Here is a 56029-nt window from a genome sequence, read left to right on the forward strand (position 1 = left end):
CGCCCGAGCCCTTGACCAGGGTGTTGACGTCGCCGCTGAGCTGGGCCCCCTCGGCGGCGACCTCCTTGGTCTTCTTCAACCGCTCGCAGAGGGCGGGGGAGGTCTTGGTCCCGGGGCCGCACCACTCGTTGTAGTCGGCGGCGGTCCGGGTCGCGAGGAACTGGGAGATGCGGGCGGCGGCCGGTGCCTTCTCGACGAACTTGTCGAGGTGGTTCCGGGTGACCTTGGCGGTGTCGGCGACCAGCACGGCGGTGTCCGCGAGCTGCTTGGGGTCCTGGAGGAAGGGCCGGGCCTTGCCGGCGACGCCGTCCATCTTGTCGGCGAGCTTCTGGGTGCCGTCGGCGATGCCCCGCGTTCCGGTCTTCAGCTGTGCGGCGCCCGAGCCCAGCTGCTTGAGCCCGCTGGTGAGCTCGCCGGACTTCTCCTCGGCCGTGTCGAGGCCCTCGGCGAGGTCCTTGGCGCCCTGCTGGGCCTTGCCGGCCCCGTCCTTGATCTGGTCGGCGCCGTCGGCGGCCTCGGCCGTCTTGTCGTGCAGGTCGGAGAAGGACACGAAGATCTTGTCGAGGAAGCCGCGGGAGGCGTTGGTGGACGCCGCCGAACGGACCTCGGAGAAGACGGTGCGGGAGATCGAGCCGACGACGTAGTTGTTCGCGTCGTTCGTGCGGACCTGGAGCGCGCCGGTGGTGGGGTCGTCCCCGGAACTGGAGGCGATCTTCTCGCTGAAGTCGGCGGGCATGGTCAGGGACAGGTAGAACTTCCCGTCCTCCAGACCCTTCGCCGCCTCGTCGGCGCTGACCTCGCGCCAGTCGAAGGTCCGGCTGTCGCGCAGCTTCTTGGTGATCTCGCCGCCGGCGTCGAGGTGCTTGCCGTCGACGGTGGCGCCCTGGTCGGAGTTGACGAGGGCGACGGGCACCTTGTCGAGGCGGCCGTACGGGTCCCAGAAGGACCAGAGGTACAGCGCGCCGTAGAGCAGCGGCAGCAGGAGCAGCGCGACGAGGGCGGCCCGGGGGAGCTTTCCCCGCCCGAACCGCTTCAGCTCAAGCGCGGCGAGCTTCGGCGAGCGCATCGTCCGTCCCCTTCGTGTTCGGCTTCGTGTTCGTTTCCGGCTTCGTGTCCGGCGCCGCGTCCGGCGCCGCATCCGGCTCCGCATCCGGCTTCGTGCCCGGTGTCATGTCCCGGTTCGTGGCCGGCTGCGCATCCGGCTTCGTGGCCGGCTGCGGATCCGGCTTCGTGGCCGGCTGCGGATCGGATGGCGCCGGTTCGGCGGTCTTGGCCGGGGTTCCGGTGCGGACCACCGGTATGTCCTGCGGCGCCTCGCTGCACACCGCGAAGACGGTGGTCCCGCGCGCGGCGATGGCGCGGAGCAGGGCCCAGGCCTCCGCGCGTTCGGCGTCCGAGAGCTTGAGGTCCAGGTCGTCGAGGGCCAGCAGCCGCGGGGCGCCGAGCAGCGCGATGGCCACGGACAGGCGTACGGACTCCAGGCGTTCCAGGTCGCGCACGGAGGTACGGGGCCCCTTGGGCAGGGTCGCGAGGTCCAGGCCGGCGACGGCCAGGGCCTCCTCGATCCGGGCGGCCGTGGAGGCGCGGCGCTCGCCGCGCGGCCGGAGCAGGGCGCGGAGCAGGGCGCGGAGCGGGCCCTCGTAGCGGCGCTGGAGCAGGGCGCCTTCGCGCAGCTGCTCGGCGACGGTGAGGGCCTGGTCGAGGTCGTTGACGCCGGAGACCGGGCCGAGGGCGGCGATCCGGCGGACCGCGGCCATCTTCTTCGGCAGCCGGTGGCCTCCCACCTCGGCATGGCCCGCGGTGGGTTTCATCCGGCCGGTGAGGGCAAGGAGCAGACAGGTCCGGCCGCTGCCCGAGGGGCCTTCGACCGCGGTGATCGAGCCGGGTGCCGCATCGATCCCGATGTTCCGGAACACCCAGCCGCGCGGGCCCTTGAGTCCGAAGTCCTCGGCTTTGACGGCCGCACCGTGCGGGCTGTCCACGCCGTCCCCTCCCTTTTGAACTGACTGGTCAGTTCAAAAACTAGCACCTTCCGGCGCATCCGGCGCGCGGTGGGGGGTAGTTACTCGGACAGACACGACAAACCCACAGGTCAGAGCGATTGTCAGTGGGGCACGTCACGATGGATCCACGCAACACGGCACAAGGCACCACACGACGAGCAAGAGGCACTACACGGCACAAGCGACAGCACCACGCATCGACAGGAGGTTCGTCATGGCCACACCGTCCCCGTCCCCTGTCCACCCCGTCCCGCGGAAGTCGGCGGCCCCACCGGCTGCCCTCGATCTGCTCGCCAAGGCCCGCTGCGGTCTGGCCGAGGCGGCGGAACTGCCCAGCCCCAACGAGCGGTACGCCACGGCGCACCTCGCGGCGCTGCGCGCGGCCGCGGCCGTACTGGCCGCGCGCGGCCGGCCCGAGCCGGTGAACCCGCGTCGGCGGCCCCGGATCCGGCCCGCCTGGGAGGTACTGCCGGAAACGGCACCGGAGCTGACGGAGTGGAGCGCGCTGTTCGCGTCCGGCGCCGCCCGCCGGGCCCGGGCCGAGGCGGGCATACCGGGTGCGGCGACCGCGCGGGAGGCGGACGACCTGGTGCGCGAAGTCGCGATGTTCCTGCGCCTGGTGGAACGCATGCTCGCGCTCCGGCCGGTGGCCGCCCCGGCCCTGCCGACGCCCCGTCCGGAGCGTCCGGACGCGGGATGAGATCCCCGGCAGCCCGAGGCAATAGGGTGGGGCCCGTACCGCTCACCCTTACCGCGCCGAGGAGCCATCAGCCGTGTCGGACACTTCCCGCCCCCGTGCCTCCCTTCGCACCGCTGTGGTGTGGGAGGTCCTCAAGGAGGCCCTCGACCGCCGGGTGAAGGCGACCGGGCGGGATGTGCTCGACGTGCTGGACACCGGCGGCGGCACCGGCAAGTTCGCCGTCCCGGTGGCCCGGCTGGGTCACCGCGTCACCGTGGTCGACCCCAGCCCGAACGCGCTGTTCGGGCTGGAGCGCCGGGTCTCCGAGGCCGGCGTCGCCGACCTGGTGCGCGGCGTCCAGGGCGACGCCCAGGGCCTGCTGGATGTCGTCGAGCGCGACGCGTACGACGTGGTGCTCTGCCACGGCGTGCTGGAGTACGTCGACGACCCGGCCGAGGGCGTCGCCAACGCCTTCGCGGCGCTGCGGCCCGGCGGCGTCCTCAGCCTGCTCGCCGCCGGTCTCGGCGGGGCCGTGCTGGCCCGCGCGCTGGCCGGCCACTTCACCGAGGCGCGCACCGCGCTGACCGACCCGGCGGGCCGCTGGGGCACCGGCGACCCGGTGCCGCGCCGCTTCACCGCCGAGCAGCTCACCGAGCTGGTCGGGGGCGCCGGCCTGGAGGTCGGCACGGTGCACGGCGTGCGGATCTTCGCCGACCTGGTGCCCGGGGTCCTGGTCGACACCGAGCCCGGCGCGGTCGAGGCCCTGCTGCGCCTGGAGGAGGCCGCGGCCGAGCTCCCCGCCTTCCACGCGGTCGCCACGCAACTGCACGTCCTTGGCGAGAAGCCCGCCTGATCTGCGGCGCTGTAGCGCACCGAGTCGGCCGTACACCCTCCGCCGAGCCGGTCGGACCCGTATGATCGAGGACACCGACCGGCATGGCGGCCGGGCCATTGGGGAATAAACGCCTCAGTGACCGCGCCTTTTCGGCGGTACGGATCGCCGCGGTGCTTTTTCAGAGCGTGGCGTCGAGGGCGGGTATCACGGGGGCGATTCCCCGCCTATCCTGAAGGGGACCCCTGGTCGCTCCCCCCCGCGACCGACGGATGAGGAGGACTCCCGTGCCGCTCTCGGAGCACGAGCAGCGAATGCTCGAGCAGATGGAGCGAGCGCTGTACGCCGAAGATCCCAAGTTCGCGACAGCGCTTGAGGGAAGCGGACTGCGCACGTACACCCGGCGACGGGTTTACATGGCAGTCGCAGGCATTGTGGTGGGTATCGCGCTCCTCATGACCGGCGTGATCTGGCAGAGCGTGCTCTGGATCAGCGTGGTGGGATTCCTCGTCATGCTGGGATGCACGGTTCTCGTGGTCACCGGTTGGCGCAAGGCACCCAAGCCCGGCGAGCAGCCCGTCTCCGGTAGTGCAAGCGGTTCGGGCCACGGCCAGAACCGGCAGCGTCGGTCGATGATGACCCGGATCGAGGAGCGGTGGCAGCGCCGCCGCGATGAACACGGCCAGTAGGGCCTACGGATTTCGATGAGGGGACGGCTGCCCTGCGGCGGCCGTCCCCTCACGCGTGTCCTCAGGCCCCCTTCTGCGGCATGATGATCAGGTGAGTGTGCTCCCCCTGGTCTTCACCAGTGGCTGGGCCAGCGGGATCAACGCCTACGCCGTGGTCCTCCTGCTCGGCATCTTCGGCCGGACCGGACTGACCGACGACGTCCCCGCGTCGCTGCAACGCACCGACGTGCTGATCGTCGCGGCCGTCCTGTTCCTCTGCGAGGCGGTGGCCGACAAGGTCCCGTACGTGGACTCGATATGGGACGCCCTCCACACGGTGATCCGGCCGCTGGCCGGTGCCGTGATCGGCGCGCTGCTGGCCGGGCAGAGCGGCTCGCTCTCCGACATCGCGGCCGGGGCGGTCGGCGGCTCCACGGCCCTGGCCAGCCATTTCGTCAAGGCCGGCACCCGGATGGCGATCAACACCTCCCCGGAGCCGTTCACCAACGTGGGGATGAGCCTCGCCGAGGACCTCGGCGTGGCCGGAATCGTCACCTTCGCGATGTTCAACCCGCAGGTCGCCGCGATCATCGCGGCCGTGCTGCTGGCCCTGGGCCTGGCCACGCTGGTGTTCCTGTGGGCCCGGATCCGACGCTTCCTGCGCCGCCGCGCCCAGCGCCGCGAGGAGCGGCACCTCGCCGCCGAAGCCCGCGAGTCCGCCGGGACGGCCGGGACCAGCGGGAGCGGCCCGGCGCCACCCCGCTGACCTGGGTCGATCCCGGCCCGTCCCGGTCGATAGGCTCAGCCGCATGGCACGAATTGCGGTGATCGGCGCCGGCATGGGCGCGATGGCGACGGCGGCCCGGCTGGCCGTGGCGGGCCACCAGGTGACGGTGTACGAGCGCGGGAGCACCTACGGCGGCTCGGTCGGCCGGTACGAGCGCGAGGGCTTCGCCTTCGACACGGGCCCCGGGCTGCTGCACCTGCCCGCCGTCTACCGCGACCTCTTCGTGAAGACCGGCAAGCGGCCGCTGGAGGAGTGCGTCGAGCTGGTCCAGGTGGACCCGGCCGTACGGCACCTGCTGCCCGACGGCAGCGAGGTCACCCTCCCCAACGTCTCGCGCGGCGGCGCCGAGGCCGTCCTCGACCAGGCCTTCGGCGCGGGCGCGGGCGGGCGCTGGAGCGCCGTCCTGGGCCGTGCCCGCGACGCCTGGGACGCCACCCGCCGCCCGTTGCTGGAGGAGCCGCTGCGCACCGACTGGCGGGTGCTGGGCCGCGAGCCGTACCCGGCGCTGCGCGGGAGCGGGCTGCTGCGCCGTCGGCCGCCGACCCTCGCCGAGGTGGCCGAGCGGGAGCTGGGCGGAAGGCTCACGGGCCTGCTGGAGAGCCCGGTGCTCGCGCACGGCCTGGCCCCCGCCGCCACCCCGGCGGCCGCGACGGTCCTCCCGTACATGGAGCAGACCTTCGGCAGCTGGTACGTACGCGGCGGCATCCGCGCCCTGGCCACCGCCGTGTACGAGCGCTGCCTGGAGCGGAAGGTCACCTTCGAGTTCGGCGCCGCGGTCCGGGAGGTGCTGGTCCGCGACGGCAGGGCGGCCGGGCTGCTGCTGGCCGACGGCGCCGAGGCCCCCGCCGATTTCGTCGTCTGCGGGATCGACCCGCGGCAGCTGCCGCCCGCCTCCGTGCCCCGGCCGGCCGGCGCCGTCCCCGCCCGGGGGCCCGGGGTGCCCAGCCGGATCACCCTCTTCCTCGCCCTGCGCGGCGCCCGGCCCGCCGACGCCGCGCACCGCACGGTCGTCCACTCCCCCGGCCTCGCCGCCGAGGCCCGGACCGCCTTCGCCGGGGAGCACACCGCACCGCCCACGGTGACGGTGCTGCGGCCCGACGACCCGGCGACCCGGCCCGACGCGGACCACGAGGCCGTCACGGTGAGCGCCGTGTGCGCCCCCGAGGGGGTGCTGGACTGGTCGGACCCGGCGCTGACGGCCCGCTACGCGCAGGCGCTCCTCGCCGCCGCCGGGCGGGCCGTGCCGGGGCTGCGCGAGCGGCTGCTGTGGCAGGAGCCGCGCACCCCCGCCGATGTCGCGCGGGCCACGGGCGCGGTGGGCGGCGCGGTGCCCCCGCCGTCGGTCGCGGGAGCCGGGGGCCGGCTGCTCCACCCGGCGAACGCCACCGCCCTGCCGGGGCTGTTCCTGGCGGGCGGCTGGGCGCACCCCGGTGGCGGGCTCGCGCACGCCGGGATGACCGGGGCCCTGGTGGCCGGGCTGATCGTGGAGGGCGCCGGCTTCCGCGGCTCCCAGTGAGCACCGCTCAGTAGCGGTACTGCCCGTACTCCCCGGTGCCGCCCTGGTACGGGTAGCCCTGCTGCTGGTGCTGCTGGTCCTGCTGGTCCTGCGGGTACGCGACCGGGGTCTGCTCCTCGCCCGGGTAGGGCTGCGCGGCGTCCCGCTGCTGCGGCACCCACACGCCGCCGGGCGGGGTGTCCGTGGAGTACTGCTGCTGCGCGTACGGGTCCGGGGCCTGGCCCGCGTACGGGGCGGCGTACCCGCCGTCGTAATAGGGCTGCTGGGGGGCGACGCCGCCGCCGGTGCCGATGTACGGGTCCGAGTAGGCGGCGTAGACCTGCTGCTCGCCGGCCGGGTAGCCGTAGCCGTAGTCGTAGCCGCCCTGACCCTGGCCCTGGGTCTGCGGGTCGTAGTGGGCGTACTGGTGGGCGTCCTGCTCGGCCGTGGTGAACGGCGAGGCGAACGGCGCCGTCTGGCTCGCGTCGGCGGTCGGGGCGAAGCTCTGTATCCCGTACGAGCCGGTCTCCTCGGGCAGCGGCTGCGGGCTGTAGACCGCTTCGGCGTCCGGGGACTTCACGCCGAACACGCTCTCCGCATCGGGGTCGGCCTGGTCGGCCGGGTCGGCCGCGGCGCCGGAGTCCGCGGGGTCGTCGCCGGGGCCGTACTCCAGTGCGGTGACCTTCAGCGCGGGTCCGGGGCGCGGTCCGCCGGCGCGGCGGCGCCGGGTCTGCCGTACGGGCTCACCGCCGCGGCGCAGCGCCCAGCCGGCCACGAAGCCCTTGCGGAAGGACAGCGTCACCAGGGTCTGGCCGACGGCGAACGCGGCCGCGCCGGCCGCGATGACCAGCACGGACGGCAGCACCACCCCGGCGACCACACCGACGAAGCCGGCGAAGGCGAGCAGGCGCCAGCGCAGCCGGGCCTTGTACTGCATCAGGACCTCGGCAAGCAGCCACAGCGCGACGAAGCCGAACGCGATGTAGAGGACCGTCATTCCCATGCGTGGCCCCGCCCCTCTCGATACGGCCGCCCACGGGTACGTACGGCCGATCAGGCCCGCTGGTGCAGGCCCAGGTTCTCGTAGATCTCCAGAGTCGCCGTGGAATTGTTCAGCGTGATGAAGTGCAGTCCCGGGACACCCTCGGACAGCAGCCGCGCGCAGAACTCCGTGGCGAACTCGATGCCAATGGAGCGTACAGCGGCCGGATCGTCCTTGACCGCGAGCATCCGCTCTTTCACGGCGTCGGGGAAGACGGCGGTGCTCAGTTGGGGCAGCCGGTCGAGCTGCTTGATCCCCACAACAGGCATGACCTCGGGGATGATCGGGGTCTCGCAGCCCGCCTTCTCGACGCTGTCGCGCAGCCTCAGATAATTCTCCGGGTGGAAGAACATCTGGGTGATCGCGTAGTCGGCGCCCGCGCGGCACTTGTCCACGAAGTGCCGGATGTCCGTGTCCCAGTCCTCCGAGCGCGGGTGCATCTCGGGGAACGCGGCGACCCCGACGCAGAAGTCGCCGGACTCCTTCAGGAGACGGACCAGGTCGGCGGCGTAGTCCACGCCCTCGGGGTGCTTCACCCAGGGCGCCATGGGATCGCCCGGCGGGTCCCCGCGCAGCGCGAGCATGTTGCGGATGCCGGCGTCGGCGAACTGGCCGATGACGTGGCGCAGCTCGGCGACGGAGTGGTCGACGGCGGTGAGGTGGGCGACGGGGGTCAGCGTGGTGTCCGCGGCGATCTGCTCGGTGGCGCGGACGGTGCCGCCGCGGGTGGAGCCGCCGGCTCCGTAGGTGACGGAGACGAAGCTCGGGGCCACCGCCTCGACCCGGCGGAGGGCTTCCCAGAGGTTGCGCTCGCCCTTCTCGGTCTTGGGGGCCCAGAACTCGAACGAGTACGAGCTCCCGGACGCGAGGAGATCGCGGACCGTGTGCGCACGATCCGACCAGGTGGAAGCGGTACCAAGGGCCATACCGGCAGGTTAGACGCGGCCCGGCGCACGCCGAAGCGACGTCCACCCATTGGACACGTTTTTGGACACCTACGGGGAGCGGGCGGGCGGGCCTACGGGAGGCGGGCGCGGACGCGCTTGGCCAGGTCGGCGGCGGCGGCGCCGGGGTCGGAGGCCTCGGTGAGGGCCCGGACGACGACGACGCGGGTGGCGCCCGCGTCGAGCACCTCGTCCAGATTCGTTCCGTCGATGCCGCCGATCGCGAACCAGGGCCGGTCCTGGGCGAGCGAGGCGGCGTACCGGACGAGGCCGAGGCCGGGCGCGTGGCGGCCGGGCTTGGTGGGGGTGGGCCAGCAGGGGCCGGTGCAGAAGTAGTCCACGCCGGGCTCGGCGACGGCGGCGTCGACCTCGGACTCGGCGTGGCAGGAGCGCCCGATGAGGAGGTCCTCGCCGAGGATGGCGCGGGCGGCGGGCACCGGGATGTCGCCCTGGCCGAGGTGCAGGACGTCGGAGCCGATGGCGTGCGCGACGTCGGCGCGGTCGTTGACGGCGAGCAGCTTGCCGTGCCGGCGGGCCGCGTCGGCGAAGACCCGCAGGTGTTCGAGTTCCTCGCCGGCCTCCATGCCCTTGTCGCGGAGCTGGACGACGTCCACTCCGCCGGCGAGGACGGCGTCGAGGAACTCGGGGAGGTCGCCCTGCCGCTTGCGGGCGTCCGTGCACAGGTAGAGCCGGGCGTCGGACAGCTGCTGCATGGGTACCCCCCGGGGTGGTGGCGGCGTACGGGCCCGCGCGCTCGGCCCGTACACCGCGGTGGAGCGGATGCGGATCAGGTCAGAGGGCAAGCGCCTGAGCGCGGCGCTTCACCTCCGTGCCGCGATTCTCGCTCAGCGCCTGCGCGGGGGTGCCGGGCAGGGTCGGGTCCGGGGTGAACATCCACTCCAGGATCTCCGCGTCGGAGAAGCCGTCGTCGCGGAGCACGGTCAGCAGGCCGACCAGGCCCTTGACGATCTTGTCTCCGTCGATGAAGGGGGCGGGCACCTGGAGCGAACGGTTCTCGCCCCGGCGTACGGCGAGCAGCTGACCTTCCTTGACCAGCTGGCGGACCCGGGTCACTTCGATGTCGAGCATCTCCGCGATGTCGGGGAGGTACAGCCAGTCGGGGACAAGGGCATCGATCTTTGCGTCAATCTCGGTCACGGGCACAAGCCTGCCATCTCGGACTCCCCGCCGGTACCTGGACCACCCCGTCCGGGTCCCGGGCCCCTGTTCAGGGCCTTCCCGGGGGAGCTCAGCGGAGGGTGGCGGACTTCAGGGGGACGGCCGGATCGGCGAGCCGCGCCGGGTCGACGGGGGTGGCCGCCTCGATGAGCCGGCGGCCCTGGGCCAGGTCGCGGGGGCGGCCCACGGCGAGGAGCGCGGCCAGTGCCCCGTCCCGCAGCCAGCACACCGACCAGGCCTCGCCGGCCGGGTCGCCGCGCCACACCAGCCCGTCGGCGTCGCCGTGGTGGCCCGCGTACTGCACGAACCGTCCGAACTGCTCCGACCAGAAGTACGGCACCGGGTCGTAAACGCGCTCGGCCCCGCCGCCCAGGACGTTCGCCGCGACCACCCGCGGCCCCTGCAGCGCGTTGTCCCAGTGGTGCACCAGCAGCCGCGCCCCGTACCGCCCCGACGGGAAGGAGGCGCAGTCGCCGACCGCGTACACCCCCGCCGCGGTGGTCCGCAGGTACGCGTCCGCCGTGACCGAGCCGTCGGGGCCGAGCTCGACCTCCGAGCCCGCTAGCCAGCGCGTCGCGGGCCGGGCCCCGATGCCGACGACCACCGCGCCCGCCGGCAGCGCGCGGCCGTCGGTGAGGAGGACCCGGCCCGCCTCCACCGCGGCCACCCGCGCCCCGGTCAGCAGCGTGGCGCCCGCCTCCTCGTACCACCGCGCCATGGGGGCGGCGACCTCCGCCGGCAGCGCGCCCGCCAGCACCCGGTCCGCCGCCTCGACGACCGTCACCTCGCAGCCCGCCTCGCGCGCGGCCGTGGCGAACTCGGCGCCGATCCAGCCCGCCCCGACGACCACCATCGCCGGCGCCGCCGCCAGCACCGGGCGCAGCCGCGCCGCGTCGTCCAGGGTGCGCAGCAGGTGCACGCCGGGGACGCCCTCCGCGCCCGGCAGGGTCAGCGGTTCGGCGCCCGTCGCCAGCACGAGCACCTCGTACGGGACGGGTCCCGCCTCCGTGTCCAGCTCGCGCTCGGCGCCGCGCAGGCCGGTGACCTCGACGCCGAGCCGCAGCTCGATGCCGAGGCCCTCGAAGTCCACGTCGAACGCGGAGTCCTCGGCCTTCCCGAGCAGCACCGCCTTCGACAGCGGCGGCCGGTCGTACGGCTGGTGCGGCTCGGCGCCCAGCAGCGTCACGCGGCCGGTCCACCCCTGCTCCCGCAACGCGACCGCGGTCTGCACCCCGGCCATTCCGGCGCCGACGATGACGACGCCGCCCTGAGTCTGTTCCGTCTGCTCGCTCACCCGGCCCAGCCTAATCAACTGACGCTTCGTCAGGAACAGTGGCCGGGGAGGCAGCCTTACCCGGCACCGGCGCCGGGGTTAGTCTGGCCACCGAACCTATCGCGGGAGTCCGGGCGCACCGGGCTGAGAGGGAGGCTGGGCGGCCTCCGACCGTACGAACCTGATCCGGGTCATGCCGGCGAAGGGAGGGGCTGGACGCCCATGCACTCATCTCGGAAGGGATCCGACGGGGGATCCGACGTCCTCGTCATCGGGGGCGGGATCATCGGGCTGGTCACCGCCTGGCGGGCCGCCCGGCGCGGGCTGCGCACCGTGCTCGCCGATCCGGCGCCCGGGGGCGGCGCCGCGCAGGTCGCGGCCGGCATGCTCGCCGCCGTCACCGAACTGCACTACGGCGAGGAGACCCTGCTCGGGCTGAACCTCGCCTCCGCCGCCCGCTACCCCGAGTTCGCCGCCGAACTCGCCGACGCCAGCGGCGGGATGGACATCGGCTACCGCGCCTGCGGCACCCTCGCCGTGGCCCTCGACGCCGACGACCGGCTCCACCTGCGCGAGCTGCACGCGCTCCAGCGGCGCTGCGGCCTGGAGTCCGAGTGGCTCACCGGGCGCGAGTGCCGCCGCCTGGAGCCGATGCTGGCCCCGGGCGTGCGCGGCGGGCTGCGCGTGGACGGCGACCACCAGGTCGACCCGCGCCGGCTGGCGGCCGCGCTGCTGGCGGCCTGCGAGCGCGCCGGGGTCGAGATCCGCCGGGCGAGCGCGGAGCGGCTGCTCACCGCCGCCGACCGGGCGGTCGGCGTACGGCTCGACGACGCCGAGGTGCTCCGCGCCGACCAGGTGGTGCTGGCCGCGGGGTCGCTCAGCGGCCGGCTGGCCGGCGTACCGCCGGAGGTGGCGGCGCCGGTGCGGCCGGTGAAGGGGCAGGTGCTGCGGCTGACCGTGCCGGCCGGGTACGGGCCGTTCCTGTCCCGCACCGTACGGGCCGTCGTGCGCGGCAGCCACGTGTACCTGGTCCCGCGCGAGAACGGCGAACTCGTCGTCGGCGCCACCAGCGAGGAACTCGGCTGGGACACCACCGTCACCGCCGGCGGGGTGTACGAGCTGCTGCGCGACGCCCACGAACTGGTGCCCGGCATCACCGAACTCCCGCTGTCCGAGACCCGGGCGGGGCTGCGGCCCGGCTCCCCCGACAACGCCCCGCTGCTCGGGCCGACCGCCCTGCCGGGGCTGCACCTGGCCACCGGGCACTACCGCAACGGGGTGCTGCTGACCCCGCTCACCGGCGATGTGATGGCGGAGCTGCTGACCACCGGCGCGGTACCGGAGATCGCCCGCCCCTTCACCCCGGGTCGTTTCACCCCGGCACGTCAGGAGTCGTACGCATGACCATCTCCGTCAACGGCGAGCCGCGCGAGATCGCGGCCGGCACCACCCTCGACGCGGTGGTCGCCACCCTGACCGCGGCGCCGGCCGGCGTCGCCGCGGCACTGAACGAGACCGTGGTCCCGCGCGGCCAGTGGCCGGCCACACCGGTCGGCGAGGGCGACCGGGTCGAGATCCTCACCGCCGTGCAGGGGGGCTGAGCGCGATGGCGGACGACGCCTTCGAACTGGGCGGCCGGAGCTTCTCCTCCCGCCTGATCATGGGGACCGGCGGGGCGCCGAGCCTCGACGTCCTGGAGCGCGCGCTGGTGGCGTCCGGGACCGAGCTGACGACGGTGGCGATGCGCCGGCTGGACCCGACGGTGCAGGGCTCGGTCCTGTCGGTGCTGAACCGGCTGGGGATCGCGGTCCTGCCGAACACGGCCGGCTGCTTCACGGCCGGCGAGGCGGTGCTGACTGCGCGGCTGGCGCGGGAGGCGCTGGGGACGGACTGGATCAAGCTGGAGGTCGTCGCCGACGAGCGGACGCTGCTGCCGGACGGAGTGGAGCTGCTGGACGCGGCGGAGACGCTGGTGGACGAAGGCTTCACGGTGCTGCCCTACACGAACGACGATCCGGTGCTCGCGCGGAAGCTGGAGGACGTGGGCTGCGCGGCGATCATGCCGCTGGGGTCTCCGATCGGGTCCGGGATGGGGATCCGCAACCCCCACAACTTCGAGCTGATCCGCGAGCGGGCCGGGGTCCCGGTGATCCTGGACGCGGGGGCCGGCACGGCGTCGGACGCGGCCCTCGCCATGGAGCTGGGGTGCGCGGGCGTGATGCTGGCCTCGGCGGTGACACGGGCCCAGTCCCCCGTGCTCATGGCCGCGGCGATGCGGGACGCCGTGTCGGCGGGACGCCTGGCGTACCGCGCGGGCCGCATCCCGCAGCGCCGCTTCGCGGAGGCCTCCTCCCCGGCCGAGGGACGCGCCGTTCTGGACCCGGAACGCCCGGCTTTCTGACCCCGCCGGGGACGAGGGGTGCGTCACAGCTGCGCCGCAAGGGACGGGATGCTGGTCGGGAGGGTTGCGTGCGCTCGTAGAATCGCCGGGTGGATACGACCCTGGATGACCCCCTCGCCGGGCGCGTGCTCGACGGCCGCTACCGCGTCGACGCCCGCATCGCGGCCGGTGGCATGGCCACGGTCTACCGCGCCCTCGACACCCGCCTCGACCGCGTCCTGGCCCTGAAGGTGATGCACCCGGCGCTCGCCGCCGACGCCGGCTTCGTCGACCGCTTCATCCGTGAGGCCAAGTCCGTGGCCCGCCTCGCGCACCCGAACGTCGTCGGCGTCTTCGACCAGGGCACCGACGGCCCGTACACGTACCTGGCCATGGAGTACGTCTCCGGCTGCACCCTGCGCGACGTGCTCCGCGAGCGCGGCGCGCTCCAGCCCCGGGCCGCGCTCGACATCCTGGAGCCGGTCCTCGCGGCCCTCGGCGCCGCGCACCGCGCCGGGTTCGTGCACCGCGACATGAAGCCCGAGAACGTCCTGATCGGCGACGACGGCCGGGTCAAGGTCGCGGACTTCGGGCTGGTCCGCTCGGTCGACTCCGTCACCAGCACCAGCGGGTCGGTCCTCGGCACCGTCTCCTACCTCGCCCCCGAGCAGATCGAGAGCGGCGTCAGCGACACCCGCGCGGACGTCTACGCCTGTGGTGTCGTGCTCTACGAGATGCTCACCGGCTCCAAGCCCCACACCGGCGGCAACCCCGCCCAGGTGATCTACCAGCACCTCCACGAGGACGTCCCGCCCCCGTCGGCGACCGTCCCCGGGCTCCCCGTCGTCCTCGACGGGCTCGTCGCGCTGGCCACCGCCCGCAACCCGGAGCTGCGCCCGTACGACGCCGCGTCCCTGCTGGGCCTGACCCTCGACGCCCGCGCCCGGCTCGGCAACGCCGAGCTGGACGCCGTACCTCCGCAGGCGCGCGCCGAGACGCACAACGCGACCGAGGACCGTACGAGTGTGATCCCCCGGGCGGCGGAGCCGCCGGAGCCGATGAACCAGACCTCGCGGATGCTGCTCCCGCCGACGTCGCCGACGCAGTCCCAGGAGCAGGAACAGGAAGAGGCGCGACGGCGGGGCACGGCCCCGGCTCCCCGGCCCCGGCGCCGCGGCGTGTTCCTCCTGGTCGCCGCGGTCCTGCTCGCGCTCGGTATCGGCGGCGGCGTCTGGTACATCAACTCCGGCCAGTTCACCAAGGTCCCGAACCTGCTCGGCAAGACCGAGGCGCAGGCGAAGTCGGACCTGTCGTCGGCCGGTCTCGGCGTGAAGCGGGTCGACCGGAAGTTCAGCGAGACCTTCGACCGCGGGACCGTGATGGACACCGACCCGGGCGGCGGGAAGCGGATCCGCGGCAACGGCGCGGTGACGCTGACCGTCTCGCGCGGCCCGGAGATCGTCGCCGTACCCAACCTCAAGGACCGCACCCTGGACGAGGCCAAGGCCGAGCTCGCGAAGACGGGACTGGAGGCCGGGGTCGTCTCGCAGGCGTTCAGCCAGGACGTCCCGCAGGGCTCGGTGATCAGCACCGACCCGGCGGGCGGCGAGAAGCGGGCCCCCGACACGGCGGTCTCGATCCTCGTCAGCAAGGGCCGCCCGGTGCAGGTGCCCTCGGTGACCGGGGCTTCGCTCGACCAGGCCCGCGCCGCGCTCCAGGGCCTCGGCCTGAAGGTGGAGACGGCCGATGAGCAGGTCAACTCGCCCTTCGCGGCCGGTTCGGTCGCCGCCCAGTCGCTCGCCGCGGGCGCGCAGGCAGCGGCGGGGGACACCGTGACGCTGACGGTCTCCAAGGGCCCCCGGCTGGTCCCGGTGCCGAACGTGACCGGGCAGAACGCGGACGCCGCGCGCAAGGCGCTGGAGGACCTGGGCTTCACGGTGAAGGTGCAGAAGCCGTTCTTCTCCTTCGGCAACACCATCGACGCGCAGTCGGTGCCCGGCGGCCAGAACGCCCCCGAGGGCAGCACGATCGTCATCCGGATCAAGGGGCTGTAGTCGTACGTGGAACTCCGTGAGCAAGCCGGTCCCGCCGGGCGCAATCCGGTCGGCGGGCACGTCCCCGTCGCGGGCGGGCTGGCCTCGGTCGGGCTGACGTACGCGCGGGAGATGGGCGCCGAGGCCGTTCAGGTCTTCGTCGCGAATCCGCGCGGCTGGGCCACCCCGGCCGGCAACCCGGCGCAGGACGAGCTGTTCCGCGAGCAGTGCGCGCGGGAGGCGGTCCCGGCGTACGTGCACGCCCCGTACCTGATCAACTTCGGCTCGCACACCGTCGCGACGGTCGAGAAGTCGGTGGAGTCGCTGCGGCACTCGCTGCGCCGGGCCCGGGCGATCGGCGCGCTGGGCGTGGTAGTCCACACCGGCTCGGCGACCGGCGGCCGCCCGCGCGAGGCGGCGTACGCGCAGGTCAGGGAGCACATGCTGCCGCTGCTGGACGAGCTGACGCATGACGACGACCCGTTCCTGCTGCTGGAGTCCACGGCCGGGCAGGGCTCCTCGCTGTGCTCGCGCACCTGGGACTTCGGTCCGTACTTCGAGGCGCTCGACCACCACCCCAAGCTCGGCATCTGCCTGGACACCTGCCACATCTTCGCGGCGGGGCACGACCTCGCCGAGCCGGGCGGCACCAAGCAGACGCTGGACCTGCTGGTGGACACGGTGGGCGAGGGCCGGCTGAAGCTGATCCACGCGAACGACTCCAAGGAGGGCGTCGGCGCCCACAAGGACCGGCATGCCAACATCGGGCAGGGCCACATCGGCCGGGAGGCCTTCGCGGAGCTGTTCTCGCACCCGGCGACGGAGGGCGTCCCGCTGATCATCGAGACCCCGGGCGGCACGGAGGGGCACGCGGCGGACGTGGCGCTGCTGAAGGAGCTCCGGGAGCTCCACTGACCGTAGCCAGGCGTCCCCAGGGGGTTCCCATGAACCACGATCACGGCAAGGCCAGCTGGGCCATGGCCGCCGGGGCCACGCTCCACTGCCTCACCGGATGCGCCATCGGCGAGGTGCTCGGCATGGTCATCGGTACCGCCCTCGGCTGGGGCAACCTCCCGACGACGGTCCTGGCGATCGCCCTCGCGTTCCTCTTCGGCTACGCGCTCACCCTGCGCGGGATCCTCTCGGCGGGCGTGGATCCGCGCACCGCCGTCCGGGTGGCGCTGGCGGCGGACACCCTTTCGATCGCCGTCATGGAGCTGATCGACAACGGCGTGATCCTGCTCTGGCCGGGCGCCATGGACGCCCACCTCTCGGAGCCGCTGTTCTGGATCGCGCTGGCGGCCTCGCTCGCGATCGCCTTCGTCGTGACGACCCCGGTCAACAAGTGGATGATCGGCCGCGGCAAGGGCCACGCGGTCGTCCACCGGTACCACTGACCGCGGGGCCTAGAGCTCGGGACCCTCGCCCGGCTGCTCCTGGTACGAGTAGCGCTGCTCGCGCCAGGGGTCGCCGACGTTGTGGTAGCCGCGCTCCTCCCAGAAGCCGCGCCGGTCGGCGGTCATGTACTCGACGCCGCGCACCCACTTGGGGCCCTTCCAGGCGTACAGGTGCGGGACGACCAGCCGCAGCGGAAACCCGTGTTCGGCGGTGAGGAGTTCGCCGCCCTCGTGGGTGGCGAACACGGTCCGCTCGGAGGCGAAATCGGCCAGCCTCATGTTGGAGCTGAAGCCGTACTCGGCCCACACCATCACATGCGTGACCTGCGGCGCCGGCGGGGCCAGTTCGAGGACGGTGCGCGCGAGCACCCCGCCCCATTCGGCCCCGAGCATGCTGAACTTGGTCACGCAGTGCAGATCGCCCACGACCGAGTCGAACGGCAGGGCCGCGAAGTCCTCGTGGTTCCAGCAGTGCTTCTGGCCGTCGGCCGTCGCGCCGAAGACGCGGAACTCCCAGCGGTCCGGCTTGAACTTGGGTACGGGCCCGTAGTGGGTGACCGGCCAGCCCCGCTGCAACCGCTGGCCCGGGGGGAGCTCAAGCTGCTCTGCTCCCGGAGATTCCCGGCTTTCCGGCTGACCCATGAGTCCATGGTGACAGATTGGGCAGGGTGGTCATGACCAGCCACGGAACCGATTCCGGCAAGTCACCGCAACTCCCACTAAGGAGGCACTTACTGGACGGCCTAGGACCACGGTGCAAGGATGCGCGCAACTGCCCCGTCACATAGCTGACATTGCCTGGAAGGAGCCTCTGCGATGCAGGGCGACCCCGAGGTCCTTGAGTTTCTGAACGAGCAGCTGACCGGCGAGCTGACGGCCATCAACCAGTACTGGCTGCACTACCGCATCCAGGACAACAAGGGCTGGACCAAGCTCGCCAAGTACACGCGTGAAGAGTCCATCGACGAGATGAAGCACGCGGACAAGATCACCGAGCGCATCCTGATGCTCGACGGCCTGCCGAACTACCAGCGCCTCTTCCACGTGCGCGTCGGGCAGACGGTCACGGAGATGTTCCAGGCGGACCGCCAGGTGGAGGTCGAGGCGATCGACCGCCTGAGGCGCGGGATCGAGGTCATGCGCGGCAAGGGGGACGTCACCTCCGCGCGGCTCTTCGAGGAGATCCTCGAAGACGAGGAGCACCACATCGACTACCTGGACACCCAGCTGGAACTCATCGAGACCCTGGGCGAGGCGAACTACCTCGCCCAGCAGATCGAACAGCCGAGCTGACCCACCGCCCGCCAAGGGGAGCAGGTCCCGCGCCGGACGGGCTAGGCCGCTTCGGCGAGCCGCGGGGCGGCCGCGAGCACGGCGCCCGTCTCGCCCTGGTCCAGCAGTTCCCGGCGGGGGCAGGCCCCGCGGCCGAGGATGCCCTGGATGGTGCGGACGCAGGAGCCGCAGTCGGTTCCGGCCTTGGTGGCCGAGGCGATCTGGCGGGGGGTGCAGGCCCCGGCGGCCGCGTGTTCCTTGACCTGCTTGTCGGTGATCCCGAAGCAAGAGCAGACGTACACGCGGTTCACCTCCTGACCCGGAACGGTTCGGCGAGCCATCCCCGATTCGGTGAGGCTTACCTAACCGTACCCAAACTTAGGGTGACCTAAAAGCCCCGGGTACGACAGTGGGGCGCGGATCACATGGATCCGCGCCCCACTGTCAGAGGAAGCTACATCGTGGAGATCGCCTACTGGTCGCGGTACATCTCGGCGACCAGGAACGCCAGGTCCAGCGACTGGCTGCGGTTGAGCCGCGGGTCGCAGGCCGTCTCGTAGCGCTGGTGCAGATCGTCGACGAAGATCTCGTCGCCGCCGCCCACGCACTCGGTGACGTCGTCACCGGTGAGCTCGACGTGGATGCCGCCCGGGTGGGTGCCCAGGGCCTTGTGGACCTCGAAGAAGCCCTTGACCTCGTCGAGCACGTCGTCGAAACGGCGCGTCTTGTGGCCGGAGGCCGCCTCGAAGGTGTTGCCGTGCATCGGGTCGGTGACCCAGGCGACGGTCGCACCGGACGCGGTGACCTTCTCGACCAGCTCGGGGAGCTTGTCGCGGACCTTGTCGGCGCCCATGCGGACGACGAAGGTCAGCCGGCCCGGCTCGCGCTCGGGGTCCAGGCGGTCGATGTACGTCAGCGCCTCGTCCACGGTGGTCGTGGGGCCGAGCTTGATGCCGAGCGGGTTGGCGATCTGCGCGCAGAACTCGATGTGCGCGTGGTCCAGCTGGCGGGTGCGCTCACCGACCCAGACCATGTGGCCCGAGGTGTCGTACAGCTTCCCGGTGCGGGAGTCCGTACGGGTCAGGGCGCCCTCGTAGTCGAGCAGCAGCGCCTCGTGCGAGGAGTAGAACTCCACGGCCTTGAACTCGGCCGGGTCGGTGCCGCACGCCTTCATGAAGTTCAGCGCGTTGTCGATCTCCCGCGCGAGCTGCTCGTAGCGCTGCCCGGACGGGGAGTTCTTCACGAAGTCCTGGTTCCAGGCGTGCACCTGGCGCAGGTCGGCGTAGCCACCGGTGGTGAAGGCGCGCACCAGGTTCAGCGTCGAGGCCGACGCGTGGTACATGCGCTTCAGCCGCTCGGGGTCCGGGATCCGGGCCTCTTCGGTGAAGGCGAAGCCGTTGACGGAGTCGCCGCGGTAGGTCGGCAGGGTGACGCCGTCGCGGGTCTCGGTGTCCTTGGAGCGCGGCTTGGAGTACTGGCCCGCGATGCGGCCGACCTTCACGACGGGCACGGAGGCCGCGTACGTCAGGACGGCGCTCATCTGGAGCAGCGTCTTCAGCTTGGCGCGGATGTGGTCGGCGGACACGGCGTCGAAGGCCTCGGCGCAGTCGCCGCCCTGGAGGAGGAACGCCTCGCCCTTGGCGACGGCTCCCAGACGGGCGCGCAGCTGATCGCACTCACCCGCGAAAACGAGGGGAGGATAGGACTCAAGGTCCGCGACGACAGCGCGCAGAGCCTCGGCATCGGGGTACGAAGGCTGCTGCGCCGCGGGAAGGTCTCGCCAGGTCGCCTTGGTGGCGGGGGCTTGGATTTCAGCGTTCACGGTCACCTCATACACATTACGTCGTCACACGCCGCGTCCAGCCCGCCGCCCACTACGTGAGACGGATGTCCCTGATATCGTCACCGGCATGTACGCGCACTTCGACATGAACTGGTGGTGGCCCGCTCCCGGCGGCCCACTGCTTTCGCGTACCTGACGACACCAGCCAGACGCGAGACGACGCACAGGCCGCCCCGAGGGGCGGCCTTCGCTGTTTTCCGGGCCCTGCCGTCCCTCCTTCCTCCGCTCTCACGCTCCCCGGAAGGACGCCCCGCCCCATGGAACTCAGCCGACTGCTCGAAGACTCCTGCCCGCCGTTCGCCCTGCTGCGCCGGCGCACCCCCGGCCGCGACCACGACACCGTCGAGGTGCTGATCGGCGCGGTCCACGAGGCCGAGCGCCTCGCAGACCTGCCGGTCGGGCCGCTCCCCACCCTCGCCCTCGTGCCGTTCCGGCAGATCCGGGAGCGCGGGTTCGACGTGCGCGACGACGGGACGCCGCTGAGCGTGCTGGTCGCCGAGGAGGCGTACGAGCTCCCGCTCGCCGAGGCCCTGGCGGGGCTCCCGGCGCACGGGGTGCGCGTCGAGGGCGGCGGCTTCGACGTACCCGACGAGGAGTACGCGGCCACCGTGGAGCGGGTCGTCCGGGACGAGATCGGGCGCGGGGAGGGCGCGAACTTCGTCATCCGGCGCACCTACGAGGGCCGGATCGAGGGCTTCGGCCGGGCCGACGCGCTCGCGCTGTTCCGGCGGCTGCTGCTGGGCGAGCGGGGCGCGTACTGGACGTACGTGGTCCACACCGGGGACCGGGTGCTGGTCGGGGCGAGCCCCGAAGTACACGTCCGGATGTCCGGCGGGACGGTCGTGATGAACCCGATCAGCGGGACGTACCGCTATCCCGCGTCCGGTCCGACGGCCGAGTCGCTGCTCGCGTTCCTCGGCGACCGCAAGGAGACCGAGGAGCTGTCCATGGTGGTGGACGAGGAGCTCAAGATGATGTGCACCGTCGGCGACATGGGCGGGGTCGTCGTCGGGCCGCGGCTGAAGGAGATGGCGCACCTCGCGCACACCGAGTACGAGCTGCGCGGCCGGTCCTCGCTGGACGCGCGGGAGGTGCTGCGGGAGACGATGTTCGCGGCGACCGTGACGGGCTCGCCGGTGCAGAACGCCTGCCGGGTCATCGAGCGGTACGAGGCCGGCGGCCGGGGCTACTACGCGGGCGCGCTGGCGCTGCTGGGGCTGGACGCGGCCGGGGCGCAGACCCTGGACTCCCCCATCCTGATCCGGACCGCCGACATCGCGGCGGACGGCACCCTGCGGGTTCCGGTCGGCGCCACGCTGGTGCGCCACTCCGACCCGGCGGGCGAGGTGGCGGAGACGCACGCGAAGGCCGCGGGGGTGCTGGCGGCGCTGGGGGTCCGGCCCGCCGCGCCCCGGCCGGCGGTGACGGGCGGCGGCGGCCTGGCCGCCGACCCCCGGGTCCAGGCGGCCCTCGCCGCGCGGCGGGCGGACCTGGCGCCGTTCTGGCTCCGGATGCAGGAGCGGCCGGCGGCGCTCGCGGGGCACGCGCTGGTCATCGACGGGGAGGACACCTTCACCGCGATGCTGGCGCACGTGGTGCGGATGAGCGGGCTGGAGGTGTCCGTACGCCGCTACGACGATCCGGGGCTGCGGGCGGCGGCCCTGGCCTGGGACGGCCCGGTCGTGCTGGGCCCCGGTCCGGGGAACCCGGCGGACGCGGCGGATCCGAAGATCCGGCTGCTGCGCGGGCTGGCCGCCGAACTGCTCGGCTCGCACCGGGGCGGGCTGCTGGCGGTGTGCCTGGGGCACCAGTTGCTGGCCGCCGAGCTGGGGCTGCCGCTGGTGCGCAAGGCGGAGCCGGCCCAGGGGGCGCAGACGCGGATCCCGCTGTTCGGGGGCGAGGAGGTGGTCGGGTTCTACAACGCGTACGCCGCGCGCTGCGACGAGGAGGCGGCGGGGCGGCTGGCGGGGCGGGGGGTGGAGGTGTCCCGTGACCCCGGGACGGGGGAGGTGCACGCGCTGCGGTCCGCCGCCGGGCGGTTCGCGGGGGTCCAGTTCCACCCGGAGTCGGTCCTCACCCTGCGCGGCGCGGACCTCCTGCACGACCTCCTGACGACGATCCACGCCCCGACCCGCGCCTAGGCCGGGGCGGGGCCTGGGGCCGGACCAGCCGGGCCGGGCCAAGGCCGCCGTGCCGAGTCGGAGCCGGGCCGGGGGGCCGTCAGGCCGGGGTCGGACCGGGGCGGCGGGCCAGGAGGCTCCGGGCCAGCTGCCAGGCCATGACCGGCCCGAGCACCGCCATGCCGCACAGGACGAGGCCGATCTCCCCGGCGGCCAGCGCCAGCGACACCGGGACGCCGGCCAGGGGATCGGCGAACGCCAGCCAGGCGTCCACCCGCTCCCCCGGCCGCGCCCGGAGCGCGGGCCGCAGCGCCCGGACGGCCTGCACGAGCTGTACCGCGGCAAGGGCCAGCATGATCCAGCGGCCCACGGAAGGTATGTCCACGCGGCTGAATCTAACCCCTGCCGGGCCCCGCCGGCGCGGGTCAGCCGAAGAACACCCCGACCTCCTCGTACAGCGCCGGGTCCACCGTCTTCAGCTTCGACGTGGCCTCCAGGATCGGCACCCGGACGATGTCCGTCCCCTTCAGCGCGACCATCTTCCCGAAGTCGCCCTCCCGCACCGCGTCGATCGCGTGCAGCCCGAACCGGGTGGCGAGCCACCGGTCGAACGCGCTCGGCGTCCCGCCCCGCTGGATGTGCCCGAGCACCGTGGTGCGGGCCTCCTTGCCGGTGCGCGACTCGATCTCCTTGGCCAGCCACTCGCCGACGCCCGAGAGCCGGACGTGCCCGAAGGAGTCCGTGGTGGCGTCCTTCAGCACCAGTTCCCCGTCCGTCGGCATCGCGCCCTCCGCGACCACCACGATCGGCGCGTAGCTCGCCTTGAACCGGGAGGTCACCCAGGCGCACACCTTGTCCAGGTCGAAGCGCTGCTCCGGGATGAGGATGACGTTGGCGCCGCCCGCGAGCCCCGAGTGCAGGGCGATCCAGCCGGCGTGCCGGCCCATGACCTCGACGACCAGCACCCGCATGTGCGACTCGGCCGTGGTGTGCAGCCGGTCGATGGCCTCGGTGGCGATGCCGACGGCGGTGTCGAAGCCGAAGGTGTAGTCCGTGCCCGACAGGTCGTTGTCGATGGTCTTCGGGACGCCGACGCAGGGGATGCCGTACTCCTCGTACAGCCTGGCCGCGACGCCCAGGGTGTCCTCGCCGCCGATCGCGACGAGCGCCTCGACCTCGTACTTGGCGAGGTTCTCCTTGATCCGCCGGACCCCGTTCTCCTGGTTGAAGGGGTTCGTGCGCGAGGAGCCGAGGATGGTGCCGCCGCGCGGCAGGATCCCGCGGACGGCGGGGATGCCGAGCGGGACCGTGTCGCCCTCGATCGCGCCGCGCCAGCCGTCCTTGAAGCCGACGAACTCGTAACCGTACTCCTGTACGCCCTTGCGTACGACGGCCCTGATCACCGCGTTGAGCCCGGGGCAGTCGCCGCCGCCCGTGAGCACTCCGACCTTCATGGAATCTCCCTTCGCCACAGGGCCCGCTGAGCCCGCGTGACGGCCACGCTAGTGGTGACCCAGGTCACACCAGCGCGTTGGGTTTGGCCAATTCCGGTGGAATCTCAAGGAGTTGCGTACTCCCGTTCACTCGTACGAGGACGTAAGTACGACGTACGACACCGTTTGCGTGCCCTACGCGTCGTCGAGGCCGCGCTCTATGGCGTACCGGACGAGCTCCACCCGGTTGTGCAGCTGGAGCTTGCCCAGGGTGTTCTGGACGTGGTTCTGCACGGTGCGGTGGGAGATGACGAGCCGCTCCGCGATCTGCTTGTACGAGAGCCCCTTGGCCACCAGGCGCAGCACCTCGGTCTCGCGGTCGGTCAGCTGCGGCGCCTTCGGCTCGTCGGGCGCGGCGGGCGCCGGGTCGGTGGCCAGGCGCCGGTACTCGCCGAGGACCAGGCCGGCCAGGCCCGGGGTGAACACCGGGTCGCCGGCGGCGGTGCGGCGGACCGCGTCGATCAGCTCCTGCGCCCCGGCGGACTTCAGCAGGTACCCGGTCGCGCCGGACTTGACCGCCTCCAGGACGTCGGCGTGCTCGCCGCTCGCGGACAGGACGAGGACGCGCAGCGCCGGGTTGGCGGCGACCAGTTCCTTGCAGACCTGGACTCCGGGCATGCCGGGCAGGTTGAGGTCGAGGACCAGCACGTGCGGGGCGGCGGCGCCGGCCCGGCGGACCGCCTCGGGGCCGTCCCCGGCGGTGGCGACGACGTCGAATCCGGCCGCGGCCAGGTCGCGGGCGACCGCGTCCCGCCACATCGGGTGGTCGTCGACGACCATCACCTTGATGTCGCTCAGCTCGTTCGGCACGCTCACTGGGTCCTCCCCCTCGGTACTTTCAGTTCCACTTCGGTGCCCTGTCCGGGGACGGACACCAGCTCGGCGGTGCCGCCGAGGTCGCGCAGCCGGCCCCGGATGGACAGGGCCACGCCCATCCGTCCCTCGCCCTCCGCCTGGTCGAGCCGTCCGGCGGGGATGCCCGGGCCGTCGTCCCGGACGGTCACGATCACCTCGTCGCCCCAGTCCTCGACCAGGATCCAGGCCCTGGCGCCCTCCCCGGCGTGCCTGCGCACGTTGTCGAGGGCGGCGCCGACCGCCGCGGCCAGCTCCTTCGCGGCGGGCACCGGCAGCGGCACCGGGGTGCCCGGCTCGGCGAAGCTCACCCGGGACCCGGCGTGCGGGGCGAGCAGCGTCCGCAGGTCCAGCTCGCCCTCGTCGGCGCCGGGCTCGTCCACCTCGTACGCGGTGACCAGCGCGCCGAGCGACTCGTCCCGGGAGATCCGGCAGGTGTGCACGAGCCCGCTGGAGACCAGGGTGCGCAGCGCGACCTCCTGCTCTCCCGCCATCCGGCCGAGTTCGGCGGCCTCGCCGCCCAGCTCGGTGCCGCGCCGCTGGACCATGGCGAGGACCTGGAGGACACCGTCGTGGATGTCGCGGGCGAGGCGCTCGCGCTCGCGGGTGGCGGCCTCGATCTCCAGGGCGCGGGCGAGGGTGGCCTCGCTGGCCCGGGCGACCTCGACGACGTACCCGATGGCGATGGAGGCGACCCAGACCAGCAGGACGTTGTGCAGGGTGTCCCGGGTGGGATTGCCGCCGTGGATGAGGACGTTGGCCGCGGCCACGAAGGTGGAGGCGAAGCCGGCCCAGCGCCAGCCGCCCTTGATGGCGAAGGCGAGGACCGAGCCGGCCGTCCAGATGCTGGGCAGGGTGGGTCCGCCGGCCGCGATCCGCTCGTGGGTGTCCGCGATCGGCGTGAGCAGGACGCCGACGATCGCGACGGTGAGGTCGGCGCCGAGGAACCCCTTGGTGCAGCTGGCGGCGTTCGCGACCCTGCGGTGGGTGACGAGGGTCCAGACGGCGAGGAACGCCAGGTAGCCGGCCGCGACCTTGGGACGGTCGAACCGCTGGTACGCGAAGCCGAACAGCGCCACCGCGTAGACCATGGTGAGCAGCCGGTAGGCCGTCAGGGCCCGCCACAGCGGCTGCTCCACCGACATGCGTACGACGCGCTCGCGTTTCGCCATCTCCCCCACCCCTCCGGGCGGTACCGCCGCCGCCCGTCCTACTCCGTGCTCTGGTCGGCCTTCTCAGCCTTCTCGGCGGCCTTGGAGGCCTTCTCGGCGTCGGCGATCTGGCGCTTGGCGGCCGTGGCGTAGATGTCCACGTACTCCTGGCCGGAAAGCTTCATGATCTCGTACATGACCTCGTCGGTCACCGAGCGCAGGATGAAGCGGTCGCCGTCCATGCCCTGGTAGCGGCTGAAGTCGAGCGGCTTGCCGATCCGGATGCCGGGTCGCATCAGCTTCGGGACGACCTTGCCGGGCGGCTGGATCTTCTCCGTGTCGATCATCGCGACGGGGATCACCGGGGCGCCGGTGGCGAGGGCCACGCGGGCCAGACCGCCGGGCTTGCCGCGGTAGAGGCGGCCGTCGGGTGAACGCGTCCCCTCGGGGTAGATACCGAACAGTTCCCCGCGCTCGATGACGTCGATGCCGCTCTTGATGGCGGCCTCGCCGGCACCCCGGGCGCCGGAGCGGTCCACGGGGAGCTGGCCGACGCCCTTGAAGAAGGCCGCCGTCAGCTTGCCCTTGACGCCCGGGGAGGTGAAGTACTCCGCCTTGGCGATGAAGGTGACCTTCCGGTCGAGCACGGCCGGGAGGAAGAAGGAGTCGGAGAACGACAAGTGGTTGCTCGCGAGGATCGCCGGCCCCTCCGCGGGAATGTTTTCGAGGCCCTCCACCCACGGCCTGAAGGCGAGCTTCAGGGAACCGCCGATGGAGAACTTCATTGCGCCGTAGATCAACTCGAATGCCTTCCTGTGTCTGTCGAACAGACCTTATCCCCTGGGCCGGCCACAGCGGCCCGACGACCCTGGTCGGTGTCACCCCCGTCGCGTACGGTGAAGTCACACAGCGCTACGTACCCCCCACCCCTTCCTAAGGAGACCCTGGTGCCCGTCCTCCCTGGAGCAGAGCCGTTCCGCCACGAGGGCGGAGAGGTCGGCGTACTGCTCTGCCACGGCTTCACCGGTTCCCCGCAGTCGCTGCGCCCCTGGGCCGAGTACCTGGCCGAGCGGGGGCTGTCGGTGTCGCTGCCGCTGCTGCCCGGGCACGGGACGCGCTGGCAGGACATGCAGCTCACCGGCTGGCAGGACTGGTACGCGGAGGTGGACCGCGCGCTGCGGGAGCTGCTGGACCGGTGCGAGCGCGTGTTCGTCTTCGGCCTGTCGATGGGCGGGGCGCTGACGCTGCGGCTGGCGGCGAAGCACGGGGACGCGATCAGCGGGATCGTGCTCGTCAACCCCGCCAACAAGGTGCACGACCCGCTGGCCTTCGCGCTGCCGGTGGCCCGGCACTTCATCCGGTCGACGCCGGGCATCGCCAGCGACATCGCGAAGCCGGGGTCCGAGGAGGTCGGCTACGACCGGGTGCCGACGCGGGCCGCGCACTCCCTGCGGAACTTCCTGCGGCTGGTGGACTCGGAGCTGCCGCAGGTGACGCAGCCCGTGCTGCTGCTGCACAGCCCGCAGGACCACGTCGTACCGCCGGTGGACTCGGCGCGGGTGCTGGCGCGGGTGTCGTCCACGGATGTCACCGAGACCCTGCTGGAACAGAGCTACCACGTCGCGACGTTGGACCATGACGCGGAGCGGATCTTCGCGGACAGCTTCGCGTTCGTGGGGCGGCTCACGGGGAGCGTCAGCAGGGAGGGGGCGGCCAGCGGTGGCTGAGCACGAGGAATCACCAGGGGGGGTGCCCCCGCTGGACGAGGAGGCGGCGTGGGCGGCGATCGTCGCCGGGTACGGGCAGGAACCGCCGGACCCGCCGGGGGCGCGGCCGTTCAGACCGATCGAGAACCTGATGCTGCCGGAGAAGGACGTCCTGCCGGAGCCTTCGGCCGATCCGGCCGCCGAGCCGGATTCCGACGCGGACCCCGACGCGGACCCCGGCCGCGGGCCGGCCGCGCCGCCGGCGCTGGGCAGCTCGGTGGTCTTCGCCCCGGGCGTGGGTGCCGGCGTGGGCGCGGGCGCCCCGGCTCCGGGGCCTCGGGACCACTCCTTGGAGGAGCCGAAGGACGGGGCGGACGAGGGCCATTTCGTCCCGCCGGAACCGGAGCTGCCGCAGGCCGACGCGACGACGAAGTTCGCGTGGCTGGCGGTGGTGGGCGGACCGGTCCTGCTCCTGCTGGCGGTGCTGCTCCAGTGGGACATGACCTGGTGGCTCACGACGCTGGGCATCGGCGGCTTCCTGGGCGGCTTCGCCACCCTGGTGGGCCGGATGTCGCAGGACGACGACGAGGATGACGACCCGGGCCGCGGCGCGGTGGTCTGACCCCCTTGCCTGACGCGCCGCTCGCGCGCCTCGGCCGGGGCCGATGCGGCCGGGTCGTGGGGCGGGCCCGTGCGGCGCCGCCGCGCGAACGGCCCGGGGCTCCGCCCCAGACCCTCCCCCGGACTCCGTCCGGGGGTACCCCCGTCCCACACGCCGGCGAGGCTGGAACGGCCCTCCGGGCAATCCGGCCCCCGCCGGTACGGGCTACGGGGCCGGGAGGCGGAGGGTGGCCAGGACGGGGAGGTGGTCCGTGGCCGCGCGGAGGTCCGTCGGGGTCACTCCCGGGAGCCCTTCGGGGACGCCGCAGGCGAGGACCTCCACCCCCGGCGAAGCGAACACGGCGTCGATGCGGCGGGCCGCGGGCCCGCCGGTGAAGGTGTGCTCCCCACCCCAGGGGGCGACCGTCCGGCAGTCCTGGAGGCGGGCGGCGACCCGGGCGAAGGCCGGGCCCTCCGGGGGCTCGTTGAAGTCGCCCGCCGCGATCTTGTACGGGGTGTCCATCGCCTCCATCCGCTCCAGCAGCAGCCCCGCCTGGGCCAGCCGCTCACCGGGGTCCAGCGAGAGGTGCGCGCTCAGCACCCCCACCCGCACCGCTCCGAACCGTACGACGGCCGTCGCGAAGCCCCGCCGGTGCAGGCCGGGCGTCATCGGCAGCAGCACGTCCTCGGTGCGTTCCACGAAGGCCCGCAGGGAACACAGCAGCAGCGGCCCGGCGGCCGTCGCGCCCCCGCTCAGCACCACCAGCTCGCTCTTCGACGCCAGCCGCGCCGCGTGCTTGCGCCAGCGGAAGAACCGCGGGGCCTCCTGGACGAAGACCAGGTCGGGGGCGCACGCGCGGATCACCCTCGCCAGCGCGTCCTCGTCGTCGCGCAACGAGCGGATGTTGTAGCTGAGCACCCGGATCACGGCAGAACCGTCGGGCTCCGTTTGGGACTTCGGCAGCGAAGGCAGCACAGGCAGGTCCATGTCCGCAAGATACGCAGCTGCCCGCCGCTCCCCCAGGGGGCGCGGCGGGCAGCACGCGGCACGCGGAAACGCCGAACGGCCGGTGTCAGCCCTGGCGGGCCAGGTCCGCCGCGCCGACCAGCCCGGCCTTGCCGCCGAGCTGTGCGGCCAGCACCTGCGCGTGGGGGCGCCACGCGCCGCCGACCAGCCAGCGCTTGAAGGACTTGCGGATCGGGTCGAGGACGAGGTCGCCCTCGTCGGAGACCCCGCCGCCGACGATGAACGCCGACGGGTCGAAGAGGGAGGCCAGGTCCGCGAGACCCGCGCCCGCCCAGCGGGCCAGCTCGCGGAAGGCGTCGATGGCCACCAGGTCACCGGCCCGCGCGGCCTCGCTGATGTGCTTGCCCTCGATGCCGTCGGGGGTGCCGTCGCCGAGGGCGAGCAGGGCCACCGCGTTCTCGGGGGTGGCGTTGGCGCGCTGCTTCGCGTACCGGACGAGCGCGCGCCCGGAGGCGTACTGCTCCCAGCAGCCCTGGCTGCCGCAGCCGCACAGCAGGCCGTCGGGGACGACCCGGATGTGCCCGAACTCGGCGGCGACGCCGAAGCGCCCGCGCCGCAGCTTGTTGCCGATGATGATGCCGCCGCCGAGGCCGGTGCCGAGGGTGATGCAGATGACGTCCTCGTGGCCCTGGCCGGCGCCGAAGCGGTACTCGCCCCAGGCCGCGCAGTTCGCGTCGTTCTCGACGACGACCGGCAGGCCGATGCGCTGCTCGACCTTGTCCTTGAGCGGCTCGTGCCGCCAGTTGATGTTGGGCGCGAAGAGTACGGTCGCCCGCTTGTCGTCCACGTAGCCGGCGGCGCCGATGCCGACGGCCTCGATGGCGTGGTTGCTGCTGACCTCGGACACGGCGGAGCAGATCGCCTCCGTCACTCCGTCCGCGGTCGGCGGGGTGGGCACCTTGTACGTCTCAAGGATGGTGCCCTCTTCGTCGACCACGCCGGCCGCGATCTTCGTGCCGCCGATGTCGACGCCGATGGTGAGTCCCATTAGTCCCTCGGTTTCCGGTCAAACCCCGCCACGGGCAACGGTACCCGAGGGCGGCGGCGCCTCAGTCGAGATCGATCCGCCCGGTGGGGCCTTCGTCCTCGGGGCCGTCGCCCTCGTCCCGGGGGTCGCGGGGGTCGTTCTCCTCGGCCGGGGCGCGGCGCGGGGCGGGCGGCTCGTCCCGGGTCCAGCGGCGCTCGTGGCCCTCCACGGCGGAGCGGTAGGCGGCGAGGAGCTCCGAGCCGGCGGCCGCGAGGTGGTCGAAGACCTCGGGATTGCGCTCGATGACGGGCTTGGCGGCGGTCTTGGCCTGGTCGACGAACTGCCGCACCGCGCCTTGGGCGGCAACGCCCAGCAGCGGGTTGTTCAGCGCGGAGACCTTGTCGGCGACGGCCTCGAAGAGCTTGAACAGCTCCTCGGCGGCGGTCCCGGTGGCCCCGCCGCCGCCCGCGCCCTGTTCCGCCCGGCGGCGGGCCTTCTCGGCGGCGAGGTCCTCGGCACAGGCCTTGGCCCAGGCGTCTTCGTCGGTGGGGCGGTCGGTGGCCTCGCTCATGGCGGACTCTCCTGCGGCAGCTGCGGGGCGTGCGGTACGGACTACCTTCGACGGTACCCGAATGGGGGTACGGGCTTCAGTGCGCGCGGGGCCAGAGCCCCGGGTCGGGGGTGAAGCGGATGCGGAGCTCGCCTTCGGCGAGGGCGGCGCCGGAGACGGTGCAGCGGCGCAGCGCGGAGGGCAGGGGAACGATCCTGCGGTACGGGCCGACCGTGAGCAGGAGCTCGTCGCCGCGCCGGATCAGGTCGAGCTCGCGCTTCTCGGCGCGGGGCAGCGGAACCACCCAGACGAGCACCCCGTCCTCGGCGATCCGGTCCTCGACGGGCCAGTCGGGGCGGCGCCCGGGGGCGGCCGGAGCCGGGGCGGCGCCGTCCGCGAGCGCGGCGAGGTCGTCGGGACCCTGGGGGTCGCGGCCGAGGTGCGGGAACGGGAGGACGGGCAGGTCCCCGGCGGCCCACTGGGCGGCGTACTTCTCCTGCTGGGCGGCGAGGCCGGCCAGCCACGGGTCGGCGGAGCCGGGGGGCAGGGTCCGGTTGGCGACGACGTCGGCGACGCGCAGCCGCTGGAGGGCGAGCCCGAGGCGGCCGGTCCGCAGGGCGGCGTCGGCGGCCGGGCCCGGCTCGGCGACGAGCCGCACCCCGGTGGAGTCGGCCTCGATGACCGCCTGCACCGCGGCCAGCTCCTCGTCCCAGCGCGCGGCGGCCTCGTACAGCCACTGCGCGGGCATGGGTACGCCGGCCAGCTGCGCGAGTACGGGGCGCAGCGCGCGGGCCGCCTGGCGCTCCGCGGGGAGCAGGCGGGCGAGGTAGCGGCGCAGCTGGGCGGGGAGGGCGAGGGTGGCCACGGCCTGGTGCAGCGGGGGCATGTCCACGACGACGAGGTCGACGCCGGGGGCGGTGACGGCCCGGCGCAGGGCCCGCAGCAGCGCGAACTGCTCGGCGCCGGGGAGCTCGGTGAGTTCCTCGGCTCCGAGGGCGCGCCCGCCGAGCATGCTGAGGAGCGCGGCGCCGCGGTCCTGGAGGGCGACGAGCTCGGCCCGGAACTCCTCGCCGGAGTCGATGCGGGCGACCAGCACCCCGCCGGCGGCGGGCACGGCCCGCAGGCCGGGCGCGACGTCCTCGGGCGGGCCGGCGGCCGGCCCGACCAGCGCGGCCATCGGGTCTCCCGGGTCACCGGACAGCAGCAGCACGCGCCGTCCGGCACGGGCCGCGGCGAGGGCGGTCACGGCGGCGGCGGTCGTCCGCCCGGCGCCGCCGGGGCCGGTGACGAGCAGGGTGTGCATGGTGCGGTGCTCCTTGAACGCGGGGGACCGCCTCTGGGCTCCGCCCGGGCGATGTGTACCTGACCCGGCCCGGCGCCGACCGGGCCCCTACCCGGACCCCGTCCGGACCCGGCCCTCAAACGCCGGACAGGCTGGAGGGCGCGGGCTCCACCGGACCCCGAACCCGACCGGGCCGGAGAGCTGGCTCCGCGCGAACGCGGACCTCCAACGACGGACGGGCCGGAGGGCCGGCTCCGTCCGAACCCGGTCCCCGAACCCGACCGGGCCGGAGGACCGGCTCCGCGTGGACGCGGACCTCGAACGCCGCACGGCCGGAAGGCCTGCTCCGCCGGGCCACTCCTCCCACGCCGGACAGGCTAAAGGGCTGGCTCCGCCGGACCCGGTCCTCGAACCGGGCCGGGCCGGAGGGCTGGCGGCGCGGACGCGGACCTCCCTCGGCCGCACGGGCCGGAGGGCCGGCTGCGGCGGGGCCGGTCATCGGAGGCCGGGCGGGGCGGGGTCCGGTCAGGCGGTGGCTTCCACGCGCTTCTTCAGGCCCGCCAGGGCGCGGTCGATGATGACCTTTTCCGCCTTGCGCTTGATCATCCCCAGCATCGGGATCTTGACGTCCACCGTCAGCTGGTAGGTGACCTCGGTGCGCTTGCCGCCCTCCAGCGGGGCCAGCTTGTACGAGCCGTCCAGCTGCCGCAGCATCTGGGACTTGTCCAGGGTCCAGCTGACCTCGTCCGTACCCGCCCAGCTGTAGGCCAGGGTGTGGTCGTCCTTGATCGCGCCCGCGTCGAGCAGCAGGCGGACCTTCGACGCCCGGCCTTCGGCGTCGGTGCCCAGCACCTCGGCCTCCTTCACCTCGCCGGTCCACTCGGGGTAGCGGGCGAAGTCGGCGATCACGGCCATGACGTCGGCCGGCGCCGCGTCGATCGTGATGCTCGATTTGGTGTGTTCCGCCATCGCGGGCGCTCCTCCGTGGAGAGTTCGAGGAAGTGTGCGGGCGGCCCCCGGCCGCCGCGTGAAGGCTACCGCGCGTGCGGACCCCGCCACTCCAGCGGACCCCACGACCGCGCCGGATACCGCCGGTCACGGCCGGAACCGGTCACCACTCCAGCGCCCACGGCCGCCCCGTCGCCGCGAAGTGGCCGACGTTCACGCACTCCGTCCCCCCGATCCGCATCCGTCGCGCCAGCGGCTGGTGCACGTGCCCGAACAGCGCGTAGCGCGGCCGGGTCCGCCGGATCGCCGCCAGCAGCGCCTCGCTGCCCCGCTCGAACCGGCGCGCCACCGTGTCGTAGCAGAGCTCCGGAACCTCGGGCGGGATGTGCGAGCACAGCACGTCGACCTCCCCCAGCGCCTCCACCTTGGCCGCGTACTCCTCCTCGGACACCTCGTACGGCGTCCGCATCGGCGAGGGCAGCCCGCCGCCGACGAAGCCGAAGACGCGGCCGCCGATCTCCACCCGCTGCCCGTCGAGGACGGTGGTGCCGGGTCCGGCGTACTCCTGCCACAGCCCGGGGATGTCTACGTTGCCGTAGGTGGCGTACGTCGGGCTGGGCAGGGCGGCGAACATCTGCGCGTACTGCCGCCGTACCGCGCCCTCGATGAGCCGCTCCCGGTCGAGCCCGGCCCACAGGGCCCGCCCGAAATCCCTGGCCTCCGCGAACCTGCGCGCCGTCCGCAGCGCCACGATCCGGTCGGCGTTCTCGACGCCGAACAGGTCGGGGAAGATGCCGCGCGAGTGGTCGGCGTAGTCGAGGAAGAGGACGAGGTCACCGAGGCAGATCAGCGCGTCGGCGCCTTCTCCGGCCCGCGCGAGCGCCTCCGTGTTGCCGTGGACGTCGCTCACGACGTGAACCCGCGTACCGGCCCGGCCGGTTTTGCTGCCACCCATGCCCGCCACCCTAGGGGCGCCTGGGGAGTCGGGGTAGTGCGGGTCGGGCAGCCAGCCGGACCTGCGGTTACTTCCAAGTCTCAAACGGGGTCGACTAGGGTCGGTACGGCACGGCCGCGTCGGTGTGACGCACGGAACAATGGCCGGTTCCCTCTATCCGGAACCCACTACCGGTGGGTAACGTCCGGTCGGTCCACACGTGGCGATGGCGCCCAGAGGAGCAGCAGTCTTGCGCGAGTTCAGCCTTCCGGCCCTGTACGAGGTCCCGTCGGACGGGAACCTGACGGATCTCATCCGCCGCAACGCCGCTCAGCATCCAGACACCGCCGTGATGAGCCGCAAGGCCGACGGCAAGTGGCAGGACGTGACCGCGAGAGAGTTCCTCGCCGAGGTCCGCGCGGCTGCCAAGGGCCTGATCGCGGCCGGCATCCGGCCCGGTGACCGGGTCGCGCTGATTTCCCGCACCCGCTACGAGTGGGTGCTCCTCGACTTCGCGATCTGGAGCGCCGGCGCCGTCACCGTCCCGGTGTACGAGACCAGTTCCCCCGAGCAGATCCAGTGGATCCTCGGCGACTCCGGCGCGGTCGCCGTGATCGTCGAGAGCCCCGCGCACCACGAGGCCGTGGCCTCCCTGCGCGACCGGCTCCCGGATCTGCGCGAGGTCTGGGAGATCGACCGGGGCGGGCTGGAGACGCTGAACGCCGCCGGCGCGGTCGTCACCGACGCCGAGGTCGACGAGCGCAGCGACCTGGCCAACGCCGACGACCCGGCCACCATCGTCTACACCTCGGGCACCACCGGCCGCCCCAAGGGCTGTGTGCTGACCCACCGCAACTTCTTCGCGGAGTGCGGCAACGCGGTGGAGCGCCTGAGCCCGCTGTTCAAGACCGGCGAGTGCTCGGTGCTGCTGTTCCTGCCGGCCGCGCACGTCTTCGGACGGCTCGTCGAGGTGGCCGCCGTGCTGGCGCCGATCCGGCTGGGCTGCGTTCCGGACATCAAGAACCTCACCGATGAGCTGCAGTCCTTCCGGCCCACGCTGATCCTCGGCGTCCCCCGGGTCTTCGAGAAGGTCTACAACTCGGCGCGCGCCAAGGCGCAGGCCGACGGCAAGGGGAAGATCTTCGACGCGGCGGCCGACACGGCCATCGCCTACAGCCGCGCGCTGGACACCCCGCGCGGCCCGTCCTTCGGCCTGAAGCTGAAGCACAAGATCTTCACCAAGCTGGTCTACAGCAAGCTGCACGCGGTCCTCGGCGGCCGCGGCGAGTACGCGATCTCCGGCGGCGCCCCGCTGGGCGAGCGCCTGGGGCACTTCTTCCGCGGCATCGGCTTCACGGTGCTGGAGGGCTACGGCCTGACGGAGACCTGCGCCGCGACCACCTTCAACCCGTGGGACAAGCAGAAGATCGGTACGGTCGGCCAGCCCATGCCGGGTTCCGTGGTGCGCATCGCGGACGACGGCGAGGTGCTGCTGCACGGCGAGCAGATCTTCCCGGGGTACTGGAAGAACGAGACGGCGACCGCGGAGGCGCTGGCCGACGGCTGGTTCCACACCGGCGACGTCGGCACCCTCGACGAGGACGGCTACCTCACGATCACCGGGCGCAAGAAGGAGCTCATCGTCACGGCGGGCGGCAAGAACGTGGCCCCCGCGGTGATCGAGGACCGGATCCGGGCGCACGCGCTGGTCGCGGAGTGCATGGTGGTCGGCGACGCGAGGCCGTTCGTGGCCGCGCTGGTCACGATCGACGAGGAGTTCCTCGGCCGCTGGGCCGCGGAGAACGGCAAGCCGGCCGGTGTCACGGCGGCGGAACTGCGGGAGGACGCGGACCTCATCGCCGCCGTCCAGAAGGCCGTGGACGACGGCAACGCGGCGGTTTCCAAGGCGGAATCGGTGCGGAAATTCCGCATTCTGCCCTCCCAGTTCACGGAGGAGTCGGGCCACATCACGCCGTCGCTGAAGCTCAAGCGGAATGTGGTGGCGAAGGACTTCGCGGACGAGATCGAGGCGCTCTACCGCGGCTGATCAGGGCCTCGGTCAGTGCGGGTCCTGGGCCAGGATCCGCGCCATGTTCCGCTCGGCGAGGGCCGTGATCGTGACGAACGGGTTCACGCCGAGCGAGCCGGGCACCAGGGAGCCGTCGACCACGTACAGCCCCTGGTAGCCCTTGGCGCGGCCGAAGTCGTCGGTGGCCTCGCCGAGGACGCAGCCGCCGAGCGGGTGGTACGTGAAGTCGTCGGCGAAGTTCTTGTTGCCGCCGAACAGGTCGTACCGGTAGATCGTGAAGTTGGCCCGGTTGATGCGGTCGAAGAGGCTCTTGGCGGCCCGGACGGCCGGGGTGTTCTGGTCGCGGCGCCACTGGAGCCGCGCCGAGTCGCTCGCGGCGTCGTACGTGAAGTGGCCGCGCTCCGGGTTCTTCGTGATGGCCAGGTACATCGAGATCCAGTGCTCGAACCCCATGGGCAGCGGGGCGATCTCGGCGAACACCGGGCTCGCGGCATTGTCCCAGTCGTCGATGCCCAGCGCGGGCATGGTGGCCTGGTTGGAGCCGACGGTGTCCCACAGGTGGTTGGCGCGGGCGGTCATGACGTTGCCGTTGGGGCCCCAGCCGAGCCCGACCTTCTCGCTGAGGGCGGGCAGCGTGCCGGTCTCCCGGGCGCGGAGCAGGATCTCGGTGGTGCCGAGACTGCCGGCGCCCAGGAAGAGCTGTCGGCAGCCGAGTTCGCGGACCTGGGTGACCCGTCCGGTGACATCGCTGGTCCGCACGGTCAGTACGTACCCCCCGGCGGGGTCCTGCCGGACTCCGACCACCCGCTGCATGGTCTCGATGGTGACGTTGCCGGTGCCGATCGCGGCCGCGAGGTAGGTCTTGTCGACGCTCTTCTTGCCGTGGTTGTTGCCGTAGATGACCTCGCCGGCGAGTGCGGAGCGGGTGGCGGTGCCGGCCGCCTCGCGCTTCATGTACGCGAAGTCGTAGACGTTGGGGACGAATACGGTCTTCAGGCCGGTGTTCTGGGCGTGCTTGCGGGAGATCCGGGCGAAGCGGTACCACTCCGTGGACTCGAACCAGGCCGGGTCGATGTCGCCCACGCCGAGCATGGCGCGGGCGCGCGGGTAGTAGGTGCCGTACATCTCGTCGGCGTCGACCCGGGGCAGCACCTCGGAGAAGTACGAGCGGCGGGGCGTCGGCGACATGCCGCCGTTGACGAGGGAGCCGCCGCCGACCCCGCGGCCGACGTAGACGGACATGTCGCCGTAGTTCACCCGGTCCAGGACGCCCGGGTAGGGGCTGATGTCGCGGTTGACGACGTCGAGCCAGAGGAACTGGGCGAGCGGGGCCTCGGTGCGGTTGCGGAACCACATGGAGCGCTGGTCGGGCGCGGAGGTGGAGGGGAACACCTTCCCGTCGGCTCCGGGGGTGTCCCAGAGCCGGCCCATTTCGAGGACGACGGTACGGACGCCCGCCTGCCCCAGGCGCAGGGCGGCGACGGCGGAGCCGTACCCGGAGCCGACGACGATGGCGGGCGCGTACGAGGCGGCGGGGGGTTCGACGGCCGCGGCGGAGGCCGCGCCGATCCGGGTGAAGCCGAGGGCCGCGGCGGTCGAGAGCGCGCCGAGCCCCAGCATTTGACGGCGCGTCAGGTTGGGTGTCATGGCCGCATCATGAGCGGATTCGCGCCGTCCGCCCATACGCGGTAGTGACAGACATCTGAGGGACAGTCAGGCGTGGCGGCCCCGGGGGCCGCCCGGGTCAGAGCAGCTCGCGCAGCCGCTCGGCCAGGAGGTCCCAGCGCCACTTCTCCTCGACCCACTCCCGGCCCCGCTCGCCCATCCGGCGGCGCAGCTCCGGGTCCTGGAGGAGGGCGACGATCCGGTCGGCCGAGTCCTCGGCGGAGCCGCCCCGCACCACCCAGCCCGTCTCGCCGTCGAGCACCGCGTCGGGCGCCCCGCCGGAGTCGCCCGCGACCACCGGCAGGCCCGTCGCCGAGGCCTCCAGGTAGACGATGCCGAGCCCCTCGACGTCCAGGCCGCCGCGCCGGGTCCGGCACGGCATCGCGAAGACGTCCCCCGCGCCGTAGTGGGCGGGGAGCTCCGCCCACGGGACCGCCCCCGTGAACACCACGGACCGGGCGACGCCGGTGGACTCGGCCAGGGCCCGCAGGTCCGCCTCGTAGGGGCCGCCGCCGACGATGAGCAACGCCGCGTCCGGGACCTTGGCGAGGATCCGGGGCATGGCCTCGATCAGGGTGTCCTGGCCCTTGCGGGGCACCAGGCGCGAGACGCACACCACGACCGGGCGGTCGGCCAGGCCCAGCCGGGCCCGGACCTCGTCGCCGCCGGAGCCCGGGTGGAAGGTCTTCTCGTCCACCCCCGGCGGAAGCTGCGTCATCCGCGCCGCCGCCCGGTCGGTCACCGCCGAGGCGATCCGCGAGCGGGTGTACTCGCCCAGGTACGTCAGCGTGTCCGTGCCCTCGCCGATCCGCCGCAGCAGCTGCCGCGCGGCCGGGAGCTGGGCCCAGCCCGCCTCGTGCCCGTGCGTGGTCGCGACCAGCCGGCGCGCGCCCGCGCGGCGCAGCGCCGGGCCCATCAGCCCGAGCGGGGCGGCCGCCCCGAACCACACCGACTCGCAGCCGTGTTCGCGCAGCAGGCCGACGGCCCGCCGGGTCACCCGCGGGGTCGGCAGCAGCATCGTCGTACGGTCGCGGACGACCTGGAACGGCTGCTCGGCATCGAAGGCGGCGGTCGCCGCGCGGCCCTCCTCACCGTGCTTCCAGGTGGAGGCGTAGACGACGATCCGGTCGGGATCCAGCCTCAGCGCCATGTTGTGGAGGAAGGCCTGGATGCCGCCGGGCCGCGGCGGAAAGTCGTTGGTCACGATCAGCGTCTTGTGCATCGCCAGCCAAAGTACCCGACCCCCCGCCGACAGGGCCTCAAGGCCTCAGTTCCTCCGTCAGGTACGTCTGCCAGGCGCGGGTGAGGCCGGCGGGGTCGAGGGCCAGGGTTCCGGGCAGGGCCGTGGCCAGGGGCTCGCGGCCGGCCCTTCCGTACAGGCGGACCAGGGCCGCCTCGCCCCATCGGTCCGCGATCAGGCGGCAGGCCAGCCACGCGCCCCCGTACGCGCGCGCCAGCGCCTCCGGATCCCCGCCGAAGCCGAACGCCTCGTCGGCGGGCAGCGCGCCCGGCAGCTCGCCGCGCCGGACCGCCCGGGCCAGCTCGGGCGCGGCCTCGGCCGCCGTCCGTCCCGTCCCCCGGTACGCCGCCCAGTCCGCGAAGCCCTCGGAGAGCCACAGCGGGGTCCGCTCAGAGGTCGCGGCGCGGGTGGCGACGTGCGTGGTCTCGTGGGTCAGGACGATCCGCCGGCCCTCCTCGGAGAGCTCCGCGTACCCCTCGGGGTTGACGACCACCCGGTCGGCCGGGGCGGGTCCGGCGCCCACCCGGCCCGTGGTGACGGCGCCCAGACCCCGGTAGTCGGAGGCCGGGCGGCCGAGCAGCGCCGCCATGGCGTCCAGCGTGCCCGGGACCAGTACGACCACCCGCCCGGCCCACCGCTGCGGCCAGGCGGCGGTGACGGCCGCCACCGCGCGGTCGGCCTCGGCCGCGATCCCGGCCAGGTTCCGCTCCTGCCCGCCGGCCCCGAGCACCAGGGAGTGCGCCCCGCGGGCCACGGCCACCGGCCCCTGGTCCCACGGCTGCGGGAGCGCGCCCGGCGCGGGCCGGTCACCGGTGACCCGCCAGGCCGCGCCGTCCCGGACCAGCTCCACCTCGCGCGCCGACCCCGCGGGGGCCGTGTCGTATCCGGCGAGCCGGTAGCGCAGCTCCGCCCGCGCGAAGGCCCGTACGCCCTCCCGCCGGACCGAGGTGACCTCGTACGCCCAGTCCTCCAGCGGGATCCCGGCCGGCCCGGCGGGCGGCGCCGCGGACCACCGGGCCACCGCCCGGCGGATCTCGTCCTCCGCCGCGTCGCCCGTACCGGCGGGCGCCCCGCACGCGGCGAGCGGCGCCCACAGCAGCAGCGGCAGCGGCAGGGCGCGGAGCACGGCACGGCGGGCGAGGGGCATCCGCCGATCGTACGCAGGCCCGCGATCGCCGGCCCGCGGCCCCGGAGCCTAGGGCCGCGTCACCGCGGAGACCGGCATCATGCCGACCGGGTCGTACCGCACCCGGGCCCCGGGGTACGGGGCGTGCACGACCTGGCCGTTGCCCACGTACATGGCGACGTGGCTGGCGTCCGAGCGGTACGTGACCAGGTCGCCCGGGCGCGCCTGCGAGAGCGGGACCCGCCGTCCGGCGTGCCGCTGGGCCTGCGAGGTGCGCGGCAGGGCGACGCCGGCGTGCCGGTAGGACCACACCATCAGCCCGGAGCAGTCGAACCCGGACGGGCCGGTGGCACCCCATACGTACGGGCGGCCCACCGCGGACCGGGCGGCCATCACGGCGGCCGCGGCGCGCCCGGAGGAGGGGCCGAAGGAGGGCAGGTCGGGCAGCGCCTCGGAGCGGCCGTCGGAGCGCGAGGAGCGCTCGAAGTCGGCGCGTTCCGGTGCGGGCATGGCGCTCAGGAGCCGGCGGGCGGCGGCGAGCTTCGCCGTGATGGCGCGCTTGTCGCGGGCCGCCTCGGTGCGCAGGGCCTCCAGTTCGGCGAGTTTGCGGGAGGCCTCGTGGCGCTGCCGGCCGAGCCGGCGCTGCTCCTCGCGCAGGGCGTCGAGCCGGCGGGCCTGGCTGCCCGTCAGCCGCTCCAGGGCGGCGGCCCCTTCCAGGTAGTCGTCGGGGTTCTCCGACAGCATCAGCTCGACGGCGGGGTCGATGCCGCCGGAGCGGTACTGGGCCCCCGCGAAGTGGCCGAGGAGGCCCCGCATGGTGTTGATGCGGTCCTGGCCGCGGGCCACCGCGTCCTGGGCCCGGCTGATCTCGGCGCGGAGCCTGTCGGCCCGCTCCCCCGCCCGGTTGAAGCGTTCGGTGGCCTGCTCGGCCTCTTCGAAGAGCCGGTCGACCTGGGCGTGGGCGCCCGCCGGGGGGTCGTGCGGGAGACCGGGGGCCGCGCTGGCGGACGTGCCGGCCATGGCGACGGCGGCGCAGGCCGCGGCGGTGGCCGCCGCTGCGGTGAAGGCGGTGAGCTTCGTGTTCCGGTCGAGGCCGGTGAGGCCGCTGTGGCCGGGCCGGCGATGGGACGCCACGTGAAACCGCTCCCTTCCGCTGTGCGCGGCCCGGGTCCGCCCTCCGTGGACGGCCGTGTGCCGGGTCTCCGCGCTGGCAGACAGTAGCGGCGCGGTCACGCACCGGCCAACGACCGCCGCGGGGCACGCACGACGACGCCCCGCCGGAGACGCAGGTCACCGGCGGGGCGTGTGGTCAGGGCGGGGCCTCGCAATTCGCCCGGATGGGCGGTGTACGGCGGGCCCCCGGCACTCGGTCCGTGCGGACGGTCAGCCGGTGCGGACGGTCAGCCGATGCGGACGCCGAACTGGAACGGCATGTTGTCGATCGACTCGTACTTGACGCCGCCGCGCGGGTTCGAGGCGTGCAGCGTCATATTGTTGCCCGCGTACAGGCCGACGTGGTGCAGGTCTCCGTAGAAGAACACCAGGTCGCCCGGCTGGAGCTGGCTGCGGCCGATGCGCGTGCCGTCGTTCACCTGGGTGAAGGTGGTGCGGCTGATGTTGACGCCGGCCTGCTTGTACGCCCACTGGGTGAGCCCGGAGCAGTCGAAGGCGGTGGGGCCCTCGTAGCCGGAGATGTACGCGCTGCCCAGCTTGGTCTTGGCGGCGGCGAGCGCGGCGCCCGCGCGGCCGGAGGGCTTCACGTCGCCGAGGTCGGGGGTGCGTTCGCCCTCGCTGCGGCTGGCGCGGCTGGACTTGGCCTCGTCGTCCTTGAGCTGCGCGCGCTCCTGCGCCGTCAGGGTGTTGAGGAGGGCCTGGGCCTCCGCGAGCTTGTCCGCCGAGGCCTTCTTCTTCTCGCCGAGCTCCTTGCGGGTGGCGTCGAGGTCGGCGAGCTTGCCGGAGGCCTCCTGGCGCTGCTGCGCGAGGCTGCGCTGCTTGGCCTGGATCTTCGTGACCGATTCGACCTGCTTGTCGCTCAACTGGTCGAGCGTGGAGGCCTTGTCGAGGTAGTCGTCCGGGTCCGCGGAGAGGAAGAGGGCGATGGACTGGTCGACGCCGCCGCTGCGGTACTGGGCGCTCGCCATCGAACCGAGCGTGTTGCGCAGCTCGTTGAGCTCGTCCTGGCCGCGGGCGACCTGGTCCTGGAGCTGCCCGATCTCCTTTTCGAGCTTCTCCTGGCGCTCCTTGGCCCCGTTGAACTTCTCGGTGGCCTGCTCCGCCTCTTCGTAGAGCGCGTCGACCTGGGCCTTGACCTCGTCCTTGCTCGGCTTCGCCGGGGCGGCGCTGGCGCCCTGGGCGGAGAGGACGACCGCCGCTGCCGCCGTGGCGGTGAGGACGGTCACGCGGGCGCGGTTCGGCTGCTTGGGTCGACGGTGGGACGCCACGAAGGCGAGCTCCTTCTTCCTCTGACCGCCGAGCGGCGCGCGGAACCGGGCGCGCTCGGCAGCACCTCCGCCGACACTCCGAATGAGTGACCTACCGTACGAAGGTTTGACCAGACCCTAGTGACCAGGCTGTGATCAGTTCAAATCCTGGTGAGCAAAAACTCGGTCCCCGACCAGCTTCTTTACCTACAGAGCACGCTCTGTGCAAGGCACTTGACGGTACGTCCCCCACAGGTGGGGCCAATTCCGGCATTGAGCCCAGCAGTTACGAAACTCGCGAAAGCCGCTTCAGCAACAAAGCGGACGTCACGGGCCGGGCCCCCGCCTTCGCCACCCCGTCGGCGACCTCGCGGTCCGTGGAGACCACCACCACCGGCCGGCCCGCCGGCTCGGCGCGCACCAACTGGCGGATCAGCTCGTCCGCCGTCACCCCGGCCTTGGAGAACAGCACCCGCACCCCGCGCGGCGGCGCGAGCAGCACCGGGGCCGCCAGTTCCGCCCCGTCGAAGACACAGGTCATCTCCGCGCCCGTCTGCGCGGCCAGCATCGACAGCCCGCCCAGCAGCCGCAGCCGCTGCTTCTCCAGCGGCATCGTCGGATAGCCCGTCTTCGTCACGTTGTAGCCGTCGACCACCAGATGCGCCTGGGGCAGCGCCAACAGCTGGTCCAGCAGCGCCGGATCGGTCTCCGACAGGGCACGCGCCGCGATGTCCTTCGGGGTCATCCGGCCCGGCTCCACCGCGTCCACCGTGTCCGCGGGCCGCGTCGACACCGGCGGCAGCGCCAGCTCGCGGCGCAGCCCGGCGGCCGCGTCGAGCACCGTGTCCAGCAGCAGCCGCAGCCGCATGTCCTCGATGCTGCGCCCCTCGCGGGTGGCCCGGCGGGAGGTCTCCAGCGCCGTCTCCACCTCCGCCAGCCGGGACTTGAGCCGCCGGCTCTCGCTCTCGGCCGACGCCACCTGCGCGGCGGCCTCCGCGCGGAAGCCGTCGATCTCGGCCGTGACCTTGCGGAGCGCGGCCTCGCCCCGCTTGACGTCACTGAGGGCGCTGCGCAATTTGCGCTGAAGCGATTCCGCTTCCTTGCGGGCAGCATCCAGCTCGCCGCGCACCTGCTCACCGCCGGTGCGCTGCAGTTCCCGTACGTGGGCCAGCTCCTCGCGGAGCCGGTCCAGTTCGCGCCGGCTCTCCTCGTCGGCCCGCTCGGCGTCGGCCCGCTGGGCCTCCTCGCCCGCGGCGGCCACCAGCTTGACCCAGCCGGCCGGCCGCAGCACGTACGCCGCGGCCGCCACGTCCAGCGGATCGGCGGCGGCGGGCGGAGCGCCGGACTCCAGCGCGGCGGCCAGCTCGGCCTGCGCCTCGCGGAGCTTCTCGGCGACGCGGCCCCGGAAGACGGCGTCGCTCTCCACGGCCGCCGCCATCGCGTTGCCGGCGAACTTGGCGCGCCGGGTCGGGGTGAAGCGGGCGTACTGGCGCAGCTGCGCCGGGAGGTCCCCGACCGTCAGCGCGCCGAAGGCGTCCGAGACGAGCGCGACGACCCGGCGCCGCACGCCTTCGGGCAGCGGGCGGTCGAGCGCGTCGGCGCGGTCGCCGGCCGCGTCGGCCGGCTCAGCGCCGCTTTCTGGCTCCACGATCCGTCACCCCTAGCGTGATCTACTGTGGGCCCGGCTCCTTCAGGAGTCCGCGCCCGGCCTGTCGACGAGCTCGATCTGGTCCACCGCGTTGCACCAGCGGCAGCGCACCGACTCGATGGTCTCATTGACCACCTCGCGCTCCTCGACCTTGGGCTCCCCGGCCAGGTCGAGGTGAACGTACTCGACGACCTTCGACGAACGGGTGACATCGAACCGCGTGAGGTTGCCGCACAGGGTGCAGCGCCACCGGGTGGTGTCGGTCGGCAGGGGAACCGTCATCAGGCCGCTCTCTCCTTCGTAGCTCATTCAATTAAAGCCGTCGCCCGGCCCGTCCGCGCAGGTGTCCGCGCACGCAGCTCGTAACCCTACGGCCTGCCACCGCTCCGGGTGGGTCCGGTTGCGTCATGCTCGGTCGCATGATCGTAAGGTGGCGGGCCGTCCGCGAGGCCGCGCGGGGCCCGGTGATCACCCACGCCCTCATCGCGGGCTGCTGCGTGGTGTTCCTGATCGGCCCGGCCTCGGGCCTGAACCCCTCGTACGGGACGGGTGACCGGCTGCTGGCGACGGGCACGGCCTACTTCCGGCACTGGGGCGTGGTCCCGCAGGAGCTCTTCGGGGGATCGCCGCGAGCCCTGCTGACCCCGCTGACCGCGCTGCTCGTCCACGGCAGCTGGCTGCACCTGCTCGGGAACATGCTGTTCCTCTACGTCTTCGGCGCGATGACGGAGGAGCGGATGGGCCGACCGGAGTTCCTCTGCTTCACCATCTGTACGGGCTACCTCGCCCTCGCGGCGTACGCGGCGGCCAACGCCTCCTCGGACCAGACCCTCGTCGGGGCGTCCGGGGCGATCTCGGCGGTGCTGGGGGCGTTCCTGTGCCTGTTCCCGCGGGCGCGGGTGACGAGCCTGTTCCCCTTCCTGCTCTTCCTCCCCCTCCGGTTCCCGGCGTGGCTCGTACTGCTGTTCTGGTTCGCCCTCCAGTGGCTGGCGGCGCACCGCGCGGAGAGCGGCCCCGGGGTGGCCTACCTCGCCCACCTGGTGGGCTTCTCGCTGGGCTTCCTCTACGCGTGGGTGCGATACCGGCGTACGACTAGAGTGAGGCGTCCAGCGACGGCCAGCGAGGGAGACAGCCAACCGTGATCACCGCGATCGTGCTCATCAAGACCAGCGTGGACCGCATCCCCGAGATCGCCGAGGCCATCGCCGCGCTGGACAGCGTCAGCGAGGTCTACTCCGTCACCGGCACGTACGACCTGATCGCCCTGGTCCGCGTGGCCCGCCACGAGAACCTGGCGGACATCATCCCCGGCCGCATCAGCAAGATCCCGGGCGTCGAGGCCACGGACACCCACGTGGCGTTCCGTACGTACTCCCAGCACGACCTGGAAGCGGCCTTCGCCATCGGCCTCGACGCGTAGCCCTCCGCCGGGCCGGGTGTCGGACGGCGGTGTCGGACGGCGGTGTCAGACGGCCGGTACGCAGCGGCCCTCTTCCGTGCGGTACTGCCACTTGGCGCCGTCCGCGACGAGCTCCCCCACCGCGCGGACGAAGCGCTCGACGTGCTCGTCGGGGGTGCCGGCGCCGAAGCTGACCCGGATGGCGTTCAGGGAGCGCTCGCCCGGGGCCGCCTCGGGGGCCCCGCACTCGCCCTGGGCCTGCGGCTCGCTGCCGAGCAGGGTGCGCACCAGCGGGTGGGCGCAGAACAGGCCGTCCCGGACGCCGATCCCGTACTCCGCGGACAGCGCGGCGGCGAAGTGGGAGCTGTTCCAGCCGTCCACCACGAACGAGATGACTCCGACGCGCGGCGCGTCGTCCCCGAAGAGGGACAGCACGCGGACCGCCGGGACCTCCGCCAGGCCCTCGCGGACCTTCGCGATCAGGTGGCGCTCCCGCTCGACGAGGTCCTCGAACCCGGCCTCGGTCAGCGCGCGGCAGGCGGAGGCGATGGAGTAGACGCCGATGACGTTCGGGGAGCCGGCCTCGTGGCGGGCGGCCGTGGTGTGCCACTCGACCTCCACGCCGCCGTCCTCGCGCCGGGCCACCTTGCGCGAGGCGCCGCCGCCCGCGAGGTAGGGCTCGGCCTCCTGGAGCCAGTCCGCCCGGCCGGCCAGCACGCCCGAGCCGAACGGCGCGTACAGCTTGTGCCCCGAGAAGGCGACCCAGTCCACGTCCAGCTCCCGCACCGAGACGGGGTGGTGCGGGGCCAGCTGGGCGGCGTCGAGCACGATCCGGGCGCCGTGGGCGTGCGCGGCGGCGGCGAGCTCCTTGACCGGCCACAGCTCACCGGTGACGTTGGACGCGCCGGTCACACAGACCAGCGCCGGACCGTGGGGATCGCGGCCGGCGAGCGCCCGCTCCAGCGTCGCGACGGCCTCGGCCAGGGTGCGCGGCGCGTTGAGGTAGGTGACCCGGGCGTTCGTCCACGGCAGCAGCGAGGCGTGGTGCTCGGTCTCGAAGACGAAGACCTGGCAGTCGGCCGGCAGGACGGCGGCGAGCAGGTTCAGCGAGTCGGTGGTGGAGCGGGTGAACACCACCTGATCGGAGGGGCGGCAGTCGAGGAACTCGGCGACGGTGACCCGGCTCTGCTCGAAGAGGTCCGTGGACAGCTGGGAGAGGTAGCCCGCGCCCCGGTGCACGCTGCCGTAGTACGGGGCGTACGCGGCCACGTCGTCCCAGACCCGCTGGAGCGCCGGGGCGCTGGCCGCGTAGTCGAGGGCGGCGTAGCTGACCTCGCCGCCGGTGACGAGCGGGACGGTGACGTCACGGCCGAGGACGGCGAGCGGCGGGGCGGTGGCGGCAGCCGTGGCGGCGGCGGTGGTCGCGGTGGGGGCGCAGGCGGTGTTCAGGGATGCGGACATGGCGGAATCTCCCGGCGGGGCAGAGGTGAATGGCTTCGGTGCCCGCACGCGGGTACGGCCCAGCGGCCGTCCGGGTACGGGAAGTGCCTCGGAATGAACGGGGGTACACGGAAGTGACCCTGTTCCGAGGGGTGAAGAAGGGGCGGAGTCGCCCTATCGCATTCGCTTGCTCACGGAAAAAGCTCCTCGAAAGACCAGGACCCCTGGTGTCGAGGGATCCGCGCTTGCCGTAGGCCTTGCTGCCTACGACCTGGTCATCACCCGGGGCACCCCGCCACGGAAGGAGGGTTGCCGGACAGCAAGCCGGGGCCTAAACGCTGTCACTCGTGACCTGTTCAGCATCCTGCCACAAGATCTCCCGCGCGCAAGACCCCGGTCCGCATCGTGGACCGGGGTCTGCTCTTTCACGCCGTTCTCGCACCGCTCGGCCGCAGGCGGCCTCACGGGCTCCCGCCGGGCGCCGCTACGCGTTGCTCGCCGCCACCCAGCGCTCCAGCGCGGCCCGCGCCGCACCCGAGTCGATGGACTCGGCCGCACGGGCGATCCCGGCGGCGATCTGCTCCTCCAGCGAGGCCGTTCCCGGGTCCAGCGCCACCAGCGCCGCCGCCGAGTTCAGCAGCACCGCGTCGCGCACGGCGCCCGTCTCCCCGGCCAGCAGCCGGCGCGCGACGTCCGCGTTGTACGAGGCGTCCGCGCCCCGCAGCGCCGCGACGTCGACCAGGTCGATGCCCACGTCGCGCGGGTCGAACGGGCACTCCCGCACCGCTCCGTCGCGCACCCACCACACCCGGGAGGTGGCGGTGGTCGTCAGCTCGTCGAGGCCGTCGTCGCCGCGGAAGACCAGCGCGGAGGAGCCCCGCTCGGCGAGCACGCCCGCCACGATGGGCGCGACCCGCGGGTCGGCCACCCCGGTCGCCTGGGCCCGTACCCGCGCCGGGTTGGTGAGCGGGCCGAGGAAGTTGAACAGGGTCCGGATGCCCAGCTCCTTGCGGGCGGCGGCCACGTGCCGCAGCGCCGGGTGGAACTTCACGGCGAAGCAGAAGGTGATGCCCGCCTCCGCCGCGACCTCCACCACCCGGGCGGGGGTCAGGTCCAGGTTGACGCCGAGCTTCTCCAGGACGTCCGAGGACCCGCTCGCGGAGGACGCGGCCCGGTTGCCGTGCTTGACCACCTTGGCGCCCGTACCGGCCACGACGATCGCCGACATCGTGGAGATGTTCACCGTCTTGGCCCCGTCGCCGCCGGTGCCGACGATGTCCACCGTCCGGCCCGGCACCTCGATCAGGTTGGCGTGTTCGTACATGCTCCCGACGAGGCCGCTGATCTCCTCGACGGTCTCGCCCTTGGCGCGGAGCGCGACCACGAAGCCCGCGATCTGGGCGTCGGTGGCCTCCCCGCGCATGATCCGGTCCATGGCCCACGCCGTGTCTTCCGCGCCGAGGTCGTGGCCGGTCAGCAGGGCGTCGAGGAGGCCCGGCCAGCCGCGGGCCGCCACGCTGTCGCCGCCTGCCGGGGTCACAACGTTCATGGTCCGCTCCTGAGGGTCCACGTGGAAAGGGGAAGGGGGCAAGCCTATCCAGCCCCCGGGACGGCAGAGAGCCCCGTCCGGACACTGGACGGGGCTCTCGCCGTGGCGACACCAGGACCGACCGGAATCAGTCCCTCATGCGATGGTGCGGGGGATCAGTGGTGGCCGTGGCCGCTCTGGATCTCCTTGTACTCCTCGACCGTGGCCTTCGGGATGAAGTTGTCTTCCCCGTAGTAGCCCTTGCTGAGCTTGGCGCGCAGCTTCTCGGTCAGCTTCACCTTGCGCTCGACACCGTTCTCGTCGACCGTCGGGCCGATCTCGACCGGCGCGTACTGCTCGTGCGCGGTGAGGGAGTGCAGCTTGCCCTGCGACAGCGGCTCGTGGATCTCGACGAACTCACCGTGCGGCAGGCGCTTGATGATGCCGGTCTCGCGACCGTGCAGCACCTTGTCCCGGTCCCGGCGCTGGAGGCCGAGGCAGATCCGCTTGGTGATGACGAAGGCGACGACCGGACCGACGAAGAACGCGATGCGGGCGAACCAGGTGATCGCGTTGATCGACAGGTGGAAGTACTGCGCGAACATGTCGTTTCCACCGGCGATCAGCAGGATGACGTACCACGTCAGCCATGCCACACCGAAGCCCGTACGGGTCGGGACGTTGCGCGGGCGGTCCAGGATGTGGTGCTCGCGCTTGTCCCCGGTGACCCAGGACTCGATGAACGGGTACACCGCGATCGCGGCCAGGATCAGCGGGAAGATCACCAGCGGGACGAACACGCCCAGGACGAGCGTGTGGCCCCAGAGGTTGATCTCCCAGCCGGGCATGGCACGGATGAGGCCCTCGGAGAAGCCCATGTACCAGTCGGGCTGCGCACCGGTGGACACGTGGTCCGGACGGTACGGGCCCAGCGCCCAGATCGGGTTGATCGAGGCGATCGCCGCGACGGCCGCGATGACACCGAAGACCAGGAAGAAGAAGCCTCCGGCCTTGGCCATGTAGACCGGCAGCAGCGGCATGCCGACGACGTTGTTGTTCGTCTTGCCGGGACCCGCGAACTGGGTGTGCTTGTGGTAGAAGACCAGGATCAGGTGGGCCACCAGCAGGCCCATCATGATGCCGGGCAGCAGCAGGATGTGGATCGAGTAGAACCGCGCGACGAAGTCGCCGCCGGGGAACTCTCCGCCGAAGAGGAAGAACGACAGGTACGTGCCGACGATCGGCACGGACAGGATCGCGCCCTCCATGAAGCGGACACCGGTGCCCGAGAGCAGGTCGTCCGGCAGCGAGTAACCGGTGAAACCGGTGAACATGCCGAGGACCAGCAGCAGGAAGCCGAAGACCCAGTTGACCTCACGCGGCTTGCGGAACGCGCCGGTGAAGAACACGCGCATCATGTGCACGAGCATGGCCGCGACGAAGATCAGCGCGGCCCAGTGGTGGATCTGCCGGATGAGCAGACCGCCGCGGACGTCGAAGCTGATGTCCAGGGTCGAGGCGAAGGCCTCGGACATCGTGACGCCCTGCATCGGCACGTACGAGCCGTGGTACACGACCTCGTTCATGCTCGGGTGGAAGAACAGCGTCAGGTACACACCCGTGAGGATGATGATGATGAAGCTGTAGAGGCAGATCTCACCGAGCATGAAGGACCAGTGGTCCGGGAAGATCTTGCGCATGTTCGACTTCGCGAGCGAGTAGATGCCCAGGCGGCCGTCCGCCCAGTCAGCTACGCGTTCGCCGGCCGGCGCTTTGCGTGCCTTGGTGTCAGTGGCAGTGCTCATCCGCGCTCCCAGAATGCAGGACCGACGGGCTCTTCGAAGTCGCCGAGCGCCTCGAGGAAACCTTCGTCATTGACGCCGATCCGCAGCTGCGGAAGCGCGTGACCAGCCGGGCCGAAGATGACTCGGGCGCCGTCGGAGAGGTCGAAGGTGGACTGGTGGCACGGGCAGAGCACGTGGTGCGTCTGCTGCTCGTACAGGCTGATGGGGCAGCCGACGTGGGTGCAGATCTTGGAGTAGGCCACGATCCCGTCGTGGGACCACTCCAGCTCCTTCTTGTCCTTGATGTTCTCCGGCTGGATACGGACGATCATCAGGGCGGCCTTGGCGATCTGGACCTGGAAGTCGTGCTGGTCCTCCTCCAGGCCTTCCGGCATGGCGAAGGTCAGCGACCCGACCTGCACGTCCTCGGGACGCAGCGGCTCCATCGTGTTCTGGTTGATGAGCATCTTGCCCTTGGCCCAGACCGTCTTGCGGAGCTTGACCTCGGGCAGCGGGCCCAGGTCGCGCAGGATCACGACGGCGGAGAGCGGCAGCAGGGCCAGCGCGCCGAGCATCGTGTTGCGGATCAGCGGGCGACGGCCGATGCCGGACTCGTTCGCACCGTCGGCGAAGTCCTGGAGGACCTTCGCCTTGACCTCCGCGGGCGCCGCGATCGCGTGGCGCTCGTCGGCGACCTCCACGTCGGACATCAGGGTGCGGGCCCAGTGGACCGCGCCCGCGCCGATGCAGAAGAGGGCCGTGCCCAGGGTCATGCCCAGGGCGAAGTTGAGCGCGCTCACCTTCCCGATGGGGAAGATGAAAACGATCTTGTCGACCGGGAAGGTCACGTAGGAGGCGATGAAGCCGATCGTGGCGAGCATCGACAGGGTGAAAAGCATCGCCACGGTGCGCTCGGAGCGCTTCGCGGCCCGCTCGTCGATGTCCTGGATGCGCGGCTTGTGGACCGGCAGCCCCGGGTCGGCGAACGGGTCGTCCGCCACCGCGACACCGCCGTGGTGCGCGTCGCCCTGCTCGCTCGGCAGGTGCTTCTCTTCGGGAATGTCTTGGCTACTCATGACTTCTTGGCCTTAGCGGTGTGGGCCGCGACCCAGACGGCGACAGCGATCAGCGTACCCAGACCGAAGATCCAGCCGAACAGACCCTCGGAGACGGGGCCGAGGCCACCGAGCTTGAGGCCGCCGGGGCTGGTCGCCTTCTCGCCGTTGACGTTCTGGAGGTACGCGATGATGTCCTTCTTCTGCTTCTCCGGCATGGTGCTGTCCGGGAAGGAGGGCATGTTCTGCGGGCCGGTGAGCATGGCCTCGTAGATGTGCTTCGGCGAGACGTCCTCGAGGTTGGGGGCGTACTTGCCGTTCGTCAGCGCGCCGCCCTCGCCGGTGAAGTTGTGGCACTGCGCGCAGTTGTTGCGGAACAGCTCACCACCCTTGGCGATGTCGGCACCCGCCGGGTCGTACTGCTTCTCGGTCGGCGTGCTCGGGCCGGCGCCGAGGGAGGCGATGTACGCGGCCAGCTGGTCCGTCTCGGCCTGGGTGTAGATGACGGGCTTCTTCGGCACCTGGGCGCCGGGCTGCTGGGCGGGCATGCGGCCCGTGCTCACCTGGAAGTCGACCGCCGCAGCGCCGACGCCGACCAGGCTCGGGCCGTCAGAGGAACCCTGACCGCCGGTTCCGTGGCAGCTTGCGCAACCCACGGCGTAGAGCTTCTTGCCCTCCTCGATGGCGAGGGACTGGGCGGTTTCGTCGGCCTGCGCATTGCCCGCGGGCGCGAAGGCGGCGTACAGCCCCCCAGTGACCGCCAGCGCGAAGAGTAGAACGACGACCGCCGCCAGCGGATGGCGTCGTCGTGCGGAGAGCTTTTTCACGGATTACCCCGGTGTCAGGATCTTCTGCGTCGGTGTTTCTGGATGGAGTGCCGGGCCGGGCCCGGTGACGTATTCGCTACTTGATCAGGTAGATCGTGGCGAAGAGGCCGATCCAGACGACATCGACGAAGTGCCAGTAGTAGGACACGACGATGGCCGACGTGGCCTGTTCGTGGGTGAACCTCTTGGCCGCGTACGTCCGGCCGAGGACCAGCAGGAAGGCGATGAGACCGCCCGTCACGTGCAGCCCGTGGAACCCGGTGGTCAGGTAGAACACAGAGCCGTACGGACCGGACGAGAGGCTCATGCCCTCGTGCTTGACCAGCTCGGTGTACTCGAACACCTGGCCGCCAATGAAGATCGCACCCATGACGAACGTGATGATGAACCACGTCCGGAGCTTCTTCACGTCACCGCGCTCGGCGGCGAAAACGCCGAGCTGGCAGGTGAGCGAGGAGAGCACCAGGATCGTTGTGTTCGTCGCCGAGAAGGGCAGATTCAAGGCCGAAGCCTGTTCTGTCCAGTACTCGGCACCCGTCACGGATCGCAGGGTGAAGTACATCGCGAAGAGGGCCGCGAAGAACATCAGCTCGGAACTCAACCAGATGATGGTTCCGACGCTGACGAGGTTCGGCCGGTTGACCGTCGGGTGCGCGTGCCCGGTATCTACTGTCGTTGCTGTCGCCACGACCGACATTATGTCGGTCGCTTATCCCGCCCTCACCCCGGGGGGTGCCGTTCGGAGTGTCCAGGGCGTGTGCAAGGCCCGAACGGCCCATCAGATCGTCGGTCGCGAGGCTGTCCGAAGCGATGTTGACACCGGGTCGGACGGAGTAGCATCCCGCGCAACATCAACGTGATTCACGTGACACGTGGAGGACGAAATGCGGGCGACTGCGCGGGTTCTGGTCTACAGCGACGACGCGGGTACCCGGGAGCAGGTGCGGCTGGCGACCGGGCGCAGGCCGGCGGCGGACCTGCCGCCGGTGGAGTTCGTGGAGTGCGCGACGCTTCCGGCGGTCCTGAGCGAACTGGACGCGGGCGGTGTCGACGTCTGCGTGTTGGACGGCGAGGCGGCCCCGGCCGGGGGCATGGGCGTGTGCCGTCAGATCAAGGACGAGATCTTCCGCTGCCCGCCGGTGCTGCTGCTGATGGGGCGCCCGCAGGACGCCTGGCTGGCCACCTGGAGCCGTGCGGACGCCGCGGTGACCCTTCCGGTGGACCCGGTGGACTTCGCGCGGGCCCTGGCGGGGCTGCTGCGGGCGCGGCTGTCCTCGTCCGCCGCCTGAGGCGGACGGCCGGGGACGGCGCGGTGCACGGGGCCCGTGAGGCCGTGGGGCGCCCGTGCACCGGTGTCCGCCGCGCCCGCCCCGGGGCCCCCGGGGCGGCCCCGCGGCCGTCCTGGGGGCCCTGGGGCGGGGCTCAGACCTGCGGGCGCAGGCGCGCCTGGTCCGTCGGGGTGCGGCCTTCCTCGGTGCCCTTGAGGAGCACGCTGCCCTCGCGCCAGTCCTTCCAGTCGAGGTTCCAGTCCCCGTAGCCGTTGCCGAAGTTGTCCATGTCGTCGCCGATGCTGTTGATCACCTTGACGATGTCGCCCTCGGTGATGTTCTCGTAGAACCAGGCGGCGTTGCCGGTGCTCATGCCGGTGCAGCCGTGGCTGACGTTCTCGTAGCCCTGGGAGCCGACGGACCACGGCGCGGCGTGCACGTATTCACCGCTCCATGTCACCCGTGTGGCGTAGTACACCGGCAGGTTGTAGTACTCGCTGCCCCCGATGCCGACGGTGTCGCCGCGCATCTGGACGAAGTACTGCTTGCCGAGCACCACCTTGATGCCGTTGCGGGTGGAGAAGCCGGGCTTTCCGGTGGTCACCGGAATGGTGTTGATCACTTCTCCGTTGCGCTTGAACTCCAGGTAGTGCGAGGAGGCGTCCGTGGTGACCTCGACGCGGTCGCCGATCTCCAGCGTCAGCGGCTTGGACGCGACGCCGTAGAGCTCGTCGGTGACCTTGATGCCCTCCAGATTGCTCCGTACGGAGACGGTGCTGTGGGCGGGCCAGTAATCCTTCGGGCGGAAGTGCAGCGTCTTGTCGTCCACCCAGTACCAGTTGCCGACGACGCCGGACGGCATGTCGACGACCAGGCCCCGTTCGACGATGGCGCGGGCGGCCTTGTCCTTGACGGGTTCGCTGAGCTCGGCGGTGAGGGGCTGTCCGACGCCGTATTTGCCCTCCTCCGGGCCGAATTCGACCTTGAGGACCCCCTTGGCCGGGGTGGTGTCGAACGTCATCGTGCGCTGCCCCGGGGCCCCGCGTTCGTCCTCCGTGCCCACGATGACGTTGTAGCGGACGCCCGCGGCCATCGGGACGGTGCTGTGCCAGCGGTCCCCGGTGGCGGACAGTTCGCCCGCGAGGCGCCGGCCGTGGGTGTCCACGGCGGTGACGTCGGTGATCCGGCCGCCACCGCTCTTGGCGGTGATCTCCAGGGGCCGGGTGTGGTCCACGGGGCGGCTGCCGGCCACCTGATTGAAAGCGACGTGATCGCCCGCGTCGTACGGGCGGGCGGACAGCGGGTTGTCGGCGGACGACCCGCATGCGGTGGCGCCGGCCCCGAGGGACGCGACCAGCAGGGAGCAGCTGAGTACCGTCCAAAGACGCGGTGAGTGCTTCATGGAGCCAACGCTATGAAGGTATGAGAAATCCGGCGCGCGGGATGACTGCAAACGAGGGGCCCGGGTACCTCTGTTCGAGGTACCCGGGCCCACGTGGCGGCTGTGCGCTGCCGGTGCTACTGGTTCTGGTTCTCACCGCGGTAGTACTCGTACACCCAGCCCCACAGACCGACCAGGATGACCGGGGCCGAGAAGTACATGAGCCACCATCCGAAGATGACGCCGCTGAACGCGAGCGCGCCGCCGATGGCCAGCGAGAGCGGCTGCCAGCTGTGCGGGGAGAAGAACCCCAGCTCGCCCGCCTCGTCGGCGACCTCGGCCTCCAGGTTGTCCTGGGCCATCTCGTCCACGCGCTTGGCCGTGAAGGCCAGGTAGTAGCCGATCATGACGCTCAGGCCGAAGGCCAGGAAGAGCGCGGTGGTGCCTACGGGCTCCTTCGACCACACGCCGTACACGACGGCCATGATCAGGATGAAGAAGGAGAGCCAGAGGAACATCTTGCCCTGGATCTTCACTTGCCGGCCTCCTTGCCACCGGTGACTGCCGTGGTGGCCACGCTGTGGTCCTCAAGGTGGTCGAGGGCCGCGATCTCCGGGTGGTGCAGGTCGAACGCCGGGGATTCGGAGCGGATCCGCGGCAGGGTGAGGAAGTTGTGCCGCGGCGGCGGGCAGGACGTCGCCCACTCCAGCGAGCGGCCGTAGCCCCACGGGTCGTCGACCTCGATCTTCTTGCCGTACTTGGCCGTCTTCCAGACGTTGTACATGAACGGCAGCATCGACAGGCCCAGCAGGAACGAGCTGATCGTCGAGATCGTGTTCAGCGTGGTGAAGCCGTCGGCCGCGAGGTAGTCCGCGTAACGACGCGGCATGCCCTCGGCGCCCAGCCAGTGCTGCACCAGGAACGTGCCGTGGAAGCCGACGAACAGCGTCCAGAAGGTGATCTTGCCGAGGCGCTCGTCCAGCATCTTGCCCGTGAACTTCGGCCACCAGAAGTGGAAGCCGGCGAACATCGCGAAGACCACGGTGCCGAAGACGACGTAGTGGAAGTGCGCGACGACGAAGTACGAGTCGGAGACGTGGAAGTCCATCGGGGGCGAGGCCAGGATGACGCCGGTCAGACCACCGAAGGTGAAGGTGACCAGGAAGCCGATCGTCCAGAGCATCGGGGTCTCGAAGGACAGCGAGCCCTTCCACATGGTGCCGATCCAGTTGAAGAACTTCACACCGGTCGGTACCGCGATCAGGAAGGTCATGAAGGAGAAGAACGGCAGCAGCACACCGCCGGTGACGTACATGTGGTGGGCCCACACGGTCACGGACAGGCCGGCGATCGCGATCGTCGCACCGATCAGACCGATGTAACCGAACATCGGCTTGCGGGAGAAGACCGGGATGATCTCCGAGACGATTCCGAAGAACGGCAGCGCGATGATGTACACCTCTGGATGCCCGAAGAACCAGAAGAGGTGTTGCCAGAGCAACGCACCGCCGTTTGAGGCGTCGAATACGTGCGCCCCGAACTTGCGGTCGGCCTCCAGCGCGAAGAGCGCGGCGGCGAGCACCGGGAAGGCGAGCAGGACCAGGACACCGGTCAGCAGCACGTTCCAGGTGAAGATCGGCATGCGGAACATCGTCATGCCGGGCGCGCGCATGCAGATGATCGTGGTGATGAAGTTGACCGAGCCGAGGATCGTGCCGAAGCCGGAGAAGGCCAGACCCATGATCCACATGTCGGCGCCGAT

Annotated in this window: 56 protein-coding genes and 2 riboswitches (2 of these 58 running past the window's edge); of the genes, 19 read left to right on the forward strand and 37 right to left on the reverse strand. The window is 72.3% G+C overall.

Annotation, left to right across the window (positions count from 1 at the left end; all coding sequences use genetic code 11):
• Both EES41_RS11410 and EES41_RS11415 read right to left on the reverse strand, forming a co-directional pair.
• Positions 1-1066, reverse strand: partial view of a YhgE/Pip domain-containing protein gene (locus tag EES41_RS11410; RefSeq protein WP_123077769.1) — the 5' portion only. Its footprint begins 1019 nt before the window's first position; the window shows 1066 of its 2085 coding nt (coding positions 1-1066); it begins with the start codon at positions 1064-1066; the stop codon falls past the left edge of the window.
• On the reverse strand, positions 1038-1982 hold the full coding sequence (locus EES41_RS11415) for an ATP-binding cassette domain-containing protein (RefSeq protein ID WP_123077771.1): 945 nt from the start codon (positions 1980-1982) through the stop codon (positions 1038-1040). Before EES41_RS11415 ends, EES41_RS11410 begins: the two co-directional genes overlap by 29 nt.
• Before the next feature lie 235 nt (positions 1983-2217).
• Between EES41_RS11415 and EES41_RS11420 the strand changes: the two genes are divergently transcribed.
• From EES41_RS11420 to EES41_RS11440, 5 genes are all read left to right on the forward strand, one after another.
• A complete protein-coding gene (locus EES41_RS11420) occupies positions 2218-2703 on the forward strand; it encodes an SAV_6107 family HEPN domain-containing protein (protein ID WP_123077773.1) in 486 nt (161 codons plus the stop codon).
• Between the two features lie 73 nt (positions 2704-2776).
• Complete coding sequence (locus tag EES41_RS11425; RefSeq protein WP_123077775.1) at positions 2777-3535, forward strand: methyltransferase domain-containing protein; 759 nt, start codon at positions 2777-2779, stop codon at positions 3533-3535.
• 266 nt (positions 3536-3801) lie between these two features.
• Positions 3802-4203 carry a DUF3040 domain-containing protein gene (locus EES41_RS11430; RefSeq protein ID WP_008738733.1) on the forward strand — a complete coding sequence of 134 codons (402 nt, stop codon included), beginning with the start codon at positions 3802-3804 and terminating at the stop codon, positions 4201-4203.
• 91 nt (positions 4204-4294) lie between these two features.
• Positions 4295-4948: a DUF4126 domain-containing protein gene (locus tag EES41_RS11435; RefSeq protein ID WP_123077777.1), complete on the forward strand. Its 654-nt coding sequence runs from the start codon at positions 4295-4297 to the stop codon at positions 4946-4948.
• A gap of 43 nt (positions 4949-4991) precedes the next feature.
• Entirely contained in the window at positions 4992-6485 is a 1494-nt protein-coding gene (locus tag EES41_RS11440) for an NAD(P)/FAD-dependent oxidoreductase (protein WP_174261673.1), read from the forward strand.
• 7 nt (positions 6486-6492) lie between these two features.
• Here EES41_RS11440 and EES41_RS11445 read toward each other — a convergent pair whose 3' ends face one another.
• From EES41_RS11445 to EES41_RS11465, 5 genes are all read right to left on the reverse strand, one after another.
• Positions 6493-7467 (reverse strand): hypothetical protein, encoded by a 975-nt coding sequence (locus EES41_RS11445; protein WP_254211407.1) that lies wholly within the window; start codon positions 7465-7467, stop codon positions 6493-6495.
• 50 nt (positions 7468-7517) lie between these two features.
• Positions 7518-8432: a methylenetetrahydrofolate reductase [NAD(P)H] gene (gene metF / locus EES41_RS11450; RefSeq protein WP_073774454.1), complete on the reverse strand. Its 915-nt coding sequence runs from the start codon at positions 8430-8432 to the stop codon at positions 7518-7520.
• A gap of 92 nt (positions 8433-8524) precedes the next feature.
• A complete protein-coding gene (thiE, locus tag EES41_RS11455; RefSeq protein WP_073774455.1) occupies positions 8525-9163 on the reverse strand; it encodes a thiamine phosphate synthase in 639 nt (212 codons plus the stop codon).
• Positions 9164-9242: 79 nt separating this feature from the next.
• Positions 9243-9608 carry an Rv2175c family DNA-binding protein gene (locus EES41_RS11460; protein WP_123082394.1) on the reverse strand — a complete coding sequence of 122 codons (366 nt, stop codon included), beginning with the start codon at positions 9606-9608 and terminating at the stop codon, positions 9243-9245.
• 91 nt (positions 9609-9699) lie between these two features.
• The gene (locus tag EES41_RS11465) at positions 9700-10923 is read right to left on the reverse strand and encodes an NAD(P)/FAD-dependent oxidoreductase (protein ID WP_123077783.1); all 1224 of its coding nucleotides are present in this window, start codon (positions 10921-10923) and stop codon (positions 9700-9702) included.
• 91 nt (positions 10924-11014) lie between these two features.
• A riboswitch (TPP riboswitch) is annotated at positions 11015-11127 on the forward strand.
• Between EES41_RS11465 and thiO the strand changes: the two genes are divergently transcribed.
• The 6 genes from thiO to EES41_RS11495 all read left to right on the forward strand — a co-directional run bounded on the left by thiO (position 11125) and on the right by EES41_RS11495 (position 16712).
• Positions 11125-12306: a glycine oxidase ThiO gene (gene thiO / locus EES41_RS11470; protein ID WP_123077785.1), complete on the forward strand. Its 1182-nt coding sequence runs from the start codon at positions 11125-11127 to the stop codon at positions 12304-12306. It overlaps the preceding riboswitch by 3 nt.
• The gene (gene thiS / locus EES41_RS11475) at positions 12303-12503 is read left to right on the forward strand and encodes a sulfur carrier protein ThiS (RefSeq protein ID WP_073798971.1); all 201 of its coding nucleotides are present in this window, start codon (positions 12303-12305) and stop codon (positions 12501-12503) included. The genes thiO and thiS overlap by 4 nt, the downstream gene beginning before the upstream one ends.
• 5 nt (positions 12504-12508) lie before the next feature.
• Positions 12509-13303: a thiazole synthase gene (locus EES41_RS11480; RefSeq protein ID WP_123077787.1), complete on the forward strand. Its 795-nt coding sequence runs from the start codon at positions 12509-12511 to the stop codon at positions 13301-13303.
• A gap of 89 nt (positions 13304-13392) precedes the next feature.
• A complete protein-coding gene (pknB, locus tag EES41_RS11485) occupies positions 13393-15336 on the forward strand; it encodes a Stk1 family PASTA domain-containing Ser/Thr kinase (protein WP_123077789.1) in 1944 nt (647 codons plus the stop codon).
• A 6-nt stretch (positions 15337-15342) separates the two neighbouring features.
• Complete coding sequence (locus tag EES41_RS11490) at positions 15343-16230, forward strand: deoxyribonuclease IV (protein ID WP_123077791.1); 888 nt, start codon at positions 15343-15345, stop codon at positions 16228-16230.
• Positions 16231-16259: 29 nt separating this feature from the next.
• On the forward strand, positions 16260-16712 hold the full coding sequence (locus EES41_RS11495) for a DUF4396 domain-containing protein (RefSeq protein ID WP_123077793.1): 453 nt from the start codon (positions 16260-16262) through the stop codon (positions 16710-16712).
• 9 nt (positions 16713-16721) lie between these two features.
• Here the strand turns inward: EES41_RS11495 and EES41_RS11500 are convergent, their stop codons facing one another.
• Complete coding sequence (locus EES41_RS11500) at positions 16722-17354, reverse strand: sulfite oxidase-like oxidoreductase (RefSeq protein WP_037797461.1); 633 nt, start codon at positions 17352-17354, stop codon at positions 16722-16724.
• A gap of 174 nt (positions 17355-17528) precedes the next feature.
• Between EES41_RS11500 and bfr the strand changes: the two genes are divergently transcribed.
• A complete protein-coding gene (bfr, locus tag EES41_RS11505) occupies positions 17529-18005 on the forward strand; it encodes a bacterioferritin (RefSeq protein WP_073774460.1) in 477 nt (158 codons plus the stop codon).
• A 41-nt stretch (positions 18006-18046) separates the two neighbouring features.
• Here the strand turns inward: bfr and EES41_RS11510 are convergent, their stop codons facing one another.
• A complete protein-coding gene (locus tag EES41_RS11510; RefSeq protein ID WP_073774461.1) occupies positions 18047-18295 on the reverse strand; it encodes a bacterioferritin-associated ferredoxin in 249 nt (82 codons plus the stop codon).
• A 161-nt stretch (positions 18296-18456) separates the two neighbouring features.
• Complete coding sequence (locus EES41_RS11515) at positions 18457-19812, reverse strand: class II 3-deoxy-7-phosphoheptulonate synthase (protein WP_123077797.1); 1356 nt, start codon at positions 19810-19812, stop codon at positions 18457-18459.
• A gap of 272 nt (positions 19813-20084) precedes the next feature.
• Between EES41_RS11515 and EES41_RS11520 the strand changes: the two genes are divergently transcribed.
• Complete coding sequence (locus EES41_RS11520; protein WP_123077799.1) at positions 20085-21968, forward strand: chorismate-binding protein; 1884 nt, start codon at positions 20085-20087, stop codon at positions 21966-21968.
• A gap of 79 nt (positions 21969-22047) precedes the next feature.
• On the opposite strand, the gene EES41_RS11525 is transcribed toward EES41_RS11520, so the two are convergent.
• From EES41_RS11525 to EES41_RS11545, 5 genes are all read right to left on the reverse strand, one after another.
• Positions 22048-22332, reverse strand: a complete 285-nt coding sequence (locus tag EES41_RS11525) for a hypothetical protein (protein ID WP_164495808.1) — start codon at positions 22330-22332, stop codon at positions 22048-22050.
• Between the two features lie 40 nt (positions 22333-22372).
• A complete protein-coding gene (locus tag EES41_RS11530; protein WP_123077803.1) occupies positions 22373-23401 on the reverse strand; it encodes a 6-phosphofructokinase in 1029 nt (342 codons plus the stop codon).
• A 174-nt stretch (positions 23402-23575) separates the two neighbouring features.
• Positions 23576-24220, reverse strand: a complete 645-nt coding sequence (locus EES41_RS11535) for a response regulator transcription factor (protein ID WP_123082395.1) — start codon at positions 24218-24220, stop codon at positions 23576-23578.
• A gap of 32 nt (positions 24221-24252) precedes the next feature.
• Positions 24253-25464 carry a MacS family sensor histidine kinase gene (locus EES41_RS11540; RefSeq protein ID WP_174261674.1) on the reverse strand — a complete coding sequence of 404 codons (1212 nt, stop codon included), beginning with the start codon at positions 25462-25464 and terminating at the stop codon, positions 24253-24255.
• A 38-nt stretch (positions 25465-25502) separates the two neighbouring features.
• Positions 25503-26228 (reverse strand): 1-acyl-sn-glycerol-3-phosphate acyltransferase, encoded by a 726-nt coding sequence (locus tag EES41_RS11545; RefSeq protein WP_073798976.1) that lies wholly within the window; start codon positions 26226-26228, stop codon positions 25503-25505.
• Between the two features lie 162 nt (positions 26229-26390).
• Here EES41_RS11545 and EES41_RS11550 point away from each other — a divergent pair, with 162 nt between their 5' ends.
• Together EES41_RS11550 and EES41_RS11555 are read left to right on the forward strand one after the other, a co-directional pair.
• Positions 26391-27170, forward strand: coding sequence for a carboxylesterase (locus EES41_RS11550; protein ID WP_073774467.1), 780 nt, complete (start codon positions 26391-26393; stop codon positions 27168-27170).
• The gene (locus tag EES41_RS11555) at positions 27163-27771 is read left to right on the forward strand and encodes a hypothetical protein (RefSeq protein ID WP_123077807.1); all 609 of its coding nucleotides are present in this window, start codon (positions 27163-27165) and stop codon (positions 27769-27771) included. The genes EES41_RS11550 and EES41_RS11555 overlap by 8 nt, the downstream gene beginning before the upstream one ends.
• A gap of 204 nt (positions 27772-27975) precedes the next feature.
• On the opposite strand, the gene EES41_RS11560 is transcribed toward EES41_RS11555, so the two are convergent.
• The 6 genes from EES41_RS11560 to EES41_RS11585 all read right to left on the reverse strand — a co-directional run bounded on the left by EES41_RS11560 (position 27976) and on the right by EES41_RS11585 (position 33478).
• A complete protein-coding gene (locus EES41_RS11560) occupies positions 27976-28737 on the reverse strand; it encodes an endonuclease/exonuclease/phosphatase family protein (protein ID WP_123077809.1) in 762 nt (253 codons plus the stop codon).
• A gap of 85 nt (positions 28738-28822) precedes the next feature.
• Positions 28823-29764 (reverse strand): ROK family glucokinase, encoded by a 942-nt coding sequence (locus EES41_RS11565; protein WP_123077811.1) that lies wholly within the window; start codon positions 29762-29764, stop codon positions 28823-28825.
• A gap of 61 nt (positions 29765-29825) precedes the next feature.
• Positions 29826-30314, reverse strand: a complete 489-nt coding sequence (locus tag EES41_RS11570; protein ID WP_123077813.1) for a DUF5304 domain-containing protein — start codon at positions 30312-30314, stop codon at positions 29826-29828.
• Between the two features lie 76 nt (positions 30315-30390).
• Complete coding sequence (locus EES41_RS11575; RefSeq protein ID WP_123077815.1) at positions 30391-31596, reverse strand: ArsA family ATPase; 1206 nt, start codon at positions 31594-31596, stop codon at positions 30391-30393.
• Positions 31597-32100: 504 nt separating this feature from the next.
• Entirely contained in the window at positions 32101-32544 is a 444-nt protein-coding gene (locus EES41_RS11580) for an SRPBCC family protein (RefSeq protein ID WP_073774472.1), read from the reverse strand.
• 142 nt (positions 32545-32686) lie between these two features.
• Positions 32687-33478, reverse strand: a complete 792-nt coding sequence (locus tag EES41_RS11585) for a metallophosphoesterase (RefSeq protein WP_123077817.1) — start codon at positions 33476-33478, stop codon at positions 32687-32689.
• A gap of 229 nt (positions 33479-33707) precedes the next feature.
• Here EES41_RS11585 and EES41_RS11590 point away from each other — a divergent pair, with 229 nt between their 5' ends.
• Positions 33708-35504, forward strand: a complete 1797-nt coding sequence (locus EES41_RS11590; protein ID WP_123077819.1) for a long-chain fatty acid--CoA ligase — start codon at positions 33708-33710, stop codon at positions 35502-35504.
• 12 nt (positions 35505-35516) lie between these two features.
• Here EES41_RS11590 and EES41_RS11595 read toward each other — a convergent pair whose 3' ends face one another.
• The 7 genes from EES41_RS11595 to EES41_RS11625 form a co-directional block, all read right to left on the reverse strand.
• Entirely contained in the window at positions 35517-37133 is a 1617-nt protein-coding gene (locus tag EES41_RS11595; protein ID WP_123077821.1) for a GMC oxidoreductase, read from the reverse strand.
• Between the two features lie 97 nt (positions 37134-37230).
• Positions 37231-38373 carry a glycosyltransferase family 4 protein gene (locus EES41_RS11600; protein WP_123077823.1) on the reverse strand — a complete coding sequence of 381 codons (1143 nt, stop codon included), beginning with the start codon at positions 38371-38373 and terminating at the stop codon, positions 37231-37233.
• A 37-nt stretch (positions 38374-38410) separates the two neighbouring features.
• Complete coding sequence (locus tag EES41_RS11605; protein ID WP_123077825.1) at positions 38411-39538, reverse strand: hypothetical protein; 1128 nt, start codon at positions 39536-39538, stop codon at positions 38411-38413.
• A 48-nt stretch (positions 39539-39586) separates the two neighbouring features.
• Complete coding sequence (locus EES41_RS11610; RefSeq protein ID WP_123077827.1) at positions 39587-40651, reverse strand: NlpC/P60 family protein; 1065 nt, start codon at positions 40649-40651, stop codon at positions 39587-39589.
• A 266-nt stretch (positions 40652-40917) separates the two neighbouring features.
• Positions 40918-41958 (reverse strand): C40 family peptidase, encoded by a 1041-nt coding sequence (locus tag EES41_RS11615; protein ID WP_008738808.1) that lies wholly within the window; start codon positions 41956-41958, stop codon positions 40918-40920.
• A gap of 265 nt (positions 41959-42223) precedes the next feature.
• Positions 42224-43588 (reverse strand): NYN domain-containing protein, encoded by a 1365-nt coding sequence (locus tag EES41_RS11620; RefSeq protein WP_123077829.1) that lies wholly within the window; start codon positions 43586-43588, stop codon positions 42224-42226.
• A 39-nt stretch (positions 43589-43627) separates the two neighbouring features.
• On the reverse strand, positions 43628-43867 hold the full coding sequence (locus tag EES41_RS11625) for a hypothetical protein (RefSeq protein WP_008738811.1): 240 nt from the start codon (positions 43865-43867) through the stop codon (positions 43628-43630).
• A 137-nt stretch (positions 43868-44004) separates the two neighbouring features.
• On the opposite strand from EES41_RS11625, the gene EES41_RS11630 reads away from it, so the two are divergent.
• Complete coding sequence (locus EES41_RS11630; RefSeq protein WP_123082396.1) at positions 44005-44727, forward strand: rhomboid family intramembrane serine protease; 723 nt, start codon at positions 44005-44007, stop codon at positions 44725-44727.
• The gene (locus EES41_RS11635) at positions 44724-45005 is read left to right on the forward strand and encodes an Lrp/AsnC ligand binding domain-containing protein (protein WP_031148522.1); all 282 of its coding nucleotides are present in this window, start codon (positions 44724-44726) and stop codon (positions 45003-45005) included. Before EES41_RS11630 ends, EES41_RS11635 begins: the two co-directional genes overlap by 4 nt.
• A 45-nt stretch (positions 45006-45050) precedes the next feature.
• On the opposite strand, the gene EES41_RS11640 is transcribed toward EES41_RS11635, so the two are convergent.
• The 6 genes from EES41_RS11640 to EES41_RS11665 form a co-directional block, all read right to left on the reverse strand.
• A complete protein-coding gene (locus tag EES41_RS11640) occupies positions 45051-46445 on the reverse strand; it encodes an aminotransferase class V-fold PLP-dependent enzyme (protein ID WP_123077831.1) in 1395 nt (464 codons plus the stop codon).
• 215 nt (positions 46446-46660) lie between these two features.
• A riboswitch (SAM riboswitch) is annotated at positions 46661-46777 on the reverse strand.
• 131 nt (positions 46778-46908) lie between these two features.
• The gene (gene trpD / locus EES41_RS11645) at positions 46909-47973 is read right to left on the reverse strand and encodes an anthranilate phosphoribosyltransferase (RefSeq protein ID WP_123077833.1); all 1065 of its coding nucleotides are present in this window, start codon (positions 47971-47973) and stop codon (positions 46909-46911) included.
• Positions 47974-48128: 155 nt separating this feature from the next.
• Positions 48129-49757, reverse strand: coding sequence for a cytochrome bc complex cytochrome b subunit (locus tag EES41_RS11650; RefSeq protein WP_123077835.1), 1629 nt, complete (start codon positions 49755-49757; stop codon positions 48129-48131).
• Positions 49754-50812 carry a ubiquinol-cytochrome c reductase iron-sulfur subunit gene (locus tag EES41_RS11655; protein WP_008738820.1) on the reverse strand — a complete coding sequence of 353 codons (1059 nt, stop codon included), beginning with the start codon at positions 50810-50812 and terminating at the stop codon, positions 49754-49756. Before EES41_RS11655 ends, EES41_RS11650 begins: the two co-directional genes overlap by 4 nt.
• Positions 50809-51618, reverse strand: coding sequence for a c-type cytochrome (locus EES41_RS11660; protein ID WP_073780929.1), 810 nt, complete (start codon positions 51616-51618; stop codon positions 50809-50811). The genes EES41_RS11655 and EES41_RS11660 overlap by 4 nt, the downstream gene beginning before the upstream one ends.
• A gap of 76 nt (positions 51619-51694) precedes the next feature.
• Entirely contained in the window at positions 51695-52315 is a 621-nt protein-coding gene (locus EES41_RS11665; protein WP_008738823.1) for a heme-copper oxidase subunit III, read from the reverse strand.
• Between the two features lie 187 nt (positions 52316-52502).
• On the opposite strand from EES41_RS11665, the gene EES41_RS11670 reads away from it, so the two are divergent.
• The gene (locus tag EES41_RS11670; RefSeq protein ID WP_123077837.1) at positions 52503-52907 is read left to right on the forward strand and encodes a hypothetical protein; all 405 of its coding nucleotides are present in this window, start codon (positions 52503-52505) and stop codon (positions 52905-52907) included.
• Between the two features lie 133 nt (positions 52908-53040).
• Here EES41_RS11670 and EES41_RS11675 read toward each other — a convergent pair whose 3' ends face one another.
• The 3 genes from EES41_RS11675 to ctaD form a co-directional block, all read right to left on the reverse strand.
• Positions 53041-54288, reverse strand: coding sequence for an Ig-like domain-containing protein (locus EES41_RS11675; RefSeq protein WP_123077839.1), 1248 nt, complete (start codon positions 54286-54288; stop codon positions 53041-53043).
• A 116-nt stretch (positions 54289-54404) separates the two neighbouring features.
• On the reverse strand, positions 54405-54803 hold the full coding sequence (locus tag EES41_RS11680) for a cytochrome c oxidase subunit 4 (RefSeq protein ID WP_008738838.1): 399 nt from the start codon (positions 54801-54803) through the stop codon (positions 54405-54407).
• Positions 54800-56029, reverse strand: partial view of a cytochrome c oxidase subunit I gene (ctaD, locus tag EES41_RS11685; protein WP_123077841.1) — the 3' portion only. It continues 501 nt past the right edge of the window; only the last 1230 of its 1731 coding nucleotides appear in the window; its start codon lies beyond the right edge, outside the window — the gene reads right to left on this strand; it ends in the stop codon at positions 54800-54802. Before ctaD ends, EES41_RS11680 begins: the two co-directional genes overlap by 4 nt.

The organism is Streptomyces sp. ADI95-16, from assembly GCF_003721495.1.
Classification (GTDB): domain Bacteria; phylum Actinomycetota; class Actinomycetes; order Streptomycetales; family Streptomycetaceae; genus Streptomyces; species Streptomyces goshikiensis.

Bases quoted from the DNA above. Each gene is read 5' to 3' on its own strand.
- EES41_RS11420 (WP_123077773.1), top strand. From the start codon at position 2,218: ATGGCCACACCGTCCCCGTCCCCTGTCCACCCCGTCCCGCGGAAGTCG.
- EES41_RS11440 (WP_174261673.1), top strand. From the start codon at position 4,992: ATGGCACGAATTGCGGTGATCGGCGCCGGCATGGGCGCGATGGCGACG.
- EES41_RS11445 (WP_254211407.1), bottom strand. From the start codon at position 7,467: ATGGGAATGACGGTCCTCTACATCGCGTTCGGCTTCGTCGCGCTGTGG.
- metF (WP_073774454.1), bottom strand. From the start codon at position 8,432: ATGGCCCTTGGTACCGCTTCCACCTGGTCGGATCGTGCGCACACGGTC.
- thiE (WP_073774455.1), bottom strand. From the start codon at position 9,163: ATGCAGCAGCTGTCCGACGCCCGGCTCTACCTGTGCACGGACGCCCGC.
- thiO (WP_123077785.1), top strand. From the start codon at position 11,125: ATGCACTCATCTCGGAAGGGATCCGACGGGGGATCCGACGTCCTCGTC.
- thiS (WP_073798971.1), top strand. From the start codon at position 12,303: ATGACCATCTCCGTCAACGGCGAGCCGCGCGAGATCGCGGCCGGCACC.
- EES41_RS11480 (WP_123077787.1), top strand. From the start codon at position 12,509: ATGGCGGACGACGCCTTCGAACTGGGCGGCCGGAGCTTCTCCTCCCGC.
- EES41_RS11495 (WP_123077793.1), top strand. From the start codon at position 16,260: ATGAACCACGATCACGGCAAGGCCAGCTGGGCCATGGCCGCCGGGGCC.
- EES41_RS11500 (WP_037797461.1), bottom strand. From the start codon at position 17,354: ATGGGTCAGCCGGAAAGCCGGGAATCTCCGGGAGCAGAGCAGCTTGAG.
- bfr (WP_073774460.1), top strand. From the start codon at position 17,529: ATGCAGGGCGACCCCGAGGTCCTTGAGTTTCTGAACGAGCAGCTGACC.
- EES41_RS11520 (WP_123077799.1), top strand. From the start codon at position 20,085: ATGGAACTCAGCCGACTGCTCGAAGACTCCTGCCCGCCGTTCGCCCTG.
- EES41_RS11530 (WP_123077803.1), bottom strand. From the start codon at position 23,401: ATGAAGGTCGGAGTGCTCACGGGCGGCGGCGACTGCCCCGGGCTCAAC.
- EES41_RS11535 (WP_123082395.1), bottom strand. From the start codon at position 24,220: ATGGTCGTCGACGACCACCCGATGTGGCGGGACGCGGTCGCCCGCGAC.
- EES41_RS11540 (WP_174261674.1), bottom strand. From the start codon at position 25,464: ATGGCGAAACGCGAGCGCGTCGTACGCATGTCGGTGGAGCAGCCGCTG.
- EES41_RS11545 (WP_073798976.1), bottom strand. From the start codon at position 26,228: ATGAAGTTCTCCATCGGCGGTTCCCTGAAGCTCGCCTTCAGGCCGTGG.
- EES41_RS11560 (WP_123077809.1), bottom strand. From the start codon at position 28,737: ATGGACCTGCCTGTGCTGCCTTCGCTGCCGAAGTCCCAAACGGAGCCC.
- EES41_RS11565 (WP_123077811.1), bottom strand. From the start codon at position 29,764: ATGGGACTCACCATCGGCGTCGACATCGGCGGCACGAAGATCGCGGCC.
- EES41_RS11570 (WP_123077813.1), bottom strand. From the start codon at position 30,314: ATGAGCGAGGCCACCGACCGCCCCACCGACGAAGACGCCTGGGCCAAG.
- EES41_RS11575 (WP_123077815.1), bottom strand. From the start codon at position 31,596: ATGCACACCCTGCTCGTCACCGGCCCCGGCGGCGCCGGGCGGACGACC.
- EES41_RS11580 (WP_073774472.1), bottom strand. From the start codon at position 32,544: ATGGCGGAACACACCAAATCGAGCATCACGATCGACGCGGCGCCGGCC.
- EES41_RS11585 (WP_123077817.1), bottom strand. From the start codon at position 33,478: ATGGGTGGCAGCAAAACCGGCCGGGCCGGTACGCGGGTTCACGTCGTG.
- EES41_RS11595 (WP_123077821.1), bottom strand. From the start codon at position 37,133: ATGACACCCAACCTGACGCGCCGTCAAATGCTGGGGCTCGGCGCGCTC.
- EES41_RS11600 (WP_123077823.1), bottom strand. From the start codon at position 38,373: ATGCACAAGACGCTGATCGTGACCAACGACTTTCCGCCGCGGCCCGGC.
- EES41_RS11605 (WP_123077825.1), bottom strand. From the start codon at position 39,538: ATGCCCCTCGCCCGCCGTGCCGTGCTCCGCGCCCTGCCGCTGCCGCTG.
- EES41_RS11625 (WP_008738811.1), bottom strand. From the start codon at position 43,867: ATGACGGTTCCCCTGCCGACCGACACCACCCGGTGGCGCTGCACCCTG.
- EES41_RS11630 (WP_123082396.1), top strand. From the start codon at position 44,005: ATGATCGTAAGGTGGCGGGCCGTCCGCGAGGCCGCGCGGGGCCCGGTG.
- EES41_RS11640 (WP_123077831.1), bottom strand. From the start codon at position 46,445: ATGTCCGCATCCCTGAACACCGCCTGCGCCCCCACCGCGACCACCGCC.
- trpD (WP_123077833.1), bottom strand. From the start codon at position 47,973: ATGAACGTTGTGACCCCGGCAGGCGGCGACAGCGTGGCGGCCCGCGGC.
- EES41_RS11650 (WP_123077835.1), bottom strand. From the start codon at position 49,757: ATGAGCACTGCCACTGACACCAAGGCACGCAAAGCGCCGGCCGGCGAA.
- EES41_RS11655 (WP_008738820.1), bottom strand. From the start codon at position 50,812: ATGAGTAGCCAAGACATTCCCGAAGAGAAGCACCTGCCGAGCGAGCAG.
- EES41_RS11665 (WP_008738823.1), bottom strand. From the start codon at position 52,315: ATGTCGGTCGTGGCGACAGCAACGACAGTAGATACCGGGCACGCGCAC.
- EES41_RS11670 (WP_123077837.1), top strand. From the start codon at position 52,503: ATGCGGGCGACTGCGCGGGTTCTGGTCTACAGCGACGACGCGGGTACC.
- EES41_RS11675 (WP_123077839.1), bottom strand. From the start codon at position 54,288: ATGAAGCACTCACCGCGTCTTTGGACGGTACTCAGCTGCTCCCTGCTG.